Source organism: Pedobacter antarcticus (assembly GCF_900103515.1).
Taxonomy (GTDB): domain Bacteria; phylum Bacteroidota; class Bacteroidia; order Sphingobacteriales; family Sphingobacteriaceae; genus Pedobacter; species Pedobacter antarcticus.
On sequence record NZ_FNGZ01000002.1, the window covers coordinates 173,015 to 230,685 of the forward strand.

The following is a 57,671-nucleotide window of genomic DNA, read 5'->3' on the forward strand; positions in this document are numbered from 1 at the left end:
GCAATATTGCTTGTCTTCAGCTTATTTCAATTCGTTTTTCTATCGCCACCCTTTATTTTAAACGTAATTCTCTGGTCGGTATCTGTAGTTTGTTTGAGCGTTATTTTTGCGGGCTATGTCAGTCAATACTGGATGCGTGTGTGGTTACTTATGGTAACCTTTTTTGTATTGGCTTGTCTGGGTAATCTGGTCTTACAGGCATCCAGAATGGAAAGATGGCTAATGCTTGTGCTTTCAATTTCAGGTGTAATCGGCGGTGTATTGATCTTACTGAAGGGGCATCGGGACGAATTGAGGGAAAAATGGATTATCTGGTCAATCGTGTTCATGGTATTTCTTGAATTAGCTTCTACAATAGCAAATATATTTGGCCGGTATAATTTTGGTAAGATGCTTGTTATAAGTGGTTTTCTGAATGTTGTGATTGCTATTCTTTTCCTATGGACGGTTCGTCTGATTAATGAGGGATTATTTTTGGCTTTTAATGTGTATTCAGGTACTGACCGGAAGCTCTTTTATCTCAATTTTGAAAAAGTAGGGAAGAAGGCACCAGCACCATTCTATATCTTGCTCATTGTAGGTTGGATAGTATTATTTGGACGTAATTTCCCCGTATTTGATTATTTGTCTAAACCTCTTCTGCTCTTCTTTACCGACGAAAGAACTCTTGGCAGCTATACATTTACCATTAACAATATGCTTTTGTTTATTGTGATAATGGGTACCGCCGTTATCATATCCAGAGTAGTTTCTTTTTTTGCCACAGATAAACATATCAGGACAGGTAAAGATGGTAAATATGAAAAACCTGGCATTGGCAGCTGGCTGTTACTAGTTCGTATTTCTATTCTGAGTACTGGTCTTTTTTTAGCGGTAGCGGCCTCAGGTATCCCTGTGGATAGAATTACTATCGTGCTTGGGGCTCTGGGAGTCGGTATCGGATTTGGATTACAAACGCTGGTTAATAATTTAGTCAGCGGGCTTATTATTGCATTTGAAAAACCAGTTAACGTAGGAGATATTGTCGATGTTGATGGTCAGGGAGGGCAAATGAAATCTATTGGATTTCGAAGCAGTGTAATTTCTACCTGGGATGGTGCTGATGTTATTATGCCCAATGGCGATTTGCTTAATGCACATCTGGTTAATTGGTCACTGGGTGGAAATCGTAAAAGGGTATCTATCCTTATAGGAATTGCATATGATTCAGACTTAGAAAAATGCCGGAAGATATTAACTGAGATTCTGGATAATGAGCCCCGCATCACCAAAAATCCAGGATCAGTGGTGCAATATGAACAATTTAATAACAGTTCAATTGATATGAAGATCTTTTTCTGGACTAAGCATATCGGCGATAATTCTGCCACAAAAAGCGACATGATCATCAAAATTATCGCAGCTTTTAAAATGAACAGTATTGAAATATCGGTTCCAAAGCAGGAGATTTATCTCCACCATAAACGTAGTCAGGGCGATAATCTCCCGGATTCGTAGTTTTTATTCTTAATGGATATTTTTCGTGCTGTCTTCCCAGGTATCAGTTTTAAAAGGTGATGCAGGCAAGTTTGCCTGATTATACAAGTTGCACTCAGGATTATTTGCCCAGCCATACCGAACTGCGAGCGGTTTAGGTACTTCAGTACTGCTCACAACAATCTGATTGCCGGTAATGGTTGCCTGTGCCCAGTGGAACACCTTATCGGCGCCTGCCACTGCGAAGCCATTTAATGGTTTACCATCATTTGCTTTTAAACCGCCTTCAATATGATCAAAATCCAGGGTAACTTTATCTTCCTCAATCTTATAAGATTTGAAAACAGGACCAGCGTATGCGATCTGCCTGCCATAAGTTTTAGCTAATGCAATTAAGGCAAGTCTGCGGCCAACTTCCTGTTTGTTTTTAGGGTGTATATCAGCTGCATCGCCGATGTCAATCGCGACTGCCATACCAGTGTTACTAATTTTTAACGCACCTAGCTGAGCATCCCGCAGTTCAGCCCATGCCGATGCTTTAGGCAAATCTTCATGTTTCATGTAGCCGGCAAGCTGGACAAAGTAAAATGGGAAATCACCGATATCCCAGGCTTTTCTCCAGTCCTGTATTAACTGCGGAAAGAGTGTGCGATATTGGTTCGCACGGTCCGCATTACTTTCTCCCTGATACCAGAGCGCTCCCTTAATGGTGAAATTCAAAAATGGATTTATCATCGCATTAAACAGTACTGTAGGTCGGTTTGGGCCGTCGATAGGTGAGGGCATAGGCAGAATTTTTTTTAAGCCCAGGCCTACATTATATAACCAGTCGCCGTCCAGGGATATCTTTTCTCCGTTTGCAGATACAACAGAGATGATATTGCGGTCACCATAAATACCGCCGCCGCCTGCACCGTCAAAAACCCGGACAGCAATAGTGTTTTCACCAGGTTTCACCAGATCTGCGGGAATTGTATATACCCTTTTCTGGTCATATCCTTTAGTTTCACCTATTTTCGTCCCGTTAAAAAAGGTGACATCATTGTCATCTATCGTTCCTAGATTCAAAGTGATGGTTTTACCCTTCCAGGATTCCGGAATAGTAATTTTTTTACGGAAGTAGACTATACCGTCAAGATCAGGCAGTATAGATTGATCCCATAAAACCGGCAGGTTCATGCTTTTCCAGTCCGAATCATCTGTATCAGCATTAACCCATCGCAGTTTTCCCTGCTGATAACCATTGTCATTTTCTATAACGATTTTGTTCCAGCTGTTTAACTCCTGCTCGAATTCGGCCTGACTTCCTGTTTTAGCTATCTTTTCTACGGCGGCTGCAAAATCCGGACGTGTTTTAAGCGTCGAAGAACTCATCCATGCTTCGGCAATTGTTCCACCCCAGGATGTATGGATCAGTCCGATCGGGATACCTGTCTTCTGATAAACTTCTCTTGCAAAAAAATAGGCTACTGAAGAGAACTCCCCGATATTTTCAGGAGTACATATTGTCCAGCCTCCATTTGCTACTTTAGCGTCGGTTAAAGGGGTGTTGCTTGCAATATGATCAGCCTGCAGTAGGCGGATGTTTTTAAAATCAGCTTTACTGATTTCTTCTTTATAATTTGCGATTTTTCCCCAACCGGCAAGCGGCATTTCCATATTGGATTGACCGGAACAGACCCAAACATCACCTAACATAATATTGGACAGCTTAACTGCAGTGCCATCCGATATTGTAATATTATAAGGTCCGCCATATTTCGGAGTAGGTATCTTTATTTTCCAATTTCCATTTTCATCCGCTTTTACAGTAAAGTTTTTCGGGTTCCAGGCGACATGAATATTAACAGTTTTTCCCGGACTTGCCTGACCCCAGAAGGCTGCATTTGTCTTTTGCTGAATAACCATATTATCGCTGAAAACCGACGGTAATTTGACTTTTGCATTTACATTGCCGGCAGTAAAGACCATACCGGTAATTGCTGCAATTCTGATGTACTTATGGTAATTTGATTTCATTGGAATAATAAAAAAAATGGATTAACCAGGTAGTTAAAAATCACATCTGACGATTTTCGTTCCTTAAGATACAACATTGACGCCATATTTGAGTACCCCGGATCCGATACCGTTATACCGCTGATGGAGGAACTGCGGCATAACGGTATTTTCATTTGTTTACAGGTTTATTTTGGTTTTCTATTAGACAACCTGACTAGTCCCCGATGCTGTAGTAACGATATAAGCATCCAGGTTTAGCTCAAATTCCTTTGAATAACTCGCTGTTATATTGGTAATCAGATCATCCACAGCTTCATTTTTTACAATGTTAATTGTGCAGCCTCCAAAACCTCCGCCCATCATTCTGGCACCAAGTACCGTATCCGTCTGTTTTACTTTTTCTACCAGAAAATCCAGTTCCTTACAGCTCACTTTATACTTATTGCTTAAGCCATCATGCGTCTCAAACATCAATTTTCCCAATGCGGCCAGGTTTCCATCTTTAAGATATTCAGCTGCCTGAATCAAACGAATATTTTCACTGACAACAAATTTGCACTTCTCATATACATCTGCGTCCTTTTCTCTTATACATTGATCCAGCATTTCCAGATCGGCATCTCTTAAACTATTTACTTGCGGATGCTGCTCCTTAATCCATGCCACACCCTGCTCGCACTGTGCCCTTCTTTCATTATAAGCGCTGTCGGCCAATGAGTGCTTTACATTCGTGTTCAGTAAGACGAGCTTGTATCCGTCTAATTTCAATGGAACATAATGATACTCCAGCGACCTGCAGTCCAGTAATATAGCATGATCTTTTTTTCCGAAAACTGAAGCAAACTGATCCATAATTCCACAACTTACGCCGGCAAAAACATGTTCTGCTTTTTGTGCAATCAGTGCTGTGTCCAGTTTGCTGATTGATAAAGAAAAAAGTTGGTCGAGTGCATACGCTGTGGCACATTCGACCGCTGCAGAAGAGGACAGTCCCGCGCCCAAAGGAACGTCACCATCTATGTACAAGTTGAATCCACTGATTTGGTAACCTCTTTTCAGGAGCTGATCCGTCACTCCAAGAATATAGTTTGGCCAGCCTTTTTCTGAAACTTTCAGTTCGTGTAAATTTACTTGATGTGATTGTCCGTAATCTTTTGCAAAGAGATGAACTTCTTCGTCTTCTCTTTTGGACACACCAATGTAAATGGCCTTATCAATTGCGGCAGGCATGACAAATCCGTTGTTATAATCGGTATGTTCTCCGATAATATTTATTCGTCCCGGCGATTTAACCAGAAGAGGAGTAGCGTGATATAGTGCCTGGAATGATTTTTTCAGGTCCTCAACATCTACTTTTATTGTTGTCTGGATGGCGTTGGATAATGTCATGTTATGCTTTCTTTGTTTTAAAATGTTCAGTTGGTAAATCTTTAAGCTGTTTTGCAGCAAATTCAGGCGTAATGTCGCGTTGGGCATTCGCCAGGAGCTCATAACCGACCATGAATTTTTTAACGGTTGCAGAACGCAACAGGGGAGGGTAGAAATGCATATGCCAATGCCATTCCGGATATTCTCCGTTGTTTACAGGCGCCTGGTGCATACCAGCAGAATAGGGAAATGAGGTTTCAAAAAGATTATCATATTTGGTAGTTAATATTTTCAATGCGTCGGCCAGGGCCGCTATTTCCGCCGCTGTGAAATAGTTAATTCCCGTTACATGACGTTTGCTGATAATCATCGTCTCATAAGGCCAGACTGCCCAGAATGGTACCAGTACAACGAAATGGTCATTCTCAAAAAGGATTCGTTCTTGTTTTTTCTGCTCTAATTTCAGATAAGCGGACAGCAAACTTGTCCGGTGAATAGCATAGTAGTTTTTCTGATTTTCGGTTTCCTTGATTATTTCCTGCGGGATGCTGCTCTGTGCCCAGATCTGACCATGCGGGTGCGGGTTACTGCAACCCATTATTTCGCCCTTGTTTTCAAAAATCTGAATGTACTTTATCCAGTCATTTGCCGAAAGTTTATTATATTCTTTTTGCCATACGTCCACAACCGAAATAATTTCATCTCGTGTCAATTCCGGCAGGGTAAGATCATGTTTAGGACTAAAGCTTATAACTTTACATAATCCCCTTTCACCTTTTGCGACCAGCAGGTCATCATCATTAAGATTGTCAATCTCTGTATCTTCAAGCAATGCAGCAAAATCATTTTTGAAAACAAAACTCGCTTTGTAATCGGGGTTTATTTCTCCGTCAGCCCTGACATTTCCCGGGCACAGATAACACTTAGGGTCATACTCCGGGCGGTTATCGGGGCTTATATCTTCTATTTTACCTTGCCATGGTCTTTTGGTTCGGTGAGGAGACACCAGGATATGCTCCCCGGTAAGAATATTCAGACGGGTATGCGGGTTTGAGTTAAGATCAAAATTTTGGTTCATCACTATGGGTTATTAAATGGTTAGAAATCGGGGTCAAAATGGTTCCCTTTTGAAGGCAGGAAAATTAGCAATAATTTATTAATTGTAATAGTGACAATTAATAAATTATTATTTTGTCGATATTTGTATTCCCTACCATTTGTGACTATATGAAAGAATACGTTAACCAGCCCCATTATTTAGTAGCAGTAGATTGTATTGTTTTTGGATTTGACGACGGGCAGCTTAAGATCTTATTGGTAAAAAGAGGTCTGGAACCCGAAATCAACAAGTGGAGTCTGATGGGTGGGTTCGTCGGTGCTGAAGAGACGCCCGATGAAGCAGCGAACCGTGTACTGAAGAAATTAACAGGTTTGGAAGGCGTTTATCTGGAGCTCTTAAATATTTATGGAGAACCGGACAGGGACCCGATCGAAAGAACTTTGTCGGTCGGCTACTTTGCACTGATAGATATTCATAAGTACGAAACACAGCTGATCGATAATTACCATGCAGAATGGTTTCCGATAAACGAAATACCTAAGCTTATATTTGATCATAACAGGATGGTTGCTGAAGCGAGAAAGAAATTGAAATTCAAAGCATCTCTTCATCCTATACTTTTTGAGATGCTGCCGAAGAAATTTACGATTCCTCAGCTACAGACGCTGTTTGAGCAGGTGAATGATACAAAAATGGATACCGGTAATTTTAGCAGAAAGGTAACTTCCACAGGACTATTGATCAGGCTTGAAGAAAAAGATAAATCCAATTCTAAAAAAGGAGCTTATTATTTTAAACTGAATAAAAAATCTTACGCCGAATCATTTAATGATTTACTCTCTTTATAATTCGATTTCATCAGAAAAACAACCATTTAAACGGTAAATAAAGTTGTTTAAACGGTTGTTTTTTTAGTCTTTCCCGATTTCGACCTTCTTTTCAATCATGGAGTCTATCCAACCATTTTTTGAGCTGATAAAAATAGCCAGATAGAATAATAATATTCCAACAATTATAATAATCAGTTTATTACGGAATCGTTTATTAGCAAAAAGGCCGGCTGGTTTTTCTTCCATTTCTAAAGGTATAATTAATCACAAATTTAATGCAGAAGTTTGCCGGTAATGGAGCGGTAGCTGGCCATTTTATTGAAAAAATCTCCATATGCGGTGATCTGCTCACTCTCGGCCTGTTGTAACTGTGCCTGTGCATCCAGTAAGTCGGAAATACTGCTTAGGCCGCTGGAGTAATTATCTCTGGTGACAACAAGGTTCTCTGCAGCCTGGACGTAGTTTTCTTTAGCAAAACGAATTTGTTTTTGCGCATCTTCCAGATCATACCAAGACTTCAGTATGCCCACTTTCAACTGATCTTCTCCATCTTTGAACCTGTTGCCGGCAATTTTTTCTGAGATCGTTCTTTGTCTCAGTTTTTGTTTACCCGTACCCCACCAGTCAGATATCGGGACGTTTACTACACCAAAAGCTATCGGCATAAAGGTACTCCCCAAAGAATTACTGATACTTCCCACACGGCCGGCACTGAAGCCCAGAGAAACACTTGGAAGATAGTTAGCCCGGGTCATTTTTGTTTGCAGCTGCTCACTTTCCAATGATTTTTGCAATAACTGGTAGTCGTTATTTGCACTGAGGTCCAGATCAGGGGCCTGCGCGTCAATTGATGGTATCCTGGCTGTGTCCAGGCCGTCTCGCATGACTAATAAAGAATCAAATGGAATACCTATAAAGAAGCAGAAATCAAGGATAGCGACTTTTCGGCCATTATTCAGTTTGCTTTTCTCCAGCAGTAATTTACTGCGTTGCACTTTCACCTTTAACAGATCATTTCTGGCGATTAAACCCGATGCCAGTAAGTCTTCCTGCTGTTTCAGTATTCCATTCAGATAAGTTTCATTGGCAGTCAGCGTCTTATGCTGCTCCTGTAATTTATTCAAGGTCCAGTATTTGTTCTCTGTCTGTAACAGCACAGAATCCCGCGACTGTTTCGCCCGGATTTTATTAACCTCAATCTGCATTGCAGCCAGCTCATTAGCTGTACGTATTTTTCCTCCTGCATATAGAACCTCGGTAGCAGTGACGCCGGCAAAATAGGCATTATTTACGCCTTCAGTTAATAATGGAGGCATAGCACTTATAAAATCCTTAAAGTTATACAAACCAATTCCGGTAGCGCTTACAGAAGGGAGGTAATTTGCAGCAGCTCCTTTTTTACCAGCTTCTGCGGACTGGATTCCGAGTTCACTGTTTTGGATAACCCGGCTATATTCCAATGCGGCTTTTTTACTTTCGTCCAGGCTGATGCTATGGTTTTGCTGTGCCATTGCATGTGCAGATAATAAGAAAAAGAACCCAATATATATGAAACGTATTTCCATGATATTTATTTAATTTTTACAATTCTACTCCGTCAATTCTTTGCTGTGCTGTTGTAGGTTCGCTTCCTTCTGGATATTCGTCTTCCTTTTTGAACATGAGCCAATAAAGAACGGGAAGTACAAATAGCGTAAGCAGCATAGAAACCATTAGTCCAAAGCAAATTACAGTTCCAAGCGGGCCCCATAAAGAAGACCGGCTTACAATCATAGGGATAACGCCGACTGCTGCTGCGGAAGAAGTTAGGAAAATAGGACGCATTCTCCTTTCTGCAGCAGTAATTGCTGCCTGACGTACTGATATTTTTTCCTGGTGCCTGAGTTCGTCAGCAAAGTCTATCAGGATAATACCATTTCTCACCACGATGCCGCATAAAGCAAGCAGGCCGATGAAAGAAGTAAAACCAAAAGGATACTGCAGCAGATGCAATCCTAATGCAGCACCGAAAATACTGAGTGGCATGGTGATGATACTCAATAAAGCATGTTTGATACTTTTAAAATGCCAGATCAGAATTAAGGTAAGCAGGATTATACTCAGGAGTAATGATAATCCCATCGGACCCATATTTTCGTCGGTCATTTGTTTATCTCCGCCATACTCAATATACAGGCCCTCAGGAAGAGGTAACTTATCTACCGAAGGACTAATTTTTGCCAGTACATTTGCAGCAACAGCATCCTTATCAATATCGACCTTGACAGTGAGGGTACGTACTCCATTCCTTCTAACCAGCTGTCCTTCATTCCATTCAGGGGTAATGTCTGCCACTTGTCTGAGCGGAATAGCGGCGCCGGTTACACGTGAAATTACCGATAGATCTCTTAGATCTGCATAGGAAAGTTTATGGCTGTTTTGTTCTTTAATTTTAACGTTAAGACCATATTTACCTTCCCAGACCTGGGTCGCCTGCAGACCTTCCATATTCATAGCAATAGTATTGGCAATATCTGATTTGCTCAGACCCAGGCGCGCCGCTTCATCTTGTTTAATCTCTACATGAATTCCCTCCAATGGCTGCTGATAATCGGTCCTTGTCCAGATAACTTCATCTGTTTTGCGGGCAATTCCGGCAACCTCATTGCCAACTTCTTTCAGCTGCGCGATATTATTTCCTGAAATCCTGACTTCGATAGGAGCTTGGGAGTCGGTCATGACCAGTTGTTTCATCCGTACATAGGCAGAAGGGAACAAATCACTGTATTTCTGCTGGTACTCTTTAAGTATTTCCTCGGTAGTCTTTTCTGTAGTCGTATTAATCAGAATCTGCGCGTAATTTTTTTCTGGCAGATTAGGTGCATACAAACTATGGAATCTCGGAGAACCAGAACCAATAAAGCTGGTATAGTTGACTACCCTTTTGTCCTTTGCCATGATTTTCTCCATGGCTCTTACTACACTGTCGGTCTGTTCTAAACGATACCCTTGTGGCAGGTAAATTTCCATTGCGAACTGATTACGTTCCACCTTAGGGAAAAGTTGCTGCGGAAGCAGGGCCATCAGGAAGATACCGGCGCCAACAGCCAGCACGCCAAAAAGAACAGTAAGTTTCCAGTTGGTAATTGCATTTCCGATGTGATTATTAAAGAATTTCTGTAAACGGTCCAGCATGGAAGGACCCTTAGATTCACTTTTGTTTTCCAGTTCATGTAAACCCTTCTTGATGAAGATGGTATTGAAGTAAGGAACCAACAACATAGATATCAATAATGAAATTGTCAGCGCAATGATAATGGTAATCGGAAAATCACCGACGAAATCTGCGGCAATACCATTCATAAAGAAGATCAGCGGAGCAAAGGTTGCCGATATCGCCAGTGTGGCTGTAAAAACAGAAGGGAAGAGCTCTTTAGCACTATTCCGGGCAGCATCCCAGACGCTGAGCCCATGATCCAGTTTTTCGACGTGATTATCAATTACGACAATGGGATCGTCCACTACAATTCCAAGCACGATAACCAGTGCTGCGAGGGTTACTGTATTTAGTTCTATACCAGCAAGGTACATAATAGCCAATGTAGATGCGATGGTAATGGGGATAGTTGCAGCTGCAACCGAAGCTATCCGGAAAGGTAATAACAGGATAGTGATTACAATTACGCCGATCAGAGCGAATCCAAATTCCTTCATAAAATGACTGATGGATTCGTTGACCACATCAGGCTGATTGGCCAGTTTAGTAACTTTAATATCTGAAGGCAGGGCGCTGATTATTTTATCGAGACGTTCATCGACATCATGTCCAAAATGTACTATGTTTTTGCCACTGGCCATTTCCAGCGAAATAATAATACTTTTAGTACCATTGGTAGTTACGTAAGAATCCGGGTCGTCATATTCTTTTTTAATAGTTGCCACATCACGCAGTCTCACTACGTTTCCCTGATTATCATTTTTGATAATCTGTCTTGCCAGGTCGCTTTCGGAATTAAAGAAAGTCGAGAGATGAATCGGGCGGTCTGTAATCTGCCCGTCCAGGGTGCCGGCCGGGCTGATAGCGCCTGTGTTCTGTAATACCTGCATGATACTTCCTGAAGACAATCCGTAATGTGCCAGCTTGTTGTTGTCTACATAAACGCCTATTTGTTCAGACAGGTTTCCGCTATGGTTTATTTTGGCCACGTTTTCAATCCTTCTCAGGTCGTCTTCAATTTCTTCTACATGCTTCTGAAGATCCTTGTAGGGTCTGGTCGCAGATTCCACGGAGAGCAGGATAGCAGAAGTACTGCCGAAATCACTATTCACCAGAATACCCTTTACTTCCTTTGGCAAGGAGGTTGCCTGGAGAATCAGTACACCGTTTTTGAGTTTATTCCAAAATGATTTAGTATCACTGTCTTTAACCCGGGAGCTAATTTCCACGAAAATGTACATCATTCCATCTTTTGAGTAGGAATAAGTTTTAGTTTTATCTACCTCATTAAAGCCGAAGAGATATTCTTCGACTTTTGTCGTGAGTTGTTCTTCTACCTGTTTAGAGGATGCCCCTGGATAAACGCCTATCACCAGTCCCTGACGAACTGTAAATTCAGGAAACTCATTTCTCGGCATATTGAAAAGAGCGTAGAAACCAAAAACTACCAATACAAAGGCAATAGATAGAGGCACAGCTTTGTGATCCATTGCCCATTCTATTAAATTCTTCTTTTGCTTCATTCTGTTCTGTTAAATTTTGAGCATAAAGCCCGGCGGTAAGCTGGGTTCATCTATTATTATTTCACAATTTCAATAAGCATGCTGTCCAGCAATTTATGATAGCCGCTGACAATAAGCTTTTCCTGAGGCTTCAGGCCGCTTTTGATACCAATTCCATTATCGTACAAAGGTCCGGTTTCTACTATTTTTCTAAGGGCTCTTTTTCCATCAGCAGACGTCACAAAAACAAAGTGTTGCCCGTGCTCGTCAACTTGTAAAGATTGCAGCGGGACAGTGGTCAAAATTCTGGCAGAGCTATCTGCTCCTTTTCCAGGTTCCGATTTTTTATTAAAGGCGATATTGGCGACCATTCCAGGCTTCAACCGGTTCTGGGAGTTTTTTAAAGCAACTTTGGCCGAATAGGCGGGTGAACCCTGTGCAGAACTGATACCGATTTCATCTATTGTGCCGGCGTAACTTTCTGACCCGAGTGAAGGTACAGTTATGTTAACCCTGTCACCTTTTTTGATGCGATCAATTTCTACATCGGGCACAGGTACGTTTACTTTAACTGTAGAAATATCCAGCAGCTGAACTACCGGTGCACCTGGACCTGTAGTATTACCAGCCTCCATTAATTTTGCGCCAATGTATCCGCTTTCCGGAGCATAAATGCTGGTGTAAGAAAGACTTTCTCTGGCGGCCCTTACAGCCGCCTGGGCCTGCTCATACTGCGAGCGTGCTTCCAGCATTTTGATTTCAGCAATACTGCCTTTCTGGAATACCTGATTTATCCTTTCATAATTTTCTTTTGCTAATGTGGCTTGTGCCTGCTGGCCCTGATATTGATTTCTGTAAATCGTTTCGTCAATCTGAGCAATAAGCTGACCTTTACGGACATACTGGCCAACCTCTACCGGTATTTTTGTGATGGTGCCCGATACCTGAAAACTCAGGTTAATAGTTTTATTAGCTGTGACTGAGCCACTGTAGCCAATAGCTTTTGTGCTGTCCGATCCCTCACCCAGGTTAATAACTTTTACTTTCACCGGGATCTCATTTAGCGGTTTTTCTTTTTTGTCGCCTTGACAAGCATAAAAAAAGACTGCAAGCAGGAGCAGTAAACTGACTTTGTGTTTTCGTTGGCTTGTTTTCATGCACATTGAAATTTAATTGTTGACAAAATTGACCTTTATGTCGATGATTAGATAAAAAAATATTATTGCAGACCTTTCACTAAAATATTAATCAGCCAGAAAGAACGGCTTGTTGCATCTTCTATCTTTTCGAAAAGAATAAGTTCTTTCTCCAGACTTCCTATAGCAGTAACTATAGCCAAGGCCAAATAGTCGATGTCGTTGTCATCCATTTTCTTAATTTCCCCATTGCTTACACCAGATCTCAACAAATGTTTAAATACGTTAATTTCAAGGGAAGCCATCTGGCTTTGAAGTTTATATAACAAGATATGATTTCCCTTTAAATCCCGGAGAATGGAAGTGTATTTTTTAGTTAATAATTTTAAGCCGTCAATTTTCGTTTCACTATATTTCTTGAGGTTTTCTTCAAAACTAAGCTGCGCAGAAATTTTTGACTTGGCTTGATGATGAATGATTAAAAATTCGTCAATCGCCATAGCCTCGAAGATTTCTTGTTTATTCTTGAAATAGTGATATAGAGAACTCCTTCCTTTCAATGCGGCTTTGGCGATATCATCCATAGTTACTTTATTGTAACCATCCTTTTTGAAAATGCTTTTAGACGCTTCAACAATATCTCTTCTGATATCTTCTTTTTCGTTTTCCACTCGACAAATGTATGGTTTTTGTCGAAAAACAGAAAATTAGATTTAATCTGCGTTGAATTTATACGCCAGGTCATTGCCATTGACGGCAAACTGTGAAAAGAAAATGTGTAGATATTATATACCTGTTTCCCGTTATAGTATGGAAATACTATAGCGGGAAACAGATTAATATTATTTGGAAATCAACTCAGGTTTTAAAGATACCTTAGATTGCTGATAGGGCGTATAGTATTGCAGATAAAACTGCTTCTTGAAATCTTTGTAAGAACTGACTGCCCCGATTTTATGAAGGAATTTAATATAATACCAGGCCAGGTCTATCTGATGTGGTTTAAAACCACTTCTTGCACTTTTAGGGAACAGATGATGATTGTTGTGCCATTCGCCAGCTACAATACCTGGCCATAACTGATTGATAGAATTGTCATTTTCGGAAAAATCAGTACCTGCTTTTTGCTTGCTTTCACCTTTAGCATGACCTTCGTAATTAAAAGTTCTTACGCCGACAGCCCAAAAACCCGCTGCGCCGAATAGACTGCAGGCGAGTGCATGACCACCAATCAGAAAGAATACACCATACCAAAATGCCCAGTTTAGTAACCAGGACGTTGTGGCAGCTACAGGATTTACATAAGATCCCCAACGCAGGTACTGCTGGTAAGTATTTGCTGTTACACCCGTGTGTTTCATTAGGGCTAGAACTCGTTTAAAATCTGATTCATTCAGATCTTTAGCAATGGGCTGGTGATTTACATCGGCAAGAAAGCAGTAAAGGAAACCTCCGTAAGCATTATAAGGGTCACCCGGTTGATCAGATTTTGCATGATGGACGTGGTGTGAGATCACATATATTTCTTCAGGAATTACATTAATAGTCAAATTCTGCGTAATAAAACGCCAAACCGGATTTCTGAATGTATAAGCCCCGTGTGTACAATAACGATGGTGCCAGATTGTACCATGTGTTCCCATTACTATCATGCTGTATACAAAAGCAGCTAATAAGGTCCACCAGCTCAAAAAGTAAATAACGAAAATAAAAAAGAATGGTATCAGGCACAAAACTTTCAACCAGCTGAAAAACGGCAACCAGTTTTTACGGTCTTTAAAAATATTCAGTCTGGAAAAGAATTCTTTAAAAATTGCGCCTGGCCCTGGTTTAATCAGATTTCCACTCTCATCCTGCCAGCCGTAGGCAGGTCTTTGTAATACATAATCAAGAAAAGGCATGTGTTTTTAGTGTTAAATGTTTGAACGGGAAATTGATTTTAATAAGAATACTGTTTCCGGTTCTGCTTCTGAAAACTAACAAATATATAGATTTAATTGACATGCTTTATTTTTATTAATTCTAAATTGATTCAGTTTTAAGATGAACAGTTTGCCGGGTATGATGGTGCTAATTGTCTATGTCCCAGATAATGGGGCCTTGTATTTTTAAGGTGTTTTTCATTTTGTTCAGGGATACTGTCCAGGATAATTCAGCTTGTATGTACTCAGACATCGCATCGCAGGGGAAATAAAACTCAATGCGATAACTGGTCGTAAAAGTGCCGGTTAAGCGGTCTGTCTGGAAAGTGGTCCGCGGGTGTATAACGTCTATTTCATAAACTCTTGGTGAGCCCGCGTGATTCTTATGATATTCCAATATCATGTCATTCAGGAAGGTTGTTATTTGTTGTTGTTCAAGAAAGACATTAAAGTCGAATTTTTCTCCGGTTAGACTGTCGGATGCTTCAGTTTTTAAAGCTATGGTTATCTCGGGGTTCATCTGTTATTTATCTTTTCCTGGTGCTTGTTTGTCGATCAGACCCTTAAAGTTATGGTCTGGTTTAATATAATCAAAATCCTTCCAGTACTGGTCTGCATAGCGCTCTACTCCGTGCTGGAAAGAATAATTTTCTGGCATTATATTTTTTTTAGCGAAGTTGGATTTAACGGCTGATTCCGGCCGGACGAATAATTCTGCACTCACCAGAAGTTCACCTGCTATTTTCTGTTTTTTAGCTTCGACCTGATGCGTAGTAGCGATCTTATAGAAATAAGGATACCATTTATCTCCGTTCATAGTGTACCTGAGAGAAAGCAATTCATTAGTTTTCTGAAAATGGTAACCAAGGAGCATAAGCAGTGGTCTTTGCACGAATGAAATGTCAGATTTTGCAAAACGCCTGCCTTTATCACTGTAGGAGATTTCAATCGAAGCAACAGCGAAGCTTTTTTTGATAACAATAACAGACCCCTGATACAATGCCTCTTTGACCCCTGTTTTCTGATCAAATTTGATAATATATGCTTCTTCGCCGTCCACTGCAGTATATCCCGCAATTGTATAATTATACCTCGATATATATCGCTCTCCGAAAATAGATCCGGGGTTTTTAAGCAGGTCATTTGCCAGCACGATATACGGTACACCTTTAACCGCCGCATGAAATGGGTTTTCAACAATTCGGTCACCAACTTTTTTAAGGTTTCGCTCTTTATTGATGATAATTCGATTTTTTTCTTTCACGCGCTGGTAACCGGGATTCAGGATCTGCAGGCTCGCTTCCGCAAATGAAAGATAGTTATCATCTATTCTGGCAATTTCCCGGTAGAATCCGGTGGATTCAAAGGCTGTAACCGGATAGTTTTGTGTGATATTACGCATAGCTTTACGGATTATCGCTTCGCCATTAAGTGCAGAGATTTTCACTTCCTGCAACTGACTAACCACACTTTTCATTTTAATCGTAATTGGGTTAGTGAGTTGTTGTATAGGTGTATATAGTGTTTGATAACCAATATAGGAGATTATTAACTGACCTGTCGTCCCGGCCGGAATCCTTAAACTGAAATCTCCATCAGCGTTTGTCATAGACGCAATGCTGCTACCGATTTTCAGATTCACATAAGGCATACTTTTATTTTCTTCATCTACAATTTTCCCTGAAAGCAGATCTGAATTCTGAGCACTGGTGTTTAGAAAAAACAAAGAGAACGAGATGATCATCGGATATTTAGAAACTCGCATTATTGTTTTTTTACTAATATAGTTATCAGGCTAAGAGCAGCATTTTTTTTAACGTTATTTAACCTATTTACCGGATCAAAACAATCATTACGAATTGTATTTATAAATTCGGGAAAATTAGATCCTAAACCTTTAACTTATAAACAATGGATAACGTTCAGATCAGAAAAGACACAGCAGGATGCGAAGATATCATTCATTTAAATAATGCGGGAGCAGCGTTGATGCCGGTATCTGTCGCCAATGCAATTCGTGGATATATCACTATTGAAGAACATATGGGCGGTTACGAAGCTGCAAATGCCAACAGGGAAAAAATAGATGATTTTTATGAGTATGCTGCACGACTGCTACATTGCAACAGCCGCAATATTGCTTTTACTAATAGTGCCACTGATAGCTATAACCGTGCTTTGTCTGCGATACCGTTTCAGAAAGGGGATGTGGTATTATTGACCGAAAATGACTATCCATCTAATTTCCTTGCATTTATTTCTTTGAAGAAACGGTTTGACATTGAACTTATCCAAGTCAAAAATAGCCCTGGAGGGGAAATTGATCTGGAAGACCTGGAAGCCAAACTAAAACAATATCAGCCCAGACTGCTTTCGGTAAGCCATATTCCTACAAGTTCCGGGCTGATACAGCCGCTGGCCGAGATAGCAGAACTAGTCAAAAACCAGGAGACGATCTTTTTATTGGATGCTTGTCAGTCAATGGGGCAAATTGAATTAGATGCGGTAAAAAGTCATGCACATTTTGTGAGCGGAACCTTCAGGAAGTTTTTAAGGGGCCCAAGGGGGGCGGGCATATTATATGTGTCAGATAAAGCCCTTGAGTCTGGTTTGGAACCCTTATTTATCGATATGCGTGGAGCCGAATGGATCGATGATTACGCTTATGTTGCACGTCCGGATGCCAAAAGATTTGAAGACTGGGAAACGGCTTATGCCTTGATGATGGGCGCAACCGAAGCTATCCGGTATGCGCTTGAAGTAGGTATTGCAAATATTGAAGCAAGAAATCAGGAACTGATCAGTTACCTGAAAAAAGAACTGATTAAGTTGCCTGGTATTCAGCTGCAGGACCGCGGGTCCAGACAGTGCAGTATAGTTACCTTTAGCATTGAAAATACTAATGAAGTAGAGCTGAAAAAATATTTATACGGAAATGGAATCAATATCTCTACTACACCACGGGCCGCAGCAATAATAGATTTCCGGGAAAAAGGGATTGACTGGGTTGCCCGCGTATCCCCGCATTATTATAATACAGAGGCAGAAATCGACAGACTTATCAGTGTCCTGAAGGGAATTTAGTCAGAAATTATTATTCATATTTGCAGGCAATAACGAATCGCAGCATGAAATTATTACTGGTAGAAGATGATCTTCGCGTATCCGAACTGGTCAAAAGAGGGCTGGAAGAACAAGGTTTTCAGGTAGAAGTAGCTTTTGACGGTTTAATGGGTAAGAAGATGATGCTGGCAAACCCTTACGACCTGATTATTACAGATCTGGTTTTGCCACATATTAACGGGATAACACTTTGTCAGGAGATCAGGAAAGTATGGCCTGAAATTCCAATTATCATGCTCACCGCTTTAGGTACAACTGATGACAAAGTTGACGGGTTTAACGCAGGTGCAAATGATTACCTCGTCAAGCCCTTTGACTTCAGAGAACTTCATGTACGAATCAAAGCACTTTTACAAAGGTTTGGAAATTCACCTAAAGAAGATTTGTCAAACCTCAGTTATGCAGACCTGGAGATGGATCTGAAGACTAAAACCGTAACCAGGCAGAATAAGGAGATCGGACTCACCCCTAAAGAATTCAGGTTACTGGAATATATGATTCGTAACAGGGAACGTGTCATTACGCGCGTGGAGATTTCGGAAAATGTCTGGGATACAAACTTTGATACGGGGACTAATTTTATTGATGTTTACATTAATTACCTGCGTAAGAAAATTGACAAAGATTTTGAGCCAAAGCTAATTCATACGAAATTGGGTATGGGATTCATTTTTAAAGAGCATTAAAAACCTTAAGTTATGAAGATCCGCTCCAGGCTTACAATGGTTTTTACACTTCTTTTTGCGGTAATCTTTATTGGCTTCGCATTTTTTACCTATTATTCTTCCGCTGCTAACCGGGAAGATGAATATTATAAACGACTGCGTCAGCTGGCCGTTACCAAAACCAACTTGTTGTTGGATGCGAAGGTCGCACCTGGTGTGCTGCAGCTGATCTATAAAAATACGCCCAATAATCTATTTCAGGAAGAGGTTGCTATTTATGATACATCTTTTAATTTGTTATATCATGATGCCGTAGATATCGATAAGATCAAAGAAACCAGGGCGATGATTAACACTATAGTCACAAATGGTGAAATTGAGTTCAAACAGGGGCAACTGCAGGCCGTCGGATTTCTTTATATGTATAAAGGAGATCAGTACGTAATCACTGCGGCAGCCAAAGATGAGTATGGGCTGGCCAAAATGGCTAATTTAAGATTTATTCTTATCCTGGCTACTCTGGGGAGTATTACGTTAACCGTTTTTGCAGGATATTTTTTCGCTAAACAGGCACTTAAACCGGTGGCCGATATGATTGATGATGTGGAAGAACTTAGTGCCAGTAATCTCGATCTCCGGTTAACCATACCTAATAATGGTAAAGATGAGATCGCTGAACTAGCTATTACTTTTAATCAGATGCTGGATCGGTTGGAACACTCATTTTCCTCACAAAAAGAGTTTGTCTCCCATCTTTCTCATGAACTCAGGACGCCATTGGCGACAGTAATTGCCGAACTTGAAATTGCGCTGAATAAAGAAAGAACTGCAGATCAGTACCGCGAATCCATTGTACAAGCTTTAAATGATGCACGCAGACTTACACGACTTTCGACCAGCTTGCTGGATCTGGCTAATGCTAATTATGACCCCACTCAAATTAGTTTTAAAGAGTTAAGGCTCGACGAACTGCTACTGGATGCCCGGCAGGAACTTACGGGCAAACAACCCGGTTATAAAGTCAGTTTGATTTTTGATCACGATGCAGAAGATGATGATCTTATTACCGTTTTAGGAAATGAATACTTGTTAAAGACAGCTTTTATAAATCTGATTGAAAATGGGTGTAAATTTTCTGCGAACCAGGAATCGGTCATATCTATATCCTATGACCTGCATAAAAGTGTGCTGCGCTTTTCTGATACCGGAATTGGCATTCCTGAAGCAGACTTGCCTAATATTTTCCAGCCTTTTTTCCGGGGTTCAAATGAGACCTTCGCAGACGGCAATGGAATTGGACTTGCACTGACCCAGAAGATTATTACTATTCATAATGGAGAAATATCCGTTTTCTCCATAACCGGCGAAGGAACAACCTTCCTTATTGAGCTGCCACACCTGCCAGTGTTAGGAAATCTCCACTTTTAAGCCAATTATAACGGGTTTCTAATTACATTCTAATAGCTTTCTAACGGCCCCTCTAAGGGGCCGTTGCTACTTTTGTGCCACAATAAAAAAGATATATGGATAAGCCTCCGTGTTATACCTGGTCTAAAATTCACTCTCCTTTTTGGGCATAACAATTAGTTATTCCTGAGAAGGAACAACTAATTACAATATGAAATTAATTTTAATAAGCAGTGTATTCATACTGCTCATGGCCTCTTGTGCCCAAAAAAGAGCTGAAGAGAAATTAGAAAATTATACTTTACTAGGTGATACGATTAATATTCCCGAAGCTTCCGGAATCAGAAAAGTACTACAAACAGATACTGTTGCAAGGGATAATTTTCAGTCCAGCCTGCAAGCAGCAGCGACTATTAAAGCTATTCCAAATTTATATGCTGCTGTCGCGCCGCCCTTTTCCGGAAGAATAACCCGGGTGTTTCTAAAACTGGGTATGCAGGTAAAGGCTGGCACCCCATTATTCGAAATAGCTTCCCCGGATTTTATTGATCAACAGAAAAATTTCTATGCGGCAAGGTCTGCTTCTATCGCAGCAGAACTTAATCTCAAAAGGCAGACGGATTTAAAGAATAACGGGGTTGGATCTTCTAAAGACCTGGAAGAAGCACGAAGTTTATTCGAAATCAATCAGAAGGAATATCAGAATCAAAGTGCTGCTTTAAAGATCTATCAGGTAGATCCGGAAAAAATGGTGCTGGGACAGTCACTGGTCATCTATTCGCCCATTACAGGAGATGTCATTTCAAATGAGGTAATCAGCGGTCATTTCCTGAAAAGTGATGAACCTCCACGTGCTGTTATTGCAGACCTCAGCCGGGTATGGGTATCGGCTTCAGTTAAAGAAAAAGATATCAGTCAGGTGCATACAGGCGATGAAATATTAATATCGGTAGCATCCTATCCGGGAAGGAAAATATCAGGCAAAGTTTATCATATCGATGAGCTGGTCGACGACCAGACTCAAAGCATTAACGTGTTAATGAGCTGTGAAAATACAGACCGGGCTTTAAAACCCGGCATGTATGCTACGGCAACTTTTAAAGAAAGTCCCCGTCCGGTTACTGTCATTCCGCTGAAAGCTGTCTTGCAGGACGGGCAAAGACAGTTTGTGTTTGTACAGATCACTCCTTTTAAGTTCATCAGAAGAACTATAGAAACTGGGTCTGAGGTTAAGGGGAAGATCGTAGTACGTACTGGTCTTGAGCCCGGAGAAACGATTATCACGGCAGGTGGATTTTACCTTCAGGAAGCGAAATAGAAACTTAAAAATAAGCAGAAGATGAAAAATATTATACTAACGGCCCTGCAGAAACGCTGGCTCATGCTCGCTTTGTTTTTAATGCTGGGCATATTCGGTTATTATTCCTGGACAAGGCTGGCTATTGAAGCCTATCCGGATATTGCAGATGTAACTTCACAAGTTGTGACACAGGTACCCGGACTTGCAGCTGAAGAAATCGAACAGCAAATCACAATTCCCCTGGAAAGAACATTAAACGGCATGCCCGGGCTGCATGTCATGAGAAGTAAAAGTACGTTTGGACTTTCTGTCATTACTATTGTATTTAAAGATGGTACAGATGACTATTTTGCCCGGGCAAGGATACAGGAGCGGTTAAATGAAGTAACCTTGCCTTACGGTGCAATGCCTGGTCTGGATCCCCTGACTTCACCTACGGGTGAGATCTATCGGTACATTATTGAAGGTAAAGGTCATAGCCTGCGCGAATTAACTGATCTGCAGAACTGGCTGATTATACCCAGGATCAAACAGGTATCCGGTGTCGCAGATGTCACAAATTTTGGCGGGATTACCACCCAGTATCAGGTTGAATTAGACCCTGCAAAGCTGGAGCAGTATCATTTAAGCATAGCTGAAGTACAGGAAACGATTGAAAAGAATAATGCAAATGCAGGCGGCAGCATGCTCAATAGTGGAGAGCAGGCTTACGTAATCAGGGGAATTGGTCTGGTCAGCAGCCTGAAAGATCTCGGGCGCATTGTTGTAAAATCGGATAAAGGTATTCCGGTGCTGCTTAATGAGCTGGGTTCTATCCAATATGGTCAGCTGGAGCGGAAAGGCATACTTGGTTATACAGATCGTAAACGAAATTATAGTGAAAGTATTGAGGGGATCGTTCTGCTATTAAAAGGGGAGAATCCGTCCGAAGTATTGGAGGGTGTAAATCTGGCTGTTGAACAACTTAATGGTGGTTTATTGCCGCCGGATGTGAAGATCCACACTTTTTTAGACCGGACATCGCTGGTCGATACAACATTAAGAACAGTTTCGCATACCCTTTTTGAAGGTATGGCCCTGGTAATTGTCGTGCTCATTATTTTCCTTGGCAGTTGGCGGGGAGCTTTACTTGTAGCTATCACTATTCCGGTTTCACTGCTGATCGCCTTCATTTTGATGAAGCTGACGGATATTCCCGCAAATCTGCTCTCACTGGGTGCTGTAGATTTTGGGATTATAGTAGACGGCGCTATCGTTATGATGGAAACCATCCTGCGCAGAAGGGAAGAAAATCCGGAGGATGAACTACAAGAGAAGCCGGTTGCGCAAATAGCTTTAAGTGTAGCAAAACCGATATTTTTTGCAACAATAATTATCATTACAGCCTATCTGCCATTGTTTGCTTTCGAAAGGGTCGAGAAGAAACTGTTTACGCCGATGGCTTTTACTGTTGGGTATGCTCTGCTGGGTGCACTTTCGGTAGCGCTACTGCTCATCCCCGGACTGGCTTATATCTGTTATCGTAAGCCGCAGAAAATTTATCATAACCGCTGGCTGGAGAAGTTGGGCGCTGCTTATCACAGCCGGATTACTAAAATGCTGCTGTTAAAGAAAAAGATCTTTATCCCGTTAACGATCGTCATGACAGGCGCTGTTATTCTGGGTACAACTGTCGGTCAGGATTTTCTACCGCCGCTGGATGAGGGCTCAATCTGGCTGCAGGTTCAGTTGCCGCCCGGCATTACAATAGCACAATCCCGTGAAATGAGCGACACCCTTAGAAACCGGACTATGAAGCATGCGGAAGTGACTTATATGATGGTACAGGCTGGCAGGAATGACGATGGAACTGATCCATTTACAGCATCACATTTTGAATGCTCTATAGGAATATTGCCTTATAATGAATGGAAACGCGGCAAAACCAAGGCCGATCTTATTGAGGAACTTGCCAGAGACTATGCAGATATGTCTGGGTTTAAGGTTGGCTTTGCCCAGCCGATGATTGATGGCGTAATGGACAAGATCTCAGGTGCACATAGTGAACTGGTGGTGAAGGTTTATGGTGATGATTTCAAGGAAACCCGCAGAATAGCCGAAGGCGTGGAAACTGCATTAAAAACAGTAAAAGGTGCTGTTGATATTGCTATTGATCAGGAACCGCCGCTGCCGCAGTTGCAGATCCACGCGGACCGTGAAAAGATAGCGCGGTATGGGTTGAATATATCCGATGTGAGCGATCTGATAGCTGTTGCACTTGGAGGGAAAGCCATATCAGAAGTTTTTATAGGAGATCGGGTTTATGAGGTAATCTGCCGGTACAAAGAAGATACAAGAGATACACCGGAGAAAATTTCCAACCTGATGCTGACTAATAAAGACGGGGTTAGAATACCATTAGCACAGGTGGCAGATATTCAGCTGAATACCGGGGAGAGTACAATCACCAGAGAAGCCAACAGCAGGCATCTTACTGTAAAACTTAATAAAAGGGGAACAGACCTTAAGACACTGCTGAAGACTGCGCAGGACAAAATTGAAAAAAGTGTCGATTACGATCATCAGCATTATAAAATTGAGTGGGGTGGACAGTTTGAAAATCAGAATCGTGCTTATTCCCGGCTGCTGGTTATTGTTCCACTGGCACTCGCCTTAATGTTTCTGCTGCTATATGCTGCGTTTGGGAAGTTCAGCCATGCGGCATTAATTATGTCTATAGTTCCTTTAGCCCTCTTTGGTGGACTGCTGGCCTTAAATGTCAGGGGAATGACGTTAAACGTATCTTCTGCTGTTGGGTTTATTGCGCTGTTCGGTGTAGCAATCCAGAATGGAGTATTGATGATTTCGCATATCAATACTTTGCGTGTTCAGGGGCTGAAACTTAAAGATGCGGTTACAGGCGGAGCAAGAGATCGTTTCAGACCGGTTCTGATGACCGCAACGGTAGCTGTACTTGGTCTGTTACCAGCCTCTTTTGCAACAGGTATCGGATCCGATGTACAACGTCCGCTGGCGACTGTGATTGTTTACGGACTGCTCTTTTCCACTATACTGACATTATATGCTCTTCCGGCCTTGTATTACCTCATGGAACGTAAGCAGGAAGAGATAGAATCAAAAACAAACATTCAATTAGATCAAACAATAAATGGAAATGAAATTATTTAATATCCGGATAAGCGGTATGATCTGCTTTATATTCCTGATGTCCGGAATGCCTGTTTTTGCTCAGTTGGATGCCGGAGCGCAAAAAAATGAGATTTCCCTTGCTGCATTTCTGGAAAGGGTTAAGACCGGTAACCTGGGGTATGCAGCAGAAAAGTTTAACGTTTCAATTGCCCGGGCAGAAGTATTAGGTGCGAAGGTATTCCCAGATCCGGAGCTTAGTTTCGGGCTGGAAGATGTCGGAGAGCGCCGCATGAAAATGGGTTATGCTTTTAATTCGGGACTAAGTTATAACGTGGAACTGGGTGGTAAGAGAAAGGCAAGGATTAGTATAGCGGAACGGCAGGCGGAGTTGAGTGAATTAATGCTTTCCGACTATTTCAGAAATCTTCAGGCAGAGGCCGCTATAGCTTTCCTGGAAGTTCAGACGCAGCAGGATTTGCTTAAAGTCAAAATGAGTTCCTACGAGAAAATGAAACAGCTCAGCACCGCAGATAGTATACGATTCCGGTTGGGGGCTATTACAGCTGTAGATGCCAGGCAGTCCAGGCTGGAGGCAGCCAGTCAGCTGAATGAGGTATTTCAACAAGAGGCAGACTGGAGAACTGCTTTGGCCGGATTAAATCAAATCAGCGGAACGGCATATGATAAGTCTGGGAATCCTGCAACCGACTTACTCGCATTCGACCGTGAATTTAAATTGCAGGAGCTGATTGTATCTGCATTAAATCAACGGGCAGATTTACAGGCTGCAATAAAAAATAGAGAGTTATCCCAGGGAATGTTACAACTGGCTAAAGCCAATCGGCTTGCCGATCTGGGGATCTCAGCAGGTGTGACTGCCAGTTCCGTAGTTGCGAACAGCGTGGCACCAACACCATCGTCTGGAAGTTTCACGCTGGGAATGACTATTCCACTTAAATTTTCAAACCGCAATAAGGGCGCATTAATTTCTGCTGCTTATCAGGCCGATCAGACGGTTGTGCAATACCGGGAAACGGAATTGCAGATACAGACCGAAGTTACCCAGGCCTATTTTAATTACCTGGCGACAAGTAAACAGGTGAAGCAGTTCTCTTCAGGAATGCTGGAAGATGCACGGGAAGTGAGAGATGGAAAAATTTACAGCTATAAAAGGGGTGAAACCAGTCTGCTTGAAGTATTAAATGCCCAGCGGACTTTCAATGAAGTACAGCAGAATTATCTGGAAACTTTAAAGAATAATGCCGTCGCACTGGTAGGCCTGGAAAAAGCAGCAGGCATGTGGGACCTGAATCTCTAATTATTGCGCATCAAATAAGAATGAAAACACAAAACAGATGAAAATGAAAAAAATAGGGTATATACTGATTTGTATTTTAATAGCAAATCAGGCTATGGCACAAGAAAATTTGGCGGAAATTTATAGGGTAGGGAAGATCAAACTAGCTGTGAAAGCCGGGTTTACAATGTTCAGGGTGAAAGGTAATGGCGTTTCCGAATTATCAGCTGAGGGAAAATCCTCCAATCTCAATGGTTTCTTTACTGGTTTGGAAGGTAATATTGAATTAAATCATTTTTTAGGTCTGCAGCATAGTATTGCAGTTATTCAAAAAGGTGCTTTATTGCAGTTGAAAGATGAGCAAGGTCAGCTGTTTGATAGTAAATACAGAAACACTTACCTGGAAATTTCCCCTGTAAGTTTAACTTTTAACCTCAAGTTGCTGCAATTATATGCAGGGCCGTATTTTTCACTGCTAACGGCCTCTTCAATCCAGCGAAAAAATGGTTCCGGATACTTATATAAAGACAAAAGTGTTTTTGGTGACGCCTCTTCTGAAGGCGGTTATACGCAAAAAATGGATGCTGGTTTTTCTACCGGGATGAATTTTAACTGGAAACAGATCTCCGTCGGGTTCCGGTATGTGCATGGATTGGCACCAGTGATAGAAAATTCGGCGAATATCCATGGACAGGAAAGTATCTATAACCGTGGGCTGGTTTTTAGTACTGGTTACAGCTTCTAAAGCTAAATTGTATATTTGAAGGCTGATTCACAGATCAGTCAAATATATATTCGAATGAGTGAAAGAGAATTTTTAGCCTATTGCCAAAGTCAGGTATCAGGAGATTTAACGGAAGAAGATTTAGTGACCATGCTTACCGCATGGGGGAGTATTAAGTATAGCGAAGGGCATACCCGCGCAATGGAAGAAATGAGGGACGGACAATCTGCTGCAGACTAGTCTTGAAAAAGTAAAGAAGTTTTTTGATGCCATTTTTGTATTTTCAGTAATGGCAGGATATGTGAAGTTTATCGGTATTTTGTCTTTTTTCTTTAGAGCTATTTCTGCAATTGAATGTTTACCTGTATCATGAAGATCACATGCTTTAATGCTAACTGAAGCTTTTCTGGCGATAGGCCCGGTGGTCGCTCTCAGGCAAAGATTTGCATTAGTTGAAAGCACTTTTAATCGAATAATTTAAAGTTTAGTTGCAACAACTAAAGTATTAGCTGATATTTGATCAAAAGAACTAATTAATGGATGTAAAAGATTTGACTAAAGTTGAAAGTCAGTTAATGCAAGTGCTTTGGAAATTAGATAAAGCTTTTGTTAAAGAAATAATCAAAGAGCTACCTGATCCTAAGCCTGCATATAGTACAGTTTCTACCATTATCAGAATTTTAGAAAATAAAGGTGTGATTGGCTATGAGGCTTTCGGCAAAACTCACCGTTATTTTCCGCTTATTACAAAGGAAGAGTATATGCGTCATGAGGCAGATAAATTTCTAGGCAATTACTTTTCAAACTCTGTACAGGATATGTTTTCATTTTTTGTTCGTGAGAAAAAGATTGACTTGAAAGATGCAGAGCAATTACTGAAAATGATAGATAATATCAAAGACTAAGCAGATGGAAATGCAGCTTTATTTTTTTTGGTCGAGTATTTCAATGGCAATATTCTACCTATTTTATTTGTTGTTACTCAGACGTGAGACCTTTTTTCTCGTAAATAGGATTTATTTGTTATCTGCGCTTAGTTTGTCAATCGTGCTTCCATTGATTGATTTTTCCGTCCTAATGCCTTTACCAAAAATGGAATTAATGTTTTCTTCACTACCTATTACTGGGAACGGAAAATTAACAATTGTAGATGAAAAGAATTATAGTTGGTTGTCCACCATTTATTATACCGGTGTTCTGCTAACCTCAATTTGGTTACTGATTAAACTTTTTGGTGTAAAAAGACAGATCAAAAGGGCTGAAAGTGGAAGTGCGTTTTCATTTTGGAAAACCAAAGTAATTGACCAGGATTTATCTAATTTTTCAGCAATTAATGCGCATGAAGATATACATGTGACGCAGTTGCATACACTAGACATTCTATTGATTGAAGTAATAGGCATATTTTTTTGGTTCAACCCACTAATTTATTGTTATTCAAGGAGTCTCAAATTAATTCATGAATATCAAGCGGATGATCATGCCGCGAGTTTTGCAGAAAGCAAGAGACAATACGCTATGATGCTATTTCTACAGAATTTTAAAGCTGGCCCGATCTTGACAAACTCTTTTAACAGTCCGTTCTTACTAGAGGCAAGGATTAAGATGTTGCAGCGTAAAAAATCAAACTCATATCAAGTATTAAAATATATTTTAGTTATGCCCCTGATGGTTTTATTAATCACACTGTGCTCGTTTAGGTCTGGATATTTAAATGGCGGGGGTACAAATATAATTGACAAGGCAGCAACTTTTCAGGGTGGATTTTCCGCTTTTAGCGAATATTTGCTAAAAAATACAAGAAACGATTCTAAAACAAATGGTAGAGTAGTAGTAAGTTTCATTGTAGATATTGAAGGAAAGATCGATGATGCAAGAATTGATAGTAGTTTAAATGAAACCTGCGATAATGAAGCATTACGGGTAATCAAACTTAGTCCGAAATGGATACCAGCGTTAAAAAATGGGAAGAAAATACGCTCAGCTTATCAAATTGGTTTGAATTTTAAGTCTGATAATCAATAGTTTAACATCAATAGCTAATCTATTAGTTGTGAAATCTAATTTATTAGTTGTATAACTAATTTATTAGTTATATGTTTGGTTTTGTAAAAATTCCAAACATTATGCCTTTTAAATCTCTTAAATCTGCAAGTTTATTTTTCCTACCAGGTTTCATTTTGCTGTTTAGCGCAATGTTCGTTAGCGCTCAGGATAACACTGGCACAGTGACAGGAGAAGTAGTGGACGAAAATTCTGTTTCCCTGCCGTTTGTTCAAGTAACTTTAAAAAGCAGTCGGGATTCCACTAAGGTAAAAGCGCTACTTGCAAATGATAAGGGACAGTTTGTTTTTAAAGCCGCGACAGGAAAATATTTCGTTGAGCTAAAAATGATGGGCTATGGAACAGTCTACTCTAAAGTTTTCAATGTTGTCAGTGGGGAAAGCTCGGAACTGGGCAAAATTCAACTAAATCCGATCACTACTCAATTGGCGGGTGTAAATATTTCCGCGGAACTTCCGTTTGTAGAAAGAAGAGCTGATAAGCTTATCGTCAACCTAAATGGACTGGGTTCAGGTGCGCCAATGATGGAGGTAATGAACCAATTGCCAGGTGTTGTCGTTACACCGGATGACCGGATCACCCTGAATGGTAAATCGGTTCAAATCTATATGGATGGGAAAGCGACTACACTATCTTCTGAAGCATTAGCTGGCTTATTAAAAGGAACCTCCTCATCAGCAATTCAAAAAGTTGAACTCATAGCTCAACCTTCAGCCAAATACGATGCCGCAGGAAATGGTGCTATTATTAACATTATCCGAAAACGCAATTATAAAGCAGGATTGAATGGAAATATTTACGTTGGTGGGGGCAACGGAACATTTGGAAAAGCTAATGGAGGTATCAATCTTAACTATAAAGGCAAAGCTTATAATTTACTTTTAAACCTGGATTATAACTATAACAAATACTTTTATAACAGTTATATAGTTTCCACTGTTTTTAATGGGGACATGCCTAGTCAGTACGTTTCTGATGTTAAAAGTGACAGAACTAATGCCAATTACACACCGAATTTAGGAATAGATTTTTACCTCTCTAAACGCACAACCTTATCAGCTTCGGTAAAACCAGGGTTTCAGCATTTTAGTCGTGATGGCGTTGCTGACATCTATTCTACTCAGGCAGGGGTAGCCAGCACTCAATCACAATTTCTTAATAGGGTTGATATTCGGGCAACAAACTTTTCCTCCGGATTACGACTGCAACATCAGATTGATACTGTGGGAAGGGAATTAACAATTGACTTAGATTATTACCGTTATGGAAATTACAACGATCAAAATAATAGATCAATTGCTTTTGATCCTGCATTGGATCTTCCTAGCGTGATAGCTCAAGACCGCGTTTTTGATATCTATGCATTTAAAATGGATTATTCTCATCCATTAAAAAATGGTTACCAACTAGAAATGGGCGTAAAGACAAGTTATGTAAATTCTGATAATTCTAATTTCTATCAGGATCAAAATAGTAGCCAAACTGATCTGTTTAATTATGATGAGAGTATATCTGCAGTATATTTAACTTACGGTCACACGGGAAAAGCATTTTCCTATCTATTAGGTGTTCGAGGTGAGTATACACACGGACAGGGTGAGCAGCAGTTTGGAACAAACCGTTTTACAAGAAGTTATTTTCAGCCATTCCCATCTTTGCATTTTGATTATAAAATTACAAAAAACCAAAATCTTACTTTAGGAATCAATAAAAGGATAGAAATGCCTGGCTATGAAAGTCTGAACCCACTGGTTCGTATCATCAGCAGTAATAATCTACAACAAGGGAATCCGACACTTAAACCTGTAATTGCATATAACGCAGACTTGTGGTATGGCTTTAAGAATGCACTTTTCCTTGGTCTTACCTACAGTTACAGTCTTGATGATTTCACAAGCGTTTCCATTCCTCTTCAAGATGGCATCACAACCACATTGCCCGGCAATGCCGATTATAGTAACTATTATACCCTGCAAGCTATGTATGGCAAGCAAGTGCTGCCTTGGTGGTATACGAGTTCAAATGCTATTCTGTCGAAACGATCTTTTAAAGGTGTAGTTAATGGTAATTTGCTAGAGAGCGATGGCATTGCCAGCTTGTCGGCAACTTCTTATAATAGCTTCTCTTTAAGTAAAAATTTCTCTGTAATGTTTTTATTCAATTACCGAGGAAAAAGCGTGGATAGAACCATTACCAATCAGGCTTTTGCTTACTTAACTGCCGGTGTCCGGCATCAGTTTTTAAATAAACGCGCCTCAGCCCAGCTAAATTTTATGGATGTATTTAAATCATACCGAAATTATTATCAACAAAATAGTGGTACAGTACAGCAGTTATGGAGAAACCAATTTGAAACCAGAATGGCTAAATTAAACTTTAGTTACAACTTTGGTGGCACGATAAAAACTATCAAGAAAAGCAATGGAGCCGAAGATGAGAAAAAGCGTAGCACAGTAAATGAAAACTAAAATTTTCCATTATGTCAAGGATTCTTGTATAGATTGATTGCTACCAGTTATCAGAAAAGGGTAGTATACAAACTTTATTTGAACTACTTATTTTTTACAATTTTCCCTTAAACTATCGCTCTTTTTGAAATGTTCTTCAGATCTATTAATCATTTTTTTTCCCCATGTGATACTAGAAAACAACCCGTCACGATATGCCCATGCATGTAACAATGCTGCCGAAAGATGCCCCACTACCATCAAGAATAGTAACCAGGCCATTACCCTGTGAGCGTCATGCAACAATGCATATAAAAATGGACTTTGCTGGAGGATTGAAGGAAGATTTATACCAGGAAAAAGCTTTACAAGGAAACCTCCAGCGGATAATTGTGCCCATCCTGTCAATGGCAAAGCCAGCATCATAGCGTAAAGTAACCAGTGCAGAGTTCCTGCTGCTGTTGACTGAAAGTTAGATATGCTAGCAGGCATTTTTGGTACTGAAAAACTTAATCTGTTTATAAAACGGATAATTACCAACAGCAGTATAGCAATACCTATAGGCATATGGAGGTCGAGTAACCACGGTCTCCATGTTAAGGAGGTCATCATACCCAAGCCGACAAATATCATGGCCAGTATCATTGCTGCCATCAGCCAGTGCAAAATCCGGGCAGTGGTATTGAAGTGGGTTGGAGGAGCCGAAGGTATATTTTTCTTTCTAGCCATGGTTACTTATTTTTACGATTATCGTTTTGACGTTTGCCTACTGCATCCGTAGCCTTACCATAGCCGATCTCCCGTACACGACTGTTGTGAGAATGAGAATAAATGCCTGCCCGAGCTAGCAATACCGGGTCATCAGAAAGGGTAATCCCTTTTGGTACACGAGTAGGATCAAAGTTAATATCTCTGCAACCACCATTCGCCTGATCAAAAACATGGGACACTTCTAATGTCCCGGCCACTATCTCTCTTCGGCTTTCTGGCCAAACCTGTGAAGGGTCATTTACCGGATCACCTGATTCGGCTAAAGTAACTACCAAATCCCAGTATAGAGGACCTTTTTGAAGCCGCTTTTTCAGATCTTCAAATAGGAAGTCATGGCTGGCCTGTTTACGTTGGCTAACGCTCCAAGACGTGAAAGACGCGTGTGGGCGCATAGACCAGCGTATTGCCTGCTTTTTGCCATTTTCAGCAATCAAAATGAACGAATTAATAACGTTGTATTGTGCTCCGGCAAAACTGCGGGTCCAGGGTGCAGTAGCATCCCATGTTACATATTTCTTTGCTTCTGGATATTCTTTCAAGAAAGCTTTAACTCGTGCTGGATCTGGAGTGCCCGTAGCCGGAGTAGGCTTATATGCATCCATTTGTTTCAGAAAACCTTTTGCATCACGGGTGGCAAAAAAGGGTTCATTATTTAGTTTCATACGCCATTGCTCCCCGTCGTCAGCAGTAAGCATTAAGGCCATACTAACCGTTCGGGTGGAATTATCAGGGGCATAAGGATCAGGACTACCTAATGAGAAACGGCCTACAGCTGGAACTTTCTGCTGGGCAAATACTCTCGCAACAGAAAATGGGACGCCCTTACCGGAGGCACGGAAAGTGCCATCGAAACAGATACCCTTACCATGGGCACGACGGTAGCCTGCCGGAAATGTACTGGGAGTATCCTTTAGGAATGTTTGGGTAGTAGTTCTTCCGCCAACCAGGCCTGCTGACCAGGCAAACGCAAAGAATAATGTACTTGCAATCAGACAAATACCGCAAATTATAAACAGAACCCGCTTTGTTCTGAGATAGGCAATTAATGAAGTCTTTTTCATACTAATGAAATATGATTAGTTGCCGGGACGCAACAGTGAATATTCAGTCTTGAAGTGCAATTTTCCATTTTTTGTTATTTTACATTGCAAAAGTAGAATAACAGAGAGGGCGAAAAAATACACTTTTGCGCTAAAGAAAAGGACTTTACTGCTTTGAGAATTCTTTTGGGGTGAGACCGGTATGTTTTTTTGTAAAACGTGTTAGATAAGCGGGTTCCGCAAATCCCAGATCGTATGCTATTTCCTTCACAGTCTTTTTACCAAGATGCAATTCCTTTCGGATCTCCATAATAATACGATCCTGTATTAGATACTTAATATTTTTATTGGTGATACTATCACAGATCTGATTAAGCTTTTTTGCTGAAATATTTAGCTGTTTAATATAAAAGGTCGTTCCTTTTTCTTTAATGAAATGCGTTTCTATCAAGCTCATCAGTTTTCCAAAAATAGGATAGTCAACATAATCTCTTGGCCCTGGGTTTCCTTCAAAAATAGATGATACGTGAAATAAAAGTGAAAATACATAGCTTTCCATCATTAAAGCTCTATTGTCTGTACTGTACTCTGCTACAAGTAATTCAACAATGTTTCTCATTGTTCTGGCATTTCTACTGTCAAATGATACCAGCTGGTTTATAAAAAAACCATTTAGATAATCAGAACCTATTTTTTGATTTATCCAAAAGAATACATCATTATGGATTAAAATTAAATATCCTTCTTTATCAGTCACGTCAATTTTAATATTCTGGTATGGGTAAATGACTACGGCCTGATTGCAAAACAGTTCGAAATCAGTAAAGTCAATGCTTAAAGTAATGTTTCCGTCTATAGCTGTACTCCATATTAGTTGATGGAAATTAAATCGCTGATAATGATTGAAAGTACCTTCACCTAAGTTCTCCAACTTAAACACCTCTACAAATGGTAATTTTGTAATAGGCTGATTTAAAATGTTATTTTTCAAAATCGATAGTTTACTCAAGATAAATATAGGTTAAAATTTCATTCTCATATTTAAAGCTGACTACTGTAATAGAAAAAGCAAGGCTCAAAAAAATAAGTCGTTTAGAAGCACTTATCCTGCAACGCATTGCCAACTAAGAAAAATTTAAAGAATTCAATTGCTTTATGGTATAACACCACCATGTCGCGATAATGCATTAGTTGTTGCTTATTGCTGCGTTAAATAAATTGTTTAAAGCCTGTATGCAACCTTCAAAAACTCTTAAAGTGTTTCAGGTTTTCTGCCAAGTATATTTTTAAGGTGTTGAGAAGGGAAATCAAATTCCGACTGTGCGATTAACATAAATGTACTTTCCATTGTTAATTTCAAAATATAAACCCTGTATTACTAGACCTTATAAAGGTGAAAAAACGCTAAATTTCGACAGCCATTTCTGTTTATTTATTTCATCTTGTAATGGAATGATTCCTATGGATCAACCACGATTTAGTCTAGAATACTTGCATACATTATAGTTTGCCCTTATCATACCCGCCAGTTTATATATCAATTGACTCTAATATGTTTTAAAGAAAAAATTAATTAAAGTCGATGTCAAGAAGCTGCCAATTTAACATCTTATATATGGAATATCCTACTGAAATGTGCCGTGTGTTTCATTTTGATTAATTTACAAACGACATTCATTTTGTAGTTTATTTCTGTGATTTTTCCCCCAATCAGCAAGTGTATTTACAATGGGAATAATTGTCTTCGCATATTCAGCTGGCTCATAAGTAACGATAACAGGTTTAGCTCCAGCTTCAACTTTACGAACTATAACACCATTTGTTTCCAAATCCTTCAATTCATTTGACAACACCCTGGCAGAAATACCCTCCAGGGCTCGATGTAATTCATTAAAGCGATTATATCCACTAACGATTCCTACTAAAATACGTAATTTCCACTTACCTCCTAGAACATGCAGAGCATCCTCAATAGCATTTAAACTTTGAGAACAAGCTAAACTTTTGAATTCATTTTTATCGTTTTCACTTTCCATATATTTTACGCAACTAACCTCTATGATAGTACTAACCTTTAGGTTACAACTTAATTAATACAAGTGAATATACATAATTTTGCTCTATTAACTGAAGGCTGTTCCTACTGTAAGTAGTGAATAATTCGCATAGCTATGATACTGAAATAAGTGTAAATCATGGCTGCAGATTATCTTTTAACAATGGAATGTTTAAGTTTTGCATAAGTGGTAAACTAATCACAAAATCATAATACTTAATAAAATAAAAATGAATACAACAAAAAAAGTGCTCTTGATCAACACACATTTAACCTACCCTAATCGGTCGGAAGGGCTATTAAATCAGGCATTTCATCAAAAAGCAAAAGACTTTTTCCTGTCAAAGAATTTCGAAGTTTTAGAAACTAAAGTTGAGGATGGATATAATGTGGATATAGAGGTAGAAAAACATCTGGCAGCAGATATCATCATTTTACAGACCCCAATTAATTGGTTTAGTGCGCCTTGGATATATAAAAAATACGTGGATGAGGTTTTTGACGGCGGATTCATTAAAACGACATTCTTTGTAAATGACGGCAGAACACGCCAGGATCCGACCAGACAATATGGAACAGGTGGAAAAATGATGGGAAAGAAATTTATGGTTAGTAGTACATGGAATGCGCCACAGGAAAGTTTTGGCAATAGAGATCAGTTTTTGTATGAGGGTAGAAGTACAACTGACGCCTTAATAAATATTACAACGACTTATCGTTTTTGTGGGGTGGAAATTGTGCCGGATTACAATTGCTTTGATATTTACAAAGATGGCGATATCTCAGGCACCTTAGAAAGGTATCCCGAACATTTAGAAAAAGTTTTTAGTTTGTCTTAGTCAATCAATTCAGTTTTGTACGTAATTAAGATAATTATTAGATTAAGTTATTTCATATGTAGCCGACAAATTCAATGAATGTAGTTATTGGTCATTCATACTCATTATTTTAATTTTAAAGAATGGATTTAAATCAATTAAATATCCATTGATAAACCTACTTAATGCAATAATAGATTCGAAAGGATCAAGTTGGGCACCACGGATACTCTTTATAATCAATGAAGAGGATTTTTTATTGTGCTATTCATACAAGATAAAATATTTCTACCTTGTAGCATACACCACTGTTTTAACGTTTATTGGTTATGAGAAAATTATTAGTTTTATTGACATTAGGCATTGCTTTCAGTAGCTGCAGTACTCCCCGTAAATCCAGTGGCAATGGCCAGATCGAATTGAAAGGTACGATCGAAGCCGCTGGAATGACAACCTACCAGTATGGAACACACACGCTGAAATCGGCAGATAAAACCTATGCTTTACGGAGCAGTGCCGTTGATTTGGGTACTTACGAAGGTAAAAGTGTTACTGTACATGGAACAAAAGTAGAAGGATACCCGGTAGAAAACGGCCCGGATTTTATCAATGTAACAGCTGTAAAACTTCAATAATTGACACCCCATGTAAATCTACCTGTATATATGCTGGTAGATATTGAACTATGGTCTGATGCTATAAAACAGATATAAGTTTCCACAATAACTTGCTCTTTACTAGCAGGTAAAATGAGGGTGTCGATTCCCAGAGCACGTTTGTTGCCAGATGTTTCAAAAATAGCCAGTTCTTTTTCGGGAAGGTAAGCCATAAGCATCACGTGGTCATTGGATCTTGAATTTGATGACTCCGTTGATGTTTCCCATGTGAATTCCAAACCATTTAAAGCGATGTTTACGTTCACAGCAGGCGAATTATCGAGCGTCCCTTCACTCCATATCAATTTACTGTAATCAATAAATTGGTTGGGGTAAACCCCCTGTACTGCTTTATGATTGAAAGAATAGGCGACACAATATGGAGATTTTATCTCCAGCGACGCTATTAATCCAAATCCGGTTTTAAAAAAGGTATTCGCAGCTTTGAGAAAGCTATTCATGAGCTTCATTCGCTGCTGACTGGCTAGTAATGGAATAGATTGCGTCTTTTTTCTGGCGCCGATTGATCTTTTGACCCATTTTCCATTTAGCAGATATACAACCTCATTTCCAGTTTTTCCCGAAAAACCATCGGGTAGGTTTGATTTTAAGATGGCCATATAACTATTGATTAATCAAAATTCTTTTATTGATTTGTAAATTAATCAATTATAAATTAAATTCAAAATTACGCTATCACATTTCTACCTTTTATTTAAAATCTATTAACATTTAGAGTTTGTTTGAAACGGATTTAAAAGGGTATCCATACGGTATTGAGTCGGTGTTGTTATACCATTTCACCGACTCAACACCGTATCAACACCGACTCAATACCCTTTCAACGTACTCTGAAATCAGTTTGAAATAAACAAGTTTCCAGATAGAATTACAGTTTATTTTTCCCGAATTTATGATAGCTTTAATTAACCATTATAAATTTAATCATGAAAAAAAATTCGGTTCTGGCCTGGTCGGCCGTAGTAGCTTTGGGCGGCTTTCTGTTCGGTTTCGACACAGCTGTGATTTCAGGTGCTGAAAAAGCAATCCAGCAATATTGGGATCTCTCTGTTTTTGAACATGGTCTGACAATTTCTATTGCGCTTATCGGTACAGTAATCGGCTCCTTGCTGGGGTCCAGACCCTCAGATCGCTTTGGCAGGAAGAACACGTTGTATTTTGTAGCAATAGTATATTTGCTTTCTTCATTAGGCACTGCAATGGCCGATAACTGGTATATGTTCCTGTTCTTTAGATTTCTAGGTGGGGTAGGTGTGGGTACTTCGTCTGTAACAGCGCCGATTTATATTTCTGAAATTTCACCCGCAGACAGACGTGGTCGTTTGGTGGGGCTGTTTCAGTTTAATGTTGTGTTAGGAATACTCATTTCTTATCTGTCTAATTATCTCATTAGTCTGGCAGGGGAGGAAACCTCCTGGAGGTGGATGCTGGGTGTACAGGCTGTTCCATCTCTAATATTTTTCATCCTGATCGGATTTATTCCGGAAAGTCCGCGGTGGTTAATTCTTAAGAAAGGAGCCACGCAGAAAGCACTGGAAATCCTCAGAATTATTAATCCGAAAAATTGTGAACAGGAGCTGATTGCTATTCAGAACTCTGATCTTGATTCAGGCAACAAGACAAAAAATAAGGAAGGACTCTTTTCTGGAAAATATAACAGGCCCGTTTTACTGGCCATGCTATTTGCTTTTTTTAATCAGGTTTCAGGTATCAATGCCATCATCTATTATGCGCCCAGAATTTTTGAGATGGCCGGACTGGGAGCGCACTCCTCTTTACTGTCTACAGTCGGTATTGGTATTGTGAATTTCTCCTTTACACTGCTGGCCCTTAATTTTATTGATAAAGTTGGGCGCAGGGTGTTAATGCTAATTGGATCTGTGGGGCTTATTGTGACACTATTTTTGGTAGGTTTCACTTTTTATACCGAAAGTTTTGGTGGCATTGCCATTCCGGTTTACATCATGATTTTTATTGCATTTTTCGCCTTTTCTCAAGGTGCAGTAATCTGGGTATTTATTTCAGAAATCTTTCCGAATCAGGTTCGTGCAAAAGGACAGACGCTGGGTAGCTCTACACATTGGATTATGGCCGCACTGATCGCTTTCTATTTCCCCTATCTGTCGGAGACGTTTGGCGGGGCCGTAACCTTTTTCTTCTTCGGTTTTATGATGGTATTGCAGTTGATTTTTGTGTGGAGAATAATGCCGGAGACTAAAGGCAAATCACTAGAGCAGATTGAAAGTAATATAATCCTGCATTAGAGATGCAGGTTAAGCTTTACCTATTATCAGGACTTTCAGCAATAGCTTTTTTTAGGTGCTGCTGCTGAAAGTCTGTTTAGATTACTTATTAACGAATATCCCTCTGAATGCTGATATACATGCATTTCTGATGTCATTAGGCAAAGATTCTTTAACGTAGAACTGTATGCCATCTTCATTATAAAAGTGGCGGTAATAATTTTTAAGCGTGTCGGGTTTTTGACCCGTATGAATATTTTCACGTGCAATTAACCACCTGTTATAGGTGACTTCCACACCTTCCAATGCTTCTTCAAGGTCTTTAATTTTGCCGGAATTTTTATCTTTAAGAATTAAATCACTAAAATCTTTCGCCATATTTCGTTTAATTAATCATCAAAGGTACGCATTATATCACCGGGTTTGCCGGCCTGGCTGGAAAGCTGATAGAAAATAGTATATTATTTATAAAAAAATAGCTGATGTGATAAATAGTTTACACATTTGCCGGATAACATCTCAAGAAACACAAATTGAAACAAACGGATACTAAGCCTGAAGAGCAAAAGCTCAAACGCGGATTGCAAAACAGGCATATACAACTGATCGCTCTGGGTGGTGCGATAGGGACTGGTTTATTTTTAGGTATCGGACCGGCAGCCGTACTCGCAGGACCTTCAGTCATTTTAGGATACGCACTGGCAGGTGTGATTGCATTTTTTATTATGCGTCAGCTGGGTGAAATGGTTGTGGAAGAGCCGGTTTCCGGAAGCTTTAGTCATTTCGCCTATAAATATTGGGGCTCTTTCGCTGGCTTCGCTTCAGGATGGAACTACTGGGTGCTTTATATTCTGGTAAGTATGTCCGAGTTAACTGCGATTGGAATGTATGTTCATTTCTGGTGGCCTGAAATCCCACTCTGGTCTTCCAGTTTATTCTTCTTTCTGGCCATTAATGCTTTAAATCTAACCTCCGTTAAAGTTTACGGAGAGGTTGAATTCTGGTTTTCTATTGTCAAAGTGGTGGCCATTATCGCGATGATACTGTTTGGTATTTATCTTTTGGTGAGTGGTTCTGGTGGCGAACAGGCCACCGTACAGAATTTATGGAATGACGGCGGATTTTTCGCTAAAGGGCTGTTTAGTTCGGACGGTAAAGGGGGATATCAGGGCTTATTTGCCGCTATAGCGATGATCATGTTTTCTTTCGGAGGACTGGAATTAATCGGAATTACTGCTGCTGAGGCAGAAAACCCGGAAACAACTATCCCTAAAGCAACCAATCAGGTGATTTACAGGATTCTTATTTTCTATGTAGGTGCGCTGGTCATTCTATTTTCCCTGTCACCATGGAAGAATATTACCACTGACAGTAGTCCGTTTGTAATGGTGTTTGAGAGTTTGAAAGGTTTTCAGTTCGACCTGATGGGTAAGACGGTTTATTTCACCAGTATTATCGCTAATGTCTTGAACCTGATCGTGCTTACTGCTGCACTTTCTGTGTATAACAGTTGTGTTTACAGTAACAGCAGGATGCTTTACGGCTTGGCGGAACAAGGGAATGCACCGGCATTCTTATCTAAACTCAACAAAAATTCTGTGCCTATTAAAGCGATCCTGGTATCAAGTCTGTTTGCCGCAATCTGTATTATCGTCAATAAAATGATTCCTGATAAGGCCCTGGAGATTTTAATGTCGCTGGTTGTATCTACACTGGTTATTAACTGGCTCATGATTAGTTTTACGCACATGAAGTTCAGAAGAGCAAAAGATGCAGGCGGTATAAAAACCAAATTTCCTTCATTTTTATACCCTTTGTCGAACATTATCTGCCTTATCTTTTTATTCGGAATCCTGATTATTATGTGGATTACAGGAATGAAAATGTCTGTAGAATTAATTCCAGTTTGGCTTATTATGCTATATATATGTTATCTGCTGGTTAACCGCAGTAAGCAAAAAGCAAGGGCAAATGCTGATCGGGCTGAATAAAATACTTTTTTAAGAAATTCATTCTGTGCGGTTTGTTGTAAAACCGCACATATTGTAGACAAAGTCTACAATATTTTTTAACTATTAATCTTTTAAATTACTTAAAACTAACGTTTTATTCGATTTTGGACAAATGGAGCAATAATTGATGCCCTGAATTCTTTATTCACATCTCTTACCTAAGAATTGCGTATCCAAATGAAAAGAAAAATTCTACCGTACATCCTATTTTTGCCCTTACTGGCACTCAGTGCGGATGCATTATTTGCATCTTCCCGGCAAACAGACACGATCCCTCAGAAGACTGATACCGTACCTAAAGCTAAGACGGATACAGTACCCAAAGTCAAGATTGACACGGTTCCTAAAGTTGTAATTTCAAAAGATACAACTCCTGCTCCGAAAACTCCTGCAGACACTATTCCAAAAACAGTACTTAAAACCGATACCGCAGTCAAAGATTCTGCCGCGGCAGCTGCTGCGGTGAAGCCGGCAGTAACTGATACCTCTGCAGTGCCTGGAGCGACAGCGAGTCCCGGGCAGCCCACGGTAACCGGAATGGTAACTGATACGGCCGGCCCCATTGCTGGAGTCATAGTAGCAGTAAAAAACACCCAGATTAAGACGCTAACCAACGCAAAAGGTGAGTATCAGATTGCAGCTCCTGCAAATTCGATACTCACTTTTTCTTTTATGGGCTTTAACACAAAGGAAGAACTTTTAAAGGACCGGAAGAAGGTAGACGTGATAATGGCTACTAAGTCCGAAGCGCTAAAAGAAGTTGAGATAGTTGCAACGGGTTATGGAACAGTTGACCGGGCTAAATTAACCAGTGCAGTATCCAGTATCCGTGCCGACGAAATTAAAAATGAAGTTTTGCCCACGATTAGCCAGGCTATTCAGGGAAAGGCGGGTGGCGTACAGGTTACCCAGAAATCCGGTTCTCCGGGCGGGGGCTTAAGTATCCGCGTAAGGGGTACAACCTCTATTAATGCCAGTTCCGATCCCTTATATGTTGTTGATGGAATTCCTGTGAACAGCACTACGAATTTTACGGGGGGAAGTGATTTCAACTTTGGTGGCGGTACACAGGGAATTAATATCCTGTCTTCTATTAACCCTTCTGATGTTGCATCTGTTGAGGTATTGAAAGATGCCGCTTCTTCATCTATCTATGGAGCGAGAGCTGCAAATGGAGTGGTGTTAATCACGACAAAGAAAGGTGAGCCAGGCCAGAGTAACTTTAGCTTTAATGCTTACGAAGGTTTTTCCCAGGTGCCGAATGAAAGAAAGTACAAATTCATGAATACTGGTGAATATCAGGATTACATGAGAGATTATTATAAATATCTTCCGGATGCAAATGGTAATCCAAGTCCGGTACCTGATGGTATACTAGCCAATCCGGGTACAAATACAGACTGGCAGGATCAGATTTTCAGAACAGCTCCTACACGTAATTATGAACTTTCCGCAAGTGGTGGTTCCGAAAAAACGCAGTATTATACGTCAATTGGCTATATGAGCCAAGGCGGTATAATTAAGGGCTCTGACTTCAGTCGCCTGAGTGCAAGGTTAAACCTCGACCATCAGCATAGTGAAAAACTAAAATTCTCTGCACGTGTTAACCTGACACGCGCCTTAAATAACCGGGTACAGGAAGAGAACTCTAAAGAAGGCTCAACCAAAAATGGTATTCTTGCACCACCAAATCTTCCGGTATTTAATGCTGACGGCAGTTATGCCTATGATCAGGTTAATACCAGCCGCGAGAATCCGCTTGCGATGTTGGAATTACCTGTCAATAAATCGGAGACTTTCCGCGTGCTGACCAGTGTTTCTGCTGAATATAAAATTATACCTGAACTGACTTTAAAAACAAATTTCGGTGCAGATATGAGTTATATCGACGAAACTTTTTTTATGCCGCCTAATGGAATCCGTTCTTTTGCGGCTCAGGGTGGAATTGGAGCCCAAAGAAATACCAGAGATCAATTATGGATCAACGAGACTACTTTAACATATAATAAAGACTTCGGTGATCATCATATCGATGTATTAGCTGGAGCCTCTGTGCAACAGTCTAAAATTCAATTTGTAGATGCCCGCCGTTCTAATTTCCCTTCAAATGATATTGAATATATTTCGGCAGGTGGAACAATAACTGGTGCAAATTCTTATCCTGAAGAATGGAGTATTGCTTCTGCATTCTCAAGGTTAAATTATGATTATAAAGGCAAGTATTTATTTACTGCAAACTTCAGGGCTGATGGTTCATCTCGCTTCGGGTCAAATAGCCGTTATGGTTATTTCCCATCTTTTGCAGGTGCATGGCGACTTTCAGAAGAAGATTTTCTGAAGACAAACACCGTGATCAGCAATCTGAAATTAAGAGCTAGTTGGGGTATCACCGGTAACCAGAACATTCCAAATTATGCCAGTTACTCCTTATATACGGGTAGCAATAATTATATGGGAAATACTGGTTACATACCTAATGTTCTGGGAGATAAAGACCTGAAATGGGAAACAACCAAGCAGACCGATATTGGTGTGGATGTTGGATTGTTTAACAACAGAATTTCAATCCTGGCCGATTATTATATCAAGAATACTTCCGACTTGTTAGTTGGTATCGCAATTCCGACGAGTTCAGGATTTCAGAATAGATTTACGAACGTAGGCGAAATTCAGAATAAAGGATTTGAATTTGAGATTTCAACCAAAAATCTTACCGGTGATTTTAAATGGTCTACATCTTTCAATATGGCATTTAACAAAAATAAAGTTGTTTCATTGCCTGGAGGTGAGTTGTACGGTGGGGTTGGTAACCTGAATATTGCCAGGGAAGGACTCGCTTTAGGTACTTTCTTCGGATGGCAGATGGCCGGTGTAAATACGCAGACCGGTATGATCGATTATGTGAAACAGGATGGTACACTGGGTTCGCCTACAGATCCGGCAGACCGTGTAATCATCGGGGATCCTAATCCGGATTTCTATGGTGGTATTACCAATACATTTCAATACAAGAATTTCGATCTGAATATCATGGGCCAGTTCTCTTACGGTAATGATGTATTTAACTATAACCTGGCATCCGGACTGGATGGAAGTAACAGAAGCAGTAATGGTTTTACGGACTGGAACAGACGCTGGAGAAACCCTGGTGATGTAACTGATATTCCTCGTCCAAGTCCTAATAACTTGGATAACAGTGCTATTTCCAGTCGTTTCGTAGAAGATGGATCGTTTTTCAGAATTAGAAATATCACTTTGGGATATACATTTAGTGAAAAAGCTATGGAACGCCTTAAAGTTAAAGGGCTGCGTGTATATGCTACTGTTCAAAATGCTTTTGTATTTACTAAATACAAAGGATATGATCCTGAAGTAAGTTCTAGTCATGGCGGTGCTAACCAGGGATTGACCTACGGGTACGATTATGGAAGTTATCCGCAGCCAAGGATCTTTACTGCTGGTGTTAATCTAAACTTTTAAGCCTAATTCTAAAAAAAATGAAGACAATTTCTAAATATATATTAATCGCTGTCGCTTTCATGAGTCTTTCATCCTGCAAAAAATTCCTGGAGAATGAGCCGATAGCGCAGGTTACACCGGATAACTTATTCACCAATGAACAGGGCGCACAATCTGCGGTAATGGGCATGTACCGGACCTTACTGAGTTCCAGTTCTTATGGTCAGACCTCGGTAATTGTACCGGAGTTTTCTGCAGGCCATGTGAATCATGTGGCCAGTTTCCCGGAATACATTGAATTTACTGGTAATACAATCAGAATTGATAATCCTTGGATACAGACAACGTGGTCTGCTGCCTACGCTGCTATCAACGCTGCAAATAACATTATCCTGCGGGTAGAGGAAATGCCTGCTGCAGCTATCGGTACAGAGCGGAAAAATCAGTTTATCCGTGAAGCTAAATTTGTTCGTGCACTGAATTATTTTCAGCTGGCACGTACGTTCGGAGACGTTCCTTTAATCACAGCACCGACGGGTGAAACTGACGAACTGAAAGTACCAAGAAGTCCAAAAGCAGATGTTTATAACCAGGTGATTACAGACCTGAAAGAAGCATCTGAACTTCCAAACGCTTATAGTAACAATGCCGAAAGTAAAGGCAGGGCTACAGGATTTGCGGCGAAAGCACTACTAGCCAAAGTTTTCTTATACCATGGTAGTGTAACTAAAGATTATTCTGAAGCTGCCAGATTAGCTAAAGAGGTAATTACAAGCGGGGGATTCTCTCTGCCCGCAGATTATGAAACGATTTGGAAAACAGAAAATACTTCGGAGTCAATCTTTGAATTACAGTTTGACGAGCAGGCAACCAATAATCTGGCTGCAGTGAGTAACCCAAATGCGTCTGTATTATTTTACGCTGCCGGCAAGTCTATTGTAGATCTGTATGATAGCGGAGATAAGAGAAGAGATTTTACTGTGTACAAGAATACAGAAGCCGATCCAAGATATTATATTGGTAAATACAGGATTTTTAGCCCCGCTACGCAGAACTTCCCAGTAATACGGCTGGCAGAAGTTTATCTGATCCATGCAGAGGCACAGGCAAGGGTTGATGGAAACGTTAGTGCCGATGCTTATAATTCCTATAAGACTGTGAGAGACCGGGCTGGTCTTGAAACTCCTGCTGTCGGATCGACCACACTGGATGCTTTTGTGAAAGCCGTACAACTGGAGAAAAGACGTGAGTTGATGTTCGAAGGGGAAACCTGGTTTGATTACTGCAGAACCGGACTCGCACTGACTGAAATTATGAAAAAGCCAGATCCTAATTATTATCTCTACCCGGTGCCTGACGCTGAAAGAAGAAATAATCCGGCTTTAACTCAAAATCCAGGTTATTAAATAGTTTTGTCACAGACAAATTTGGTACAAACGGCTGCAGATATCTGCAGCCGTTTTTTTGTGGGTTTATAATTCTACCAGGTCGTGTTTGAGTGCAAAAAGAACCAGACCTGTACGAGATTTAATATCGAATTTCTGAAATATCTCCTGTCGGTAGTTATCAATTGTATGCGGGCTCAGATTCATATGTTCTGCTATTTCTTTATAGGTATATTCAGAACAGCAGAGTTGTAAGAACCTGATCTCGTTCGGATTCAGCTCGCTGGTTAACGACTGTCCCGCAGTATTGTCCTGAATATTTTTAAGTAGTTTCCCGGAAACCAGATCATTGAGGTAATATCCCTGCTGTTTGATAGTTTTTATTGCATCAACGAGTTCCGTGGTTTTAGATTCCTTAAGCAGGTACCCTCCGGCGCCGCTTTTGAGCATCTTAATTATTGGTTTATCTTCTTCAAACATGCTAAGCGCCAGAATTCGGGTCTGCGGATAGTTTTCTTTGATCCAGGCTGCAGCCTGATAGCCATCGACAATCGGCATACTAATATCCAGGAGAACAACTTCAGGGATCAGGCCTTCAATCATTTTCTGTTTCATTACTGCTCCATTTGGGGCATCAAAAATAATATGGACTTCCCTGAAGTCTGAGAGCAGGCTGATCATTCCCTGGCGGAACAAGTTATGATCGTCAACAATAGCTATGGATATAATCTGATCTTCTGACATTACGTAATTATCTAACAGGGAATAGTGAATGTTATGGTGGTGCCTAATGCTGGGCTAGAGTCTATAAAAGCACTTCCCCCAATCATATTTGCTCTTCTGGTCATGTTACTCAGACCGATACCTTTGTGTGCGGAAGCAATTTCAGCAATGTTAAAGCCAATTCCATTATCTTTAATAACCAAAGTTAAGGTGCTCATTTCGGATTTAACGGTAACAAAAATGGATGTTGCCTGCGCGTGTTTGAGGATGTTATTTAATGTTTCCTGAAATAGCCTGAATACGATGATCAGTTTATCTGGTGGCAGGTTAATTTCAGGGCTTTCTGTGTCGAACGTGATTTTAAACAGTTCTGATTTTTGAACCCATTCCAGTTCAAAAGTGATTGCAGCTATGAGACCGCGGCTGAGTAATTCTTCTCCATGCAGCAGGCGTGATAAAGCTCTTATTTCCTTAACTGATCTTTTTGCGAGCTGTTCGGCTGAGTTGATCTTTGTTGCAGCCTTTTCCTGGTCATTGAGGTTAATGGAGCTTAATGTCGCTATGGTCAAACCCAGTAATTGCCCGATATTGTCATGCAGGTCGACAGCTAAAGTCTGTAAGGTCTGCTCTTTAACTTCTATTTGAGCCTTTAAAAGTTCATTGTCAAAGGTCTTCTTCAATGCTATCGTTTCTTCAATATGATTTTTCTTACGCCGGTTATATAGACTGACATAAATAATAATAAAAATTGGAGCGATCAGAAAAATTACAGTGATTATACTGATTAGGTAGACGATTTCCTTTGATGATATCTGCATATAAAAGCGTATGACCAGCATGAGTATAAAAATACATTGACAATTTTAATCACGTTGTATCTTATAGAATGCGGGAAGGTATAAATGTTATCCTGTAAAAGGTAATCGAAGAAAATATTAATTGCTGTTGTCCCAAAATAATAGAACAGCACACCATTAACCCACCAGAATGGGGCATAAGATCCTAATTTCTCGAAATTAGGATCTTTCAGAATGAGGTAGTAATAATACAAGCTTGCCAGCACAAATGAAATGGATATAAAAGAGGAAGTATTAAAGGCAAACCCCTGAAAACTATCGCTTAATGTTTCCGCGATCCAGAAAATCAGAAAAATGCCGATCCATGCAATCAGCCATTTTATTTTATTTGTATATTTCTGGTACAGGCTGTAAAAGAAATAACTGATGACTATTCCTTCCGGTATCAGAAAGATATTGTAGACAGTCATATTAGGTAGCTTTTGCAGGCGGAGATGGATTCCTGTGAATTCTACAATACAGGTAAGAAAAATATAGCCGTAAAAAATCCACCATGCTGGTTGTTTTTCATTGAAAATAAAGCAGGTGCCTATAATCAGGCAAATCAGCTCAACCACGGTGTTGACGGTGAAATAATTTATTAATGCTGACATTTTATCGGGATATAAGTGTTGCTCCTGTACCATTACAATCGACTGGCGGTGGGCACATTTCACCTTTGTTTTCTGGTTTCGCTGTGATGATAAATCCTTTAAATTCACCATTCAACTTAAAATCTGTATAATAATCCTTGTGTATACTTGCGCTGTCCCTGGTAGAAACCATGATCAATGTATTGTGGTTCCAATACGGTTTTATTGGTACATGCGCATCTGACTTTTCATTATACACACTGTCATAGGCTGCATAATAAAAACGGATTCCGTCACCACCTTCTGCTTCAATCTTCTTAACCAGCGCTTTTAGCCTTTCAATGCCAAACCAGACAGCCCTGGTGTCCTGTATCTTCTTATTTACAGGTTTTCTGTTTACTCCGGCCGGATAAATCGAATCTATATCGATTGCTCGTGGCTCGTAGTTTTTTACGTATTTCTTTGCCTGGGCAACTGTCAGTGTATTATCTGTGCTGTTATCATCGGGATCCGTGTTGTTAGAAGGTTTATCGGAACAGGAACAGAAAAAGCAAAGGCCTGCGATCAGGGCGGAGTAAATAATTTTGAGAGACATTAGAGTTATTATATTTAATTTGAAAATCAATACAAGTTAGCTGTTTTGCAAATTTGTTTTACTGCTATTAATAGATTTTCTTTGTTTTCTTTGAATCGTCCGGGCAGGGTTTTTACCCATTTTTTTACCGGGGAAAAGATCTTCGATCTCTGCTACATATATTTTTACATCGTCCAGCACAAACAAAGGCTGGGGGGATTCATTATTGGTAGGGTTGGAATAAAGAGTGGCCGAAAATACGATCTGTCCATTGTTACACACCGGATTGTTTATAGAAAACCAGTTCAAGATGTTGTCATTTAAGGAGTTGCAGGCAATCCCCGTTCCATCAATATCCTGTTCATCAAAGCTGGTAACGGGAATGAGTGCGATAGGGAGGGTAATGAGCGTATCCTTTTTTTCGCCTGCCGCGATTGTATACCGGTATAAGATTAGGATTTTAAGGAGGGTTGGTGCGATTGTGCCATCCGGAGATGCAATCAGCTTTAAAAGTAGGTCACAAATGAAATTCTTTAACTTTTTGGTCTGACCGGTGGACTGTTTGAGTTGAATGTTTTTTTTCATGTCTGGTTCTCTTTGATTTTAGCAAGCTAAAGATCGTCGCCTTCTTTTAATCTTAACAGGCTGATAACTGCTTTTTTAAAGGTGTTTTTATGCTTGTTTTTATCTTTACTTTGTTGCGAACGTTTATTTTTGAATATGAAAAGGTATTTTTTGAGTTTTCTTTTGACTATTTACAGCTGTTGCATACTGGCTCAACAACCGGCCATTATTCCTCAGCCGGTATCCATACAGGTTCAGGGAAATATGCCGGGATTCCAGCTTCAGGATGGCACGGAGCTGTTTGCAGCCGATTCTCTGGTTAGAAGTTCGGCATTTCTATCTGCTTACCTGAAAAGATACCATCAGCTGAATTTGAAGCCAGCAGCCGCAGAACAAAATGATGATGTTTCCCGCATTATATTAGAAGTAGGTAACATACCGGGTGCCTTTGAAGATCAGTACCAGCTTCAGGTGCAGCCGAAGGTAATTCATATCAGGGGTAATTCTGCGAAGGCTGTTTTTTACGGCGTACAAACGTTAATACAACTATTTCCTCCTGTAGATTCGGCCGAAATATCAATTCCAGCTGTGGAAATAATAGATTATCCGCGTTTCAAGTATCGGGGAATGCACCTCGATGTAAGCCGGCATTTCTTCGATATTACTTTTGTGAAACAATATATTGACTATCTCGCTCTGCATAAGCTAAACTATTTTCATTGGCACCTGACCGATGATCACGGCTGGAGAATAGCTATCGACCAATATCCCAAGTTAACAGAGGTTGGCGCATGGCGTGACGGTACAATCATAGGATTATATCCAGGTACAGGGAATGATGGGATCCGTTACGGTGGCTTTTATACAAAGGATGAGATCAAAGAGGTTATCCGGTATGCGGAAGATCGTTATATAACTGTTGTTCCGGAAATTGAGATGCCGGGACATGCAATGTCTATCCTGGCTGCTTATCCGGAATTCGGTACCAATCCCGGGACTAAGACGCGGGTAGCACAGACCTGGGGAATTTTTAATAAATTTAATAATGTGCTGCAGCCTACTGATCAGACGTTTAAATTTCTGGAAAACGTGCTGGGTGAGGTCATCGAATTATTTCCAGGGCCCTATATCCATATAGGAGGAGACGAATGTGCTAAAATCTGGTGGAAGCAATCTGCGCTGTCTAACCGTATTGTGCAGCAAAACGGGCTTAAAGATATGAATGGATTACAGAGTTACTTTGTAAATAGGATTTCAAAGTATCTGGCTTCAAAGGGTAAAAAAATGATTGGATGGGACGAAATTCTGGACGGCGGACTTGCTCCTGATGCTATTGTAATGAGCTGGAGAGGAGAAGCGGGGGGAATAGCTGCAGCGAAGAAAAAACATCAGGTCATTATGACACCGGAAATGAAGACTTATTTTAATCATGCGCAGTTTCTGAAGGAAGATTCTTTGACAGCCGCGAAATTGACCACATTAGAAACTGTTTATAATTACGACCCAATTCCTGTGGGATTAAATCCGGCAGACGCCGCTTACATTATTGGTGGTCAGGGAAATTTGTGGTCTGAATATATCAGTAATCCTGCTAAAGCCGAATACCAGTTGTTTCCCAGACTGGATGCTTTAAGTGAAGTGCTCTGGAGTCCAAAAGAACAGCGTAATTACACAGATTTTCAGCTCCGTTTAAAAACACAGCTCAAACGATACGAACTAATGGAGATTAATTTCAATAAAAAATATCTGAAGTAAGGGTCCGAAAATATCTGCTAATTGGCTAAATTTCTCTATTGCTAATGTGGTTTAGTTGCTGTAAATTGTTTAGCTATAAGGACATTCTAAAAAAAAATAAATAGCTAATATAATGGATAATAGAAGATCGTTTTTAAAGAAAGCTGGTTTGCTTGGTACTGCTACAGTACTGGCCACGCCTTTATTCAGCGAGGCAATGGAATTATTTAGTCCTGCGCGTAAGGTGCAGGAAATTGGGTTACAGTTATACACTTTAAGGGAGCAGCTTGGTAAAGACCTGAAAGGTACGATAGGTAAGGTTGCTGAAATAGGATACAACCATGTGGAGACTTTTTATAATTATCGTGCCGGTGCTCCGGTTGACCTGTGGGGGCAGAGTGCGGCTGAATTTTCTGCACTGCTAAAGAGTTCAGGCCTCAAGACATATAGTGGGCATTACCAGCTCAATGATTTTCTAAGCCCGGGGAAAGGTGATGACACCGCACTTAAGGCACAGCTGGAAATTGCTTCCGCTTTGGGGCAGCAGTATTTTGTTGTTCCTGTACCACCCATGGGAGCCAGTCTGGATAAAATGACGAGTACCGATTTTAAATTTATGGCTGCCCAGTTGAACAAGGCTGGCGAACTTTCTGCAAAGTCAAAGATAAAAATGGGTTATCATAACCACTTCTGGGAATTTCGCACACTTGAAAATGGTGAAAAGGGTTACGATATCCTTCTGAAGGAAACTGACCCTGCGCTGGTTACTTTTGAAATGGATTTGTTCTGGATAGAAAAGTCCGGTGTATCTCCTGATGCTTATTTTAAAAAGTATCCTGAAAGATTTGCAATGTGGCATGTAAAAGATGTGGATAAAGCCAATACGGCCAAAATCACCGGAGGTAAACTAGATACTACCTCATCTATGGAAGTTTTAAAGGGAATTAGTTATACAGAAGTAGGAACCGGAAGTATTAATTTCAAAGAGATCTTTACGCATCAGCAGCAAGCTGGCTTAAAGCATATTTTTGTTGAACAGGATATGATTAAAATTGATCCTTTCGTAAGTATCACGGATAGCTACAATTTTGTTAAAAAAAACCTGGTTTAAATTCTGAATGAACCGCGTTTACTCTATTTTAAACGCGGTTCATCAATTTATCTGTATACTACTACAAAAAAGTTAACAATGAATGCTGACTAGCGGTGTGTATGTCCCTCCAGACGCGGTTTATTTCCGTTTCCTTCCGCGCCGCTTCTAATCCGCAATATGGATATAAGGTATCAGTTATTTGCCTGGAAATATGGGCAAGTTTACGGCTGCTCAGACTCACTGCATCCAGTAGTTCCTTGTCAATTTTATTCTCTTCTGTTAACTGTAACCAGCTGGCATCAAATGTTGTATAAAAATTTGTTCTGGCTTCCTTTAATGCCTCGCTGCAGCTACTGAGCTCTGTTTCAAAGAATTTAACCTGGTCCTGTGTATATCTTTTTAGTCCTGATCTGGAGCGGAAACTGTCGGCAGCCAGTGTTAAAAAATGTGCAGACATTCCGGCGCTGTTCACCGCAAGGGTAGTTTCGGCCATCTGTAAGAAAGGGTAGTCGAACCCAGGGCTGTTTAGTTTAATGTTTTCGTTGATCTGGAATGTTCTGTTAGCAGGAACCTGAAGATCTTTTACTTCAAATGCATGGCTTCCGGTCGCTACGAGCCCGAAGTATGACCAGCCGGGTACGAGTTCAACTTCTTCTTTTTTAAGTATAAAAGAGCGGATTACCTGGTTTCCGGCGTCATCTTTAAGTGGATTATGGTTGTGGTCGAGTAGCTGACAGTTGGCCGTAAATACCGTGGCGTGTAAAGCTCCACTGGCATATTTCCAATAGCCATTAATTGTATAGCCAGTTTCAGATTCAACTGCCGTCCCACCTACAGCCCCGCTTCCTGCAAAGCAGACTTGAGGGTCAGAAAATATTTCTGCCGCCAGTTCAGGATCTAAGAAACCTGCAAACCAGCCCGCTCCGCTGCATAAAGTTACTGTCCAGGCTAAACTGCCGTCTTCTGCCGCCAATGCCTCTTCCATTCTGAGTATTTCCGGTAACAATAACTGGGGCCCGCCGTATGATGCCGGTAGAAATAGTTTAAACCATTGTTTGGTGTAAGCGAGTTCCAGTATGGCCGGATGAAGTTTACCTTGTTCTTCTGATAGGGCAGCGTATTGGTGTATACAGTCTTTTTCTTCTGTACTAAGCAAGTTAAACATGTGCTGGTTTTGGGGATGAATTCTTCTTTTTGATAATGCCTTTCCACTCTATAAAACCGAAAATGGCCACTATGAATAGTACGGTGGTGAGCACAGCGAACATTGGTAGTTTTTTATGGATAAGCAGCGGGATAGCGAAGAGGTTGGAGATATTTAGAAAGATCCAGTTTTCTATGCGCCTTTTAGCGAGTAACCACATTCCCGCCCATGCAGTAGAGGCAACAAAAGCGTCCCATACCGGAACATCTGAATCTGTAAAATGATTCAATACCAGGTACAGGATAATAAAACCTCCGGCTGAAATGAGTATCGCAGTGGTCAATTCGGCTCTGTTGCTCCAGTCTGCCTGAAGCTGCTGTTGTTGTTTACGACTTCTCCAAAGGATCCATCCATATACACTCATGACAAGGTAATAAGTATTTAAAAGGGTTTCGGCATACAGTTTCGCCTCAAATAGAAGTGTCATAGACAACAGTATGGAGATAATACCTGTAGGGTATAGCCAAATGTTGTTGCGTTTGGCCAGCAGAACCTCTGAGATGCCAAATCCTACCGCAAGATATTCCAGTAAACTGGTTTTCATAAGCTGTTCGAAAAACAGCGACAGCCATTCGTGTAAATTCATGTTTCAATGCATTAGTTTTATTCCAATCATATTAAGGTAAGTTGGAGAACCAATGGCTTACCTTTCCTAACCGGCATTATCCGGTCGAGGTTCTGCGGGTTTGATCTCAGCCTGATAGTAAGGCACCCCGAGGTTTAAGAAATCTTATAATTTCTTCTGGATAAAGGTATAAATGTTTAATGAAACTGGAAAGTGTTCTCTGGAATTTACCTCCGGATGAGATTCTGCAGGCCCTTATTTAGGGCGAAAGAACGTTTTTAAAGCTGAAATAGTCTGTCAATTATTAAAAATTAATCAATAGGCAAACAATTTGGTGTATTCAGGCGTAGTGTTAAAAGCATCTTTTAGCCAATGGTTGGTTTAAAGTATAATCCTAACACTATGAAAAAATTTTCAACTCTTACTCTAGTTGCACTTTTGATTGCAACTTTTTCAGCACATGCCCAAATTCAGAAAGGGAATGTATTCGTCGGCGGTAATTTTGCCAACCTTAATCTTGGTTTAGATAACCCGAGTATTTTCAGTGTTGATATCACACCAAAAGCAGCTTGGTTTATTCAGGATAACGTAGCTGTCGGTGGATACGTGAATCTCGGATTGAAAACTCAGAAAAACAGTGCAACCACTACTAATTACGGAGTGGGTGCTTTAGGTCGTTATTATACGGGTAAAGACGTAGAGGTACTTCGTCACGGACGTTTCTTCGCAGAGGGAACTGTAGGTTTTGGTGGAGTTAACGTAAGTAAAGGTGGTGGTAAGACGAATGGCCTTAACCTTGGTGTGGGTCCAGGTTTTGCATACTTCATTACGCCAAATATCGGATTGGAAACTATGCTGAAATACAATGGTCTGGTCGGCTTTGGTAACTCCACAACTCAAAATAATCTGAACCTTTCTTTCGGACTTCAGATTTATCTACCGGGTGCAGGTACAGCGAATAAAGTTAAAAGAGACGCTGGGATATAATATCATAGCCTCTAAATTAAATAAACAAATAAACCTGTACTGGTAATTCCGGTACAGGTTTATTTATTTAAGACGTATTTGAAAGTCAGGATTTGCCTGCCATCTCAATCTGCATTTCCAATACCTTATCAATAACCATACTGACTGTTCCTAAAATTCCGGCATCGTTGCCCAGCTCGGATAAGATTACTTTGGTGTTTTCTCTAATGGCCGTCATACTGTAAGTATTAACTGAATGGAGTATGGGAATGGTTATATATTGTTTTGCAGCAGCTATTTTACCACCCAGAATAATTACTTCCGGATTAAACAGTTGAATTAAAGTGGCTATTCCCCTGCCAAGACTAACGCCGACCTCCGACAAGATATTGATGGCATATTGATCGCCTTTATTTGCCGCGTCAATAATGATTCTTGGTTCTATGGTCTCGATTTCCTGGTCAGATAATTGATTCAGAATGGACGACTTGCCGGATTGAATTCCTTCTTTTGCCATTCTTGCCAGTGCTATGCCCGAAGCAACTGTTTCCAGGCAGCCGCGTTTACCGCAGTAACAAAGCTTACCATCTTCAACGAAAGGAATATGACCGATTTCTCCGGAGAAACCTTTGGATCCGGACCGCAATTTGCCATCCATAATAATACCCAGACCAATACCCCAGTCCATTAGTACGAGTAATGCATCACTCTTTCCATATGCCAGGCCATACCGGCATTCTGCTATTGTAGCACTTTTTACGTCATTTTGTATAAATACAGGATAACCGAGTTTACGCTGCATTAGTTCCTGCAAGTTATCTTCTGGTCCGGGAATAAGATAGGTGTAATTCTTGCCTGCCCTTGAATCTACAAGACCAGGCATGCTCATTCCAATGCCGATTAATTTACGGTGATCAAATATTGCCGATTTAATTAATAACTCGATTGCTTCAAATAGACTATCCAGTGATTTAAGATCCGGAGTTATTGTAATATCATGTTTTACAGGCCCGGTGATGTAATTACAGTTATTGTCCAGCACGGCCATTCGTACTTTAAATCTTTCTACATCAATGGAAAGAATATAATAGGTGTCGTCTTTTAAGCCAAAAAGTTCTGGTTTTCTTCCGCCTATAGAGGCTCCTTTACCTTTCTTTTCCAGAATATTCTCCTCCTGCAATTCCGACAGCAAGGCCAGGGAGGTGGGAGAGCTAATGCCTAACAAAGTAAAGAGTTCTGCATTAGACTGTGGTCCGAAGTCGAAAATATTACGAATCAGTTTGAGTTTGTATAAATACTTTTTTCTTTCCGTTTTGCTCATCTCCTGAAGTTGTTCTTCATTCATAAGCATGATTTTTCCCTTCGGATTTGATTGCATATGGCGGCGTCAAAATTTTCATCAATATACTAATAAATACAGTTTACTTATATTAAAAATTAACTAAAGTAATAGACTTATAATAAAATTTAATATAACTACTATTTTTAATATCAAAAAATACAAAATTTTAGAAGGAATTAGAATAAATATTAGATAACTTAGTGTTACGGTACCAGCGCGACGAAAATATCCGGAGGATGGGGCATCTAGGGGGATCCCTGAATCCGGCGCTCTGGCTTTTAAAATTCAGACTAATTTTTGATGTAGTGCAGCACATGTTTGTTGTAATACTCTCTCATGCTGAATAGTTCACCTATCAGGAATATTAAAATTGCCGGTACGATCAGATATTCAGAATAATCTGTTCTATAGCAGAGGTAGGTGAAAACTAATATCAGACGTACACATTCTAAATCGTATATCCATCTTCTCTGCTCCATTAATGCCCCGCAGTTTACAAGTGTAATTAATAGGACACTGGCAATGAAAAGATGATCTGGAAGAGACAGTTGCTTGTAAAATGCAGTGATGATTGCCAGAAATATAATGCAGCCTGCGATCTGATAGTTGAGATAGTTGCTAAACCGGAAACGATACTCGGTGTGGTTTTTATGTTGCAGATATTTTCTCTCCAGCTCCGGCCGTATATCCTGATCAAGTAATGCAGGGCTGCCAAAAATAATCTTTAACTTTTCTTTAAAGCCGCCGGTCCGTTTACAGGCCGCTATGATTTCCAGGAAATAATGGAAATGCTGCCATAGAAGGCTGTAACTCTTTACCGGGTGTGTTAATCCGTATTTAGGGGGTTCTTCTTCTTGCATATACGTCCCAAACAGTTTATCCCAAAAGGTAAACACGTCTCCATAGTTCTTGTCGAGATATTTTTCATCGCTGGCATGATGGATCCCATGCAGGGAAGGCGTAATGAGAATATGCTCCAGCCAGCCGAGTTTGCCAATTACCCGGGTATGGGTAAAAAACGAGTAGGCACCGTGTACAATCAGGATAGTGACCACCATGTCCGGATGAAACCCGAGGAAAGGAATGACGCACCAGAATACATTTCTGACCAGAGATTGAAAAACGGTAATCCTGGCGGCGACAGTCAGGTTAAATTCTTCAACTGGTGATGCACAATATGAACTGCCCAAAATAGATTTATTTCATGACTTAACCGATGATACCAATACCAGACCAAATCTGTTACTAAGATCAGGATTGCCCACATCCACCAGGTATCTGGAATTTTGAATAGCGCATAATTAGTGTATATCCACGAAAACACACCGTAGAAGCTGGCTGTTAGAAATAGATTGAGCAAACGTTCTGCAATACCTACACTGATATTGGCAATGGAACTTTCATATTTGAACAGGTGGGGTTTACGAATTTTCTTCGCAAGCAGAAACTCCAGCCAGAAAAAGATAAGAAAAGCGGGGATCGTAAATACAAGAAAATTGAATTGCATCATAAAAATGAATTAAATGGGGATAGATAGATAAGACTACTAAATTAGTAGACTTTATTCTATATCCCAAATATTTCCTCTTTTTGATTCGTTATGATGGTTTTAAAATGGAGATTGTACTTCCAGGACTGGCTTATATTTAACTAGTTCTGCATAGAGGTCGTCTTTTTGAAAGGGCTTACCCAGGATGCCATTCATTCGGTTCTCCTTCACCAGCCGTGTAAGTTCTGCGTCTACAGATCCTGTAAGTGCAATTATAGGGACTTCTGCCTTGCGGTGGTTTTTGAGTTCTCTGATTTTTGCGGCAGCTGTAAATCCGTCCATCACTGGCATCTGTATGTCCATTAGTATAAAGGTGAAATCATTTACAAGATGCAGGTTAATTGCTTCCAACCCATTTTCTGCAATGTATATCGGAATATTCCAGGTGCTGAACAATTTTTTCATCCATAAGACATTCATCGCATTATCTTCTGCAAGCAGAACTTTATGCAGACTTAAATTTTCTTGTAAAAAATCGGGCAACAGATTTGCCGGCTGTTCTAATCTGGTCGCATAGGTGTAAAGAATATCAAATGTAAATTCTGAACCTTTTTCTGTTTCGCTAACAAGGTTTATTTGTGAATGATGAAGTTCAAGTAACCGTTTTACAATCGCAAGCCCCAGGCCTGTCCCTCCAAACTGGCGGGTTGTAGTATTGGATTCCTGAATATAGGGATCGAATATCGATTGTTGCCTGTCCGTACTGATACCGAGTCCGGAATCTTTAATCTTAAACCGGAGCAACGCATCTTTTTCGGAAGATTCGAGTTTAGTTACACTGACATCTATTCCACCTTTAATAGTGAATTTAATGGCATTG

The 57,671-nt window shown here is 40.2% G+C and carries 48 protein-coding genes, 1 pseudogene and 1 riboswitch (2 of these 50 running past the window's edge); of the genes and pseudogenes, 22 read left to right on the forward strand and 27 right to left on the reverse strand.

From position 1 onward, the window contains the following. On the forward strand, window positions 1-1,497 hold the 3' portion of the coding sequence (locus BLR53_RS04365) for a mechanosensitive ion channel domain-containing protein (RefSeq protein WP_244889450.1). The gene continues 990 nt to the left of window position 1, outside the view; only the last 1,497 of its 2,487 coding nucleotides appear in the window; its start codon lies beyond the left edge, outside the window; the stop codon is at window positions 1,495-1,497. Between the two features lie 9 nt (window positions 1,498-1,506). Here the strand turns inward: BLR53_RS04365 and BLR53_RS04370 are convergent, their stop codons facing one another. The 3 genes from BLR53_RS04370 to BLR53_RS04380 form a co-directional block, all read right to left on the reverse strand. After that, a complete protein-coding gene (locus BLR53_RS04370; RefSeq protein WP_074587575.1) occupies window positions 1,507-3,495 on the reverse strand; it encodes a sialate O-acetylesterase in 1,989 nt (662 codons plus the stop codon). Window positions 3,496-3,678: 183 nt separating this feature from the next. Then, window positions 3,679-4,866, reverse strand: coding sequence for a galactokinase (locus BLR53_RS04375; RefSeq protein WP_074587578.1), 1,188 nt, complete (start codon window positions 4,864-4,866; stop codon window positions 3,679-3,681). Window position 4,867: 1 nt separating this feature from the next. Further along, window positions 4,868-5,923 carry a UDP-glucose--hexose-1-phosphate uridylyltransferase gene (locus BLR53_RS04380; protein WP_074587580.1) on the reverse strand — a complete coding sequence of 352 codons (1,056 nt, stop codon included), beginning with the start codon at window positions 5,921-5,923 and terminating at the stop codon, window positions 4,868-4,870. Between the two features lie 149 nt (window positions 5,924-6,072). On the opposite strand from BLR53_RS04380, the gene BLR53_RS04385 reads away from it, so the two are divergent. Then, window positions 6,073-6,753: an NUDIX hydrolase gene (locus BLR53_RS04385; RefSeq protein ID WP_037443666.1), complete on the forward strand. Its 681-nt coding sequence runs from the start codon at window positions 6,073-6,075 to the stop codon at window positions 6,751-6,753. 63 nt (window positions 6,754-6,816) lie between these two features. Here BLR53_RS04385 and BLR53_RS19910 read toward each other — a convergent pair whose 3' ends face one another. The 8 genes from BLR53_RS19910 to BLR53_RS04420 all read right to left on the reverse strand — a co-directional run bounded on the left by BLR53_RS19910 (window position 6,817) and on the right by BLR53_RS04420 (window position 16,256). Further along, window positions 6,817-6,981 carry a hypothetical protein gene (locus BLR53_RS19910; RefSeq protein WP_176763518.1) on the reverse strand — a complete coding sequence of 55 codons (165 nt, stop codon included), beginning with the start codon at window positions 6,979-6,981 and terminating at the stop codon, window positions 6,817-6,819. Between the two features lie 26 nt (window positions 6,982-7,007). After that, entirely contained in the window at window positions 7,008-8,300 is a 1,293-nt protein-coding gene (locus BLR53_RS04390) for a TolC family protein (protein ID WP_212611582.1), read from the reverse strand. Between the two features lie 16 nt (window positions 8,301-8,316). Then, window positions 8,317-11,454: an efflux RND transporter permease subunit gene (locus tag BLR53_RS04395; protein WP_074587585.1), complete on the reverse strand. Its 3,138-nt coding sequence runs from the start codon at window positions 11,452-11,454 to the stop codon at window positions 8,317-8,319. A 56-nt stretch (window positions 11,455-11,510) separates the two neighbouring features. Continuing rightward, window positions 11,511-12,590, reverse strand: a complete 1,080-nt coding sequence (locus BLR53_RS04400; protein ID WP_074587589.1) for an efflux RND transporter periplasmic adaptor subunit — start codon at window positions 12,588-12,590, stop codon at window positions 11,511-11,513. Between the two features lie 62 nt (window positions 12,591-12,652). Further along, entirely contained in the window at window positions 12,653-13,240 is a 588-nt protein-coding gene (locus BLR53_RS04405; RefSeq protein WP_074587593.1) for a TetR/AcrR family transcriptional regulator, read from the reverse strand. A 171-nt stretch (window positions 13,241-13,411) separates the two neighbouring features. Further along, window positions 13,412-14,470 carry a fatty acid desaturase gene (locus BLR53_RS04410; protein WP_074587597.1) on the reverse strand — a complete coding sequence of 353 codons (1,059 nt, stop codon included), beginning with the start codon at window positions 14,468-14,470 and terminating at the stop codon, window positions 13,412-13,414. A gap of 169 nt (window positions 14,471-14,639) precedes the next feature. Next, entirely contained in the window at window positions 14,640-15,011 is a 372-nt protein-coding gene (locus BLR53_RS04415) for a hypothetical protein (protein ID WP_074587600.1), read from the reverse strand. Between the two features lie 3 nt (window positions 15,012-15,014). Next, the gene (locus tag BLR53_RS04420) at window positions 15,015-16,256 is read right to left on the reverse strand and encodes a carboxypeptidase-like regulatory domain-containing protein (protein ID WP_083332000.1); all 1,242 of its coding nucleotides are present in this window, start codon (window positions 16,254-16,256) and stop codon (window positions 15,015-15,017) included. A 146-nt stretch (window positions 16,257-16,402) separates the two neighbouring features. Between BLR53_RS04420 and BLR53_RS04425 the strand changes: the two genes are divergently transcribed. The 11 genes from BLR53_RS04425 (at window position 16,403) to BLR53_RS04470 (ending at window position 30,668) form a co-directional block, all read left to right on the forward strand. Beyond that, complete coding sequence (locus tag BLR53_RS04425) at window positions 16,403-17,575, forward strand: aminotransferase class V-fold PLP-dependent enzyme (protein ID WP_074587608.1); 1,173 nt, start codon at window positions 16,403-16,405, stop codon at window positions 17,573-17,575. A 44-nt stretch (window positions 17,576-17,619) separates the two neighbouring features. Then, complete coding sequence (locus BLR53_RS04430) at window positions 17,620-18,300, forward strand: response regulator transcription factor (protein ID WP_074587611.1); 681 nt, start codon at window positions 17,620-17,622, stop codon at window positions 18,298-18,300. Window positions 18,301-18,312: 12 nt separating this feature from the next. After that, window positions 18,313-19,707, forward strand: a complete 1,395-nt coding sequence (locus BLR53_RS04435; protein ID WP_074587614.1) for an ATP-binding protein — start codon at window positions 18,313-18,315, stop codon at window positions 19,705-19,707. Window positions 19,708-19,897: 190 nt separating this feature from the next. Further along, entirely contained in the window at window positions 19,898-21,004 is a 1,107-nt protein-coding gene (locus BLR53_RS04440) for an efflux RND transporter periplasmic adaptor subunit (RefSeq protein ID WP_037443641.1), read from the forward strand. Between the two features lie 21 nt (window positions 21,005-21,025). Further along, window positions 21,026-24,154, forward strand: coding sequence for an efflux RND transporter permease subunit (locus tag BLR53_RS04445; protein ID WP_074587616.1), 3,129 nt, complete (start codon window positions 21,026-21,028; stop codon window positions 24,152-24,154). Continuing rightward, complete coding sequence (locus BLR53_RS04450) at window positions 24,141-25,433, forward strand: TolC family protein (protein WP_176763519.1); 1,293 nt, start codon at window positions 24,141-24,143, stop codon at window positions 25,431-25,433. The genes BLR53_RS04445 and BLR53_RS04450 overlap by 14 nt, the downstream gene beginning before the upstream one ends. Before the next feature lie 43 nt (window positions 25,434-25,476). Further along, window positions 25,477-26,157 carry an outer membrane beta-barrel protein gene (locus BLR53_RS04455; protein ID WP_176763520.1) on the forward strand — a complete coding sequence of 227 codons (681 nt, stop codon included), beginning with the start codon at window positions 25,477-25,479 and terminating at the stop codon, window positions 26,155-26,157. A 54-nt stretch (window positions 26,158-26,211) separates the two neighbouring features. Beyond that, on the forward strand, window positions 26,212-26,376 hold the full coding sequence (locus tag BLR53_RS19915; protein ID WP_157282919.1) for a hypothetical protein: 165 nt from the start codon (window positions 26,212-26,214) through the stop codon (window positions 26,374-26,376). A 296-nt stretch (window positions 26,377-26,672) separates the two neighbouring features. Further along, window positions 26,673-27,041 carry a BlaI/MecI/CopY family transcriptional regulator gene (locus tag BLR53_RS04460; RefSeq protein ID WP_037443634.1) on the forward strand — a complete coding sequence of 123 codons (369 nt, stop codon included), beginning with the start codon at window positions 26,673-26,675 and terminating at the stop codon, window positions 27,039-27,041. Window positions 27,042-27,213: 172 nt separating this feature from the next. Next, complete coding sequence (locus BLR53_RS04465) at window positions 27,214-28,161, forward strand: M56 family metallopeptidase (RefSeq protein WP_074587621.1); 948 nt, start codon at window positions 27,214-27,216, stop codon at window positions 28,159-28,161. Window positions 28,162-28,262: 101 nt separating this feature from the next. Then, entirely contained in the window at window positions 28,263-30,668 is a 2,406-nt protein-coding gene (locus tag BLR53_RS04470; RefSeq protein WP_176763521.1) for an outer membrane beta-barrel family protein, read from the forward strand. An 87-nt stretch (window positions 30,669-30,755) separates the two neighbouring features. Here the strand turns inward: BLR53_RS04470 and BLR53_RS04475 are convergent, their stop codons facing one another. The 4 genes from BLR53_RS04475 to BLR53_RS04490 form a co-directional block, all read right to left on the reverse strand. Next, the gene (locus BLR53_RS04475) at window positions 30,756-31,376 is read right to left on the reverse strand and encodes a cytochrome b (RefSeq protein WP_037443626.1); all 621 of its coding nucleotides are present in this window, start codon (window positions 31,374-31,376) and stop codon (window positions 30,756-30,758) included. Between the two features lie 2 nt (window positions 31,377-31,378). Next, window positions 31,379-32,479, reverse strand: coding sequence for a catalase family peroxidase (locus BLR53_RS04480; RefSeq protein ID WP_074587625.1), 1,101 nt, complete (start codon window positions 32,477-32,479; stop codon window positions 31,379-31,381). 145 nt (window positions 32,480-32,624) lie between these two features. Next, a complete protein-coding gene (locus BLR53_RS04485; RefSeq protein ID WP_074587627.1) occupies window positions 32,625-33,449 on the reverse strand; it encodes a helix-turn-helix domain-containing protein in 825 nt (274 codons plus the stop codon). 670 nt (window positions 33,450-34,119) lie between these two features. After that, entirely contained in the window at window positions 34,120-34,494 is a 375-nt protein-coding gene (locus tag BLR53_RS04490; protein ID WP_037443621.1) for a winged helix-turn-helix transcriptional regulator, read from the reverse strand. 250 nt (window positions 34,495-34,744) lie between these two features. Here BLR53_RS04490 and BLR53_RS04495 point away from each other — a divergent pair, with 250 nt between their 5' ends. Further along, entirely contained in the window at window positions 34,745-35,353 is a 609-nt protein-coding gene (locus tag BLR53_RS04495) for an NAD(P)H-dependent oxidoreductase (RefSeq protein WP_074587630.1), read from the forward strand. 308 nt (window positions 35,354-35,661) lie between these two features. Continuing rightward, window positions 35,662-35,967 carry a hypothetical protein gene (locus tag BLR53_RS04500; protein ID WP_074587632.1) on the forward strand — a complete coding sequence of 102 codons (306 nt, stop codon included), beginning with the start codon at window positions 35,662-35,664 and terminating at the stop codon, window positions 35,965-35,967. On the opposite strand, the gene BLR53_RS04505 is transcribed toward BLR53_RS04500, so the two are convergent. Beyond that, complete coding sequence (locus BLR53_RS04505) at window positions 35,961-36,608, reverse strand: DUF6266 family protein (RefSeq protein WP_074587634.1); 648 nt, start codon at window positions 36,606-36,608, stop codon at window positions 35,961-35,963. The two genes, BLR53_RS04500 and BLR53_RS04505, sit on opposite strands and share 7 nt — an antisense overlap. Window positions 36,609-36,935: 327 nt before the next feature. Here BLR53_RS04505 and BLR53_RS04510 point away from each other — a divergent pair, with 327 nt between their 5' ends. Beyond that, complete coding sequence (locus tag BLR53_RS04510; protein ID WP_088775998.1) at window positions 36,936-38,273, forward strand: sugar porter family MFS transporter; 1,338 nt, start codon at window positions 36,936-36,938, stop codon at window positions 38,271-38,273. A gap of 81 nt (window positions 38,274-38,354) precedes the next feature. Here the strand turns inward: BLR53_RS04510 and BLR53_RS04515 are convergent, their stop codons facing one another. After that, window positions 38,355-38,630 (reverse strand): hypothetical protein, encoded by a 276-nt coding sequence (locus BLR53_RS04515; RefSeq protein WP_037443614.1) that lies wholly within the window; start codon window positions 38,628-38,630, stop codon window positions 38,355-38,357. Between the two features lie 155 nt (window positions 38,631-38,785). Here BLR53_RS04515 and BLR53_RS04520 point away from each other — a divergent pair, with 155 nt between their 5' ends. The 3 genes from BLR53_RS04520 to BLR53_RS04530 all read left to right on the forward strand — a co-directional run bounded on the left by BLR53_RS04520 (window position 38,786) and on the right by BLR53_RS04530 (window position 45,129). Continuing rightward, a complete protein-coding gene (locus BLR53_RS04520) occupies window positions 38,786-40,243 on the forward strand; it encodes an amino acid permease (RefSeq protein WP_037443612.1) in 1,458 nt (485 codons plus the stop codon). A gap of 198 nt (window positions 40,244-40,441) precedes the next feature. Next, the gene (locus tag BLR53_RS04525) at window positions 40,442-43,744 is read left to right on the forward strand and encodes a SusC/RagA family TonB-linked outer membrane protein (protein ID WP_083332003.1); all 3,303 of its coding nucleotides are present in this window, start codon (window positions 40,442-40,444) and stop codon (window positions 43,742-43,744) included. Between the two features lie 17 nt (window positions 43,745-43,761). Continuing rightward, entirely contained in the window at window positions 43,762-45,129 is a 1,368-nt protein-coding gene (locus BLR53_RS04530; protein WP_074587636.1) for a RagB/SusD family nutrient uptake outer membrane protein, read from the forward strand. A gap of 66 nt (window positions 45,130-45,195) precedes the next feature. Here the strand turns inward: BLR53_RS04530 and BLR53_RS04535 are convergent, their stop codons facing one another. Genes BLR53_RS04535 through BLR53_RS04555 form a run of 5 tightly spaced genes read right to left on the reverse strand, consistent with a single transcriptional unit; the run spans window position 45,196 to window position 48,419 of the window. Then, window positions 45,196-45,852, reverse strand: a complete 657-nt coding sequence (locus BLR53_RS04535; protein ID WP_074587638.1) for a response regulator transcription factor — start codon at window positions 45,850-45,852, stop codon at window positions 45,196-45,198. 11 nt (window positions 45,853-45,863) lie between these two features. Next, entirely contained in the window at window positions 45,864-46,649 is a 786-nt protein-coding gene (locus tag BLR53_RS04540) for a sensor histidine kinase (protein ID WP_037443606.1), read from the reverse strand. Further along, a complete protein-coding gene (locus tag BLR53_RS04545; protein ID WP_037443604.1) occupies window positions 46,616-47,281 on the reverse strand; it encodes a hypothetical protein in 666 nt (221 codons plus the stop codon). The genes BLR53_RS04540 and BLR53_RS04545 overlap by 34 nt, the downstream gene beginning before the upstream one ends. 1 nt (window position 47,282) lies before the next feature. After that, on the reverse strand, window positions 47,283-47,855 hold the full coding sequence (locus BLR53_RS04550; protein WP_037443602.1) for a hypothetical protein: 573 nt from the start codon (window positions 47,853-47,855) through the stop codon (window positions 47,283-47,285). A 36-nt stretch (window positions 47,856-47,891) separates the two neighbouring features. Then, window positions 47,892-48,419 carry a hypothetical protein gene (locus BLR53_RS04555; RefSeq protein ID WP_074587640.1) on the reverse strand — a complete coding sequence of 176 codons (528 nt, stop codon included), beginning with the start codon at window positions 48,417-48,419 and terminating at the stop codon, window positions 47,892-47,894. Between the two features lie 135 nt (window positions 48,420-48,554). Between BLR53_RS04555 and BLR53_RS04560 the strand changes: the two genes are divergently transcribed. Both BLR53_RS04560 and BLR53_RS04565 read left to right on the forward strand, forming a co-directional pair. Continuing rightward, a complete protein-coding gene (locus BLR53_RS04560) occupies window positions 48,555-50,153 on the forward strand; it encodes a beta-N-acetylhexosaminidase (RefSeq protein ID WP_037443598.1) in 1,599 nt (532 codons plus the stop codon). A gap of 112 nt (window positions 50,154-50,265) precedes the next feature. Continuing rightward, the gene (locus tag BLR53_RS04565) at window positions 50,266-51,243 is read left to right on the forward strand and encodes a sugar phosphate isomerase/epimerase family protein (protein ID WP_074587642.1); all 978 of its coding nucleotides are present in this window, start codon (window positions 50,266-50,268) and stop codon (window positions 51,241-51,243) included. Between the two features lie 61 nt (window positions 51,244-51,304). Here BLR53_RS04565 and BLR53_RS04570 read toward each other — a convergent pair whose 3' ends face one another. Continuing rightward, entirely contained in the window at window positions 51,305-52,390 is a 1,086-nt protein-coding gene (locus tag BLR53_RS04570; protein WP_074587644.1) for an acyl-CoA dehydrogenase family protein, read from the reverse strand. After that, window positions 52,383-53,015, reverse strand: coding sequence for a nicotinamide riboside transporter PnuC (pnuC, locus tag BLR53_RS04575; protein ID WP_037443592.1), 633 nt, complete (start codon window positions 53,013-53,015; stop codon window positions 52,383-52,385). Before pnuC ends, BLR53_RS04570 begins: the two co-directional genes overlap by 8 nt. Before the next feature lie 46 nt (window positions 53,016-53,061). After that, a riboswitch (TPP riboswitch) is annotated at window positions 53,062-53,155 on the reverse strand. Between the two features lie 241 nt (window positions 53,156-53,396). Here pnuC and BLR53_RS04580 point away from each other — a divergent pair. After that, window positions 53,397-53,981 carry a porin family protein gene (locus BLR53_RS04580; RefSeq protein ID WP_037443827.1) on the forward strand — a complete coding sequence of 195 codons (585 nt, stop codon included), beginning with the start codon at window positions 53,397-53,399 and terminating at the stop codon, window positions 53,979-53,981. 85 nt (window positions 53,982-54,066) lie between these two features. Here the strand turns inward: BLR53_RS04580 and BLR53_RS04585 are convergent, their stop codons facing one another. The 3 genes and pseudogenes from BLR53_RS04585 to BLR53_RS04595 all read right to left on the reverse strand — a co-directional run. Then, the gene (locus tag BLR53_RS04585) at window positions 54,067-55,305 is read right to left on the reverse strand and encodes an ROK family protein (RefSeq protein WP_037443824.1); all 1,239 of its coding nucleotides are present in this window, start codon (window positions 55,303-55,305) and stop codon (window positions 54,067-54,069) included. Between the two features lie 287 nt (window positions 55,306-55,592). Next, a pseudogene (locus tag BLR53_RS04590) lies at window positions 55,593-56,812 on the reverse strand (sterol desaturase family protein). Window positions 56,813-56,911: 99 nt separating this feature from the next. After that, window positions 56,912-57,671, reverse strand: partial view of an ATP-binding response regulator gene (locus tag BLR53_RS04595; protein WP_051760173.1) — the 3' end only. Its footprint extends 1,028 nt past the window's final position; 760 of the gene's 1,788 nt are visible here — the last part of the coding sequence; the start codon falls outside the window, past its right edge; it ends in the stop codon at window positions 56,912-56,914.

Excerpts from the sequence above, each read along its gene's own strand:
- BLR53_RS04370 (WP_074587575.1), bottom strand. The coding sequence starts at position 3,495 with ATGAAATCAAATTACCATAAGTACATCAGAATTGCAGCAATTACCGGT.
- BLR53_RS04550 (WP_037443602.1), bottom strand. The coding sequence starts at position 47,855 with ATGTCTCTCAAAATTATTTACTCCGCCCTGATCGCAGGCCTTTGCTTT.
- BLR53_RS04565 (WP_074587642.1), top strand. The coding sequence starts at position 50,266 with ATGGATAATAGAAGATCGTTTTTAAAGAAAGCTGGTTTGCTTGGTACT.
- BLR53_RS04530 (WP_074587636.1), top strand. The coding sequence starts at position 43,762 with ATGAAGACAATTTCTAAATATATATTAATCGCTGTCGCTTTCATGAGT.
- BLR53_RS04385 (WP_037443666.1), top strand. The coding sequence starts at position 6,073 with ATGAAAGAATACGTTAACCAGCCCCATTATTTAGTAGCAGTAGATTGT.
- BLR53_RS04495 (WP_074587630.1), top strand. The coding sequence starts at position 34,745 with ATGAATACAACAAAAAAAGTGCTCTTGATCAACACACATTTAACCTAC.
- BLR53_RS04410 (WP_074587597.1), bottom strand. The coding sequence starts at position 14,470 with ATGCCTTTTCTTGATTATGTATTACAAAGACCTGCCTACGGCTGGCAG.
- BLR53_RS04420 (WP_083332000.1), bottom strand. The coding sequence starts at position 16,256 with ATGCGAGTTTCTAAATATCCGATGATCATCTCGTTCTCTTTGTTTTTT.
- BLR53_RS04415 (WP_074587600.1), bottom strand. The coding sequence starts at position 15,011 with ATGAACCCCGAGATAACCATAGCTTTAAAAACTGAAGCATCCGACAGT.
- BLR53_RS04465 (WP_074587621.1), top strand. The coding sequence starts at position 27,214 with ATGCCTTTACCAAAAATGGAATTAATGTTTTCTTCACTACCTATTACT.
- BLR53_RS04395 (WP_074587585.1), bottom strand. The coding sequence starts at position 11,454 with ATGAAGCAAAAGAAGAATTTAATAGAATGGGCAATGGATCACAAAGCT.
- BLR53_RS04535 (WP_074587638.1), bottom strand. The coding sequence starts at position 45,852 with ATGTCAGAAGATCAGATTATATCCATAGCTATTGTTGACGATCATAAC.
- BLR53_RS04585 (WP_037443824.1), bottom strand. The coding sequence starts at position 55,305 with ATGAATGAAGAACAACTTCAGGAGATGAGCAAAACGGAAAGAAAAAAG.
- BLR53_RS04475 (WP_037443626.1), bottom strand. The coding sequence starts at position 31,376 with ATGGCTAGAAAGAAAAATATACCTTCGGCTCCTCCAACCCACTTCAAT.
- BLR53_RS04505 (WP_074587634.1), bottom strand. The coding sequence starts at position 36,608 with ATGGCCATCTTAAAATCAAACCTACCCGATGGTTTTTCGGGAAAAACT.
- BLR53_RS04490 (WP_037443621.1), bottom strand. The coding sequence starts at position 34,494 with ATGGAAAGTGAAAACGATAAAAATGAATTCAAAAGTTTAGCTTGTTCT.
- BLR53_RS19915 (WP_157282919.1), top strand. The coding sequence starts at position 26,212 with ATGAGTGAAAGAGAATTTTTAGCCTATTGCCAAAGTCAGGTATCAGGA.
- BLR53_RS04525 (WP_083332003.1), top strand. The coding sequence starts at position 40,442 with ATGAAAAGAAAAATTCTACCGTACATCCTATTTTTGCCCTTACTGGCA.
- BLR53_RS04500 (WP_074587632.1), top strand. The coding sequence starts at position 35,662 with ATGAGAAAATTATTAGTTTTATTGACATTAGGCATTGCTTTCAGTAGC.
- BLR53_RS04375 (WP_074587578.1), bottom strand. The coding sequence starts at position 4,866 with ATGACATTATCCAACGCCATCCAGACAACAATAAAAGTAGATGTTGAG.
- BLR53_RS04435 (WP_074587614.1), top strand. The coding sequence starts at position 18,313 with ATGAAGATCCGCTCCAGGCTTACAATGGTTTTTACACTTCTTTTTGCG.
- BLR53_RS04400 (WP_074587589.1), bottom strand. The coding sequence starts at position 12,590 with ATGAAAACAAGCCAACGAAAACACAAAGTCAGTTTACTGCTCCTGCTT.
- BLR53_RS04380 (WP_074587580.1), bottom strand. The coding sequence starts at position 5,923 with ATGAACCAAAATTTTGATCTTAACTCAAACCCGCATACCCGTCTGAAT.
- BLR53_RS04455 (WP_176763520.1), top strand. The coding sequence starts at position 25,477 with ATGAAAAAAATAGGGTATATACTGATTTGTATTTTAATAGCAAATCAG.
- BLR53_RS04515 (WP_037443614.1), bottom strand. The coding sequence starts at position 38,630 with ATGGCGAAAGATTTTAGTGATTTAATTCTTAAAGATAAAAATTCCGGC.
- BLR53_RS04460 (WP_037443634.1), top strand. The coding sequence starts at position 26,673 with ATGGATGTAAAAGATTTGACTAAAGTTGAAAGTCAGTTAATGCAAGTG.
- BLR53_RS04470 (WP_176763521.1), top strand. The coding sequence starts at position 28,263 with ATGCCTTTTAAATCTCTTAAATCTGCAAGTTTATTTTTCCTACCAGGT.
- BLR53_RS04560 (WP_037443598.1), top strand. The coding sequence starts at position 48,555 with ATGAAAAGGTATTTTTTGAGTTTTCTTTTGACTATTTACAGCTGTTGC.
- BLR53_RS04430 (WP_074587611.1), top strand. The coding sequence starts at position 17,620 with ATGAAATTATTACTGGTAGAAGATGATCTTCGCGTATCCGAACTGGTC.
- BLR53_RS04580 (WP_037443827.1), top strand. The coding sequence starts at position 53,397 with ATGAAAAAATTTTCAACTCTTACTCTAGTTGCACTTTTGATTGCAACT.
- BLR53_RS04450 (WP_176763519.1), top strand. The coding sequence starts at position 24,141 with ATGAAATTATTTAATATCCGGATAAGCGGTATGATCTGCTTTATATTC.
- BLR53_RS04570 (WP_074587644.1), bottom strand. The coding sequence starts at position 52,390 with ATGTTTAACTTGCTTAGTACAGAAGAAAAAGACTGTATACACCAATAC.
- BLR53_RS04445 (WP_074587616.1), top strand. The coding sequence starts at position 21,026 with ATGAAAAATATTATACTAACGGCCCTGCAGAAACGCTGGCTCATGCTC.
- BLR53_RS04545 (WP_037443604.1), bottom strand. The coding sequence starts at position 47,281 with ATGTCAGCATTAATAAATTATTTCACCGTCAACACCGTGGTTGAGCTG.
- BLR53_RS04510 (WP_088775998.1), top strand. The coding sequence starts at position 36,936 with ATGAAAAAAAATTCGGTTCTGGCCTGGTCGGCCGTAGTAGCTTTGGGC.
- BLR53_RS04440 (WP_037443641.1), top strand. The coding sequence starts at position 19,898 with ATGAAATTAATTTTAATAAGCAGTGTATTCATACTGCTCATGGCCTCT.
- BLR53_RS04555 (WP_074587640.1), bottom strand. The coding sequence starts at position 48,419 with ATGAAAAAAAACATTCAACTCAAACAGTCCACCGGTCAGACCAAAAAG.
- BLR53_RS04390 (WP_212611582.1), bottom strand. The coding sequence starts at position 8,300 with ATGGAAATACGTTTCATATATATTGGGTTCTTTTTCTTATTATCTGCA.
- BLR53_RS04480 (WP_074587625.1), bottom strand. The coding sequence starts at position 32,479 with ATGAAAAAGACTTCATTAATTGCCTATCTCAGAACAAAGCGGGTTCTG.
- BLR53_RS04540 (WP_037443606.1), bottom strand. The coding sequence starts at position 46,649 with ATGCAGATATCATCAAAGGAAATCGTCTACCTAATCAGTATAATCACT.
- pnuC (WP_037443592.1), bottom strand. The coding sequence starts at position 53,015 with ATGAATTTACACGAATGGCTGTCGCTGTTTTTCGAACAGCTTATGAAA.
- BLR53_RS19910 (WP_176763518.1), bottom strand. The coding sequence starts at position 6,981 with ATGGAAGAAAAACCAGCCGGCCTTTTTGCTAATAAACGATTCCGTAAT.
- BLR53_RS04425 (WP_074587608.1), top strand. The coding sequence starts at position 16,403 with ATGGATAACGTTCAGATCAGAAAAGACACAGCAGGATGCGAAGATATC.